The organism is Psychrobacter sp. SWN149 (assembly GCF_015864565.1).
GTDB lineage: Bacteria > Pseudomonadota > Gammaproteobacteria > Pseudomonadales > Moraxellaceae > Psychrobacter.
On sequence record NZ_JADYWX010000002.1, the window covers coordinates 230687 to 288357 of the forward strand.

Genomic DNA, 57671 nt, shown 5'->3' on the forward strand with positions numbered 1-57671 from the left:
TTAATACTCACCGTTATATTACTCACGTTTCATTATGGGTTTCGACCGACATCGATGGCATTATCGATTATCATTATTCTACCCAGTTTAATGATTTTTATTTATAACTATCGACGCAAAACCAGTTTTTGGACGTCCAATATTGTCATTATTTTACTGGCAGTAGTGATTGGTGCGATACAGTTCTGCATGGTTATATCACTCAGTCTAGCGTCTTTAATCGCTATGCGAATCATCCTAAACAAGCCTGAAAACCATTTAAGACTATTTACTGTCGCTTTAGTGACCGCTATTGTCTTCTATTATGTCAGTAATATTTTGGATGCTGGTGGTATGGATTGCAATGACAGCTGGTTGCCAACTGTTATATTGCTGGCAAGCATGGCGGTTATTCTCTGTCAATTTCGACGAACTCATAAAAAGCACACTGACTATAAAGAAAGTGCTTATCAGGCAGGCGGGCGTTTGAGTACGATGGTTTCAGTCATCAATAAACTGACTCGTTTTGTACCACCCCAGGTTTGGGAACCTATTGTCAGAGCGGATATGCCAGTTACTGTCTCTAATAAGCGTGCAAAGCTAACCATTATGTTCTCGGATATCGTGGGCTTTACGGAACTATCTGACAGCCTGAGTGCGGATAATTTGGCGGATATCTTAAACACTTATATGCACTGTATGACCATGATTGCTGACAAACATGGCGCAGTTCTGGATAAATTCATTGGGGATGGCATGGTGTGTTTCTTTGGCGAACCTGATAGCCGCGGTTCGCGTCAAGATGCACTAGATTGTGTGGCGATGGCGATAGACATGCGCCGCGAAATGCGCACACTGCGTCAAAAGTGGCGACTAATGGGCTTTGAGGGTTTGTATATACGTATCGGTATTACGACTGGCTACTGCCATGTGGGTAATTTCGGTAGTAACAATCGACTTAGTTATACACTGATTGGTAAAGAGGCTAATTTGGCTTCTAGGCTCCAATCATGCGGTGGCAAAGATGAGATTTTGATCAATGAAAGCACTTATGATTATGTTTGTCATAACTATGAATGTCAGTACATTGCAGCACTTGAGTTGAAGGGCTTTGATGATAAGGTCAACGCATGGCAAGTGTTAGACCCTGATAGCCATGGAGGCTACCTCTCTAAATGGGTAGATCATACATTACCTGGATTTAACCTACATCTAAATTTCAAAGATATGAAAGATGAGGATTATCAAGATATCAGGTCACGCCTAAATGTTGCGCTTGAACGGGTTGAGAAAGAGGAAGAAAAAGTGGCTGCAAGCATCGCAGCAGAGAGCAAACGTCATAAAACTGGCCAGAGATAACCGTTCAGCGGATAATGATGGCAAGTATGGCCGTGGTTGTCATGACTGACAGCTCGAATGACGACATAAAAAACGACCCGTTATTAATATCTAATAACGGGTCGTTTTTTTGTACACAAGTGAAGCGTGCTAAGTGTATTTAGTGATTTTCTTTTGCATGATTGAGTGTGTATTTAGGCACTTCAATAATCAAATCTTCATCATCGAGCATTACCTGACATGATAGGCGTGAGTCAGGTTCTAATCCCCAAGCGCGATCAAGCAAATCTGCTTCGATGTCATCCATTTCATCTAGACTATTAAAGCCTTTGCGTACCACCACGTGACAAGTGGTACATGCTTTTGACATCTCACAGGCATGCTCGATTTTGATGCCTTTTTCTAATAATGCTTTACACAAGTTTTCGCCAGCTTTTAGCTCAACTTCTGCACCCTCAGGGCAAATTTCGTGATGGGGTAATACGGTAACCTTTGGCATAAATTATCTGTCCAATGCTAATCAATTTAATATAAAAAACGTCAACTTAGTACGGTAACTAAGCTGTCATTTGGAGCGTATTTGCTACCAATCTTGGGCGCTTGTGCCTGCCATACTGGCTTTAACGCTTTGATTCATAATACGAGCCGCAAAGGCGTCGCTATGTGGTTTAAGCTGTGCCTGTTGAGCTTCGATCACGGTTAGGTCATCAGTGCCAAGGGCAGTCGATAATGTTTGAATGTGCTCAGCCAAAGTACTTTGTTCTTCAGCAGACAATAATGTGGCAAATTCGTTCAATGCAGATTGCAGAGCCAGTACTTCACGCTCCGCTTCCACTTTGGTTTCGATCAGTGAACGCGCGTTTTTGTCTTCTTCTGCGTATTTAAAGCCTGCTATTAGCAGTTGCTCTTTTTGCTCATCTGATAGTCCATAAGAAGGAACAATCTCAATTTTGCTTTCTGTTTTGGTGGTCGTTTCCTGCGCGCTAACCGTCAGCTGGCCATTGGCATCAATACTGAAAGTGACTTCGATACGAGCAAACCCAGCCTTCATAGAAGGAATGCCATACAATTCAAAGCGTCCAAGCGAGCGGCAGTTATCGACAGTTTCACGTTCGCCCTGAACAACATGGATGACCATGCCAGTTTGACCATCTTGATAAGTTGTAAACACCTGACGTTTTTTGACAGGGATAGGCGTGTTGCGTGGTATGAGCACTTCGACTAGGCCACCCATTGTCTCAAGTCCTAACGATAGGGGGGTCACATCCAATAAGAGCAAATTATTGTTGCTATCGCCATTGACCAGTTGGTGCGCTGTCTGGGCCGCGCCCAAGGCAACGACTTCATCTGGATTGAGGCGACAAAGCGGCTGTTTGGCAAAGAAATCAGTCACAACTTGCTGTATCGCAGGCATACGTGTCGAGCCACCAACCAAAATAACTTCATCCAAATCTGCAGCAGATAGCTTGGCATCACGCAGTACTTGTTCGCACACGCTTAAGGTGCGGCGACTGACTGGCTCGACGATCGTCATGATGTCTTCACGGCGTAATATACCTTGATAAGACTGGTCGTTAACGGTGATGTCGATATCGACTTGTTCGGCATCCGTCAATGCTTGCTTGTAAGCTTTGGCTTGTTGCGCCAGTATCGACTTATCATGGCGACTGACGTCTTTTGGGTCAATATTCAGTTGTTTAATAAACCAATTGGTAATAAGACGATCGATATCATCGCCACCTAGGGCGCTATTGCCACCAGTTGCTAAGACTTCAAAAACGCCATCGTTCAATTTTAAGATAGAGACGTCAAACGTGCCGCCACCCAAATCATAGATTAGATAATAGCTTTCTTTATCACTATGCTCGTGATGCTGATCAAGTCCGTAAGCGACTGCCGCTGCAGTAGGTTCGTTTAATAAACGAAGTACATTTATGCCCGCCGCTTGTGCTGCGTCTTTCGTCGCTTGGCGCTGCGCTTCATCAAAATAAGCTGGTACAGTAATGACTGCGCCCTCGATACTGTCTGCGGGCAATGCACTCGCTGCACGTTGTTCAAGCGCCGCTAATATACGGGCAGACACCTCAACAGGAGAAACTTCGCCTTGAGCAGTCACAAATGCTGGCATAGCATCTTCATTGCCAGACAACTCATAAGGATGCGAGAATTTGATATCAGCTTGGCTACGACCCATAAAACGTTTGGCCGAGACGATCGTATTTTTTGGATCATCCGCTAAGTGAGCCAATGCATCATAACCGACTAAAGGATTGCCAGTCGCTGGATAATAGACCACAGAAGGCAATAGGGTATCTGTTGCAGCCCCGGCCTCTAAAACTTGCGCTTTACCCGAACGTACGACAGCGACTAACGAGCGTGTCGTGCCAAGGTCGATGCCAAGACCAAAACGATGTTGGTGAGGTTGGGCGCTTTGATTGGGTTCGGCAATTTGCATTAAAGACATAAGACAACTCAGAGATAAAGTAAATAAGAGAAACGGAGCAAATACAGTATGGGTACTATGACAGCGTCAAGACGGTATTTTCACTCCAAATATAGGAGGATTTGGCAATCAAGGGTGTTGGCAATCAAAGATTACATATACAAATCATCGTCATCTGATTGATCCGCTGTGGCAACCTCATCGAGACCCGCTGTAACGTCAGCGTTCAATTTGACCAAAAACTTTAGCTTTTGCGTCGCATCGATGGCTGTTTGCCAGTTTTGGGTAACGTAAGCGTTATTAAACCGCTCAGATTGTTTGGCTAAGCGTTCTGTGATTTGAGGATGTAACTGTTGCAAGGCTGACAGATTTTCTCCTTCGATGGCATCATCTAAATCCATTCGTATTTCCATCGCATCTTCCAAAAAATCTAAATCGGCGATAGAGTGCTCTATGTTTTGAGCTTGATCCGCCATATCTAGTAGGTAACCTGCACGGCTATCAGGCGCACTCAACGTCTGGTATGCTTGATTAATGAGTGCGGAGGTTTGCTCTGACTGCTGCTTTGCTTGTGCGGTATCGGCTTGGTTTTTTGTGACGTTGTCAGGATGATAGAGTTTTTGCAATAGACGTAGATGCTGATCGAGACTGTCTTGATTGACTTCAAATTGTACAGGCTGCTCAAATAAGGCAAAAAAGTTATCGAACTGCGTTTTTGAAAGAGTGTCTGTCATATCTTACGCCTTGCTTTTTTATTGATTTTTAAAATGCTGATCTGGTTCAGGGTTTGTCTGTCGCCTTATCCGATGGTCAGACATATCATGATTACGATGGTTCTGATCATGAAGCATCGCCATTCGAGTATTCACAGTTATTAAACGATGATTTTTGATTATACAGTCAAAAGCATTGAATAGTTAGACGGTAAAGGACTCACCGCATCCACACTCACCCTTTTGATTGGGATTGGTGAATTTAAAACCTTCATTTAAGCCTTCTTTTTCATAATCCATCAACAAGCCATCTAAATATACCAAGCTTTTAGGATCAATAAAGATGCTAACATCTCGGCTTTCATAGCGTGTGTCATTCTCATCAGGGGTATCTACAAACTCTAAGACATAAGCCAAGCCTGAGCAACCCGCTGTGCGAATACCCACGCGAATACCTTCGCCTTTGCCGCGATTGTCCAAAAAGTCTCGAACATGCTGAGCGGCGCGTTCTGTCATTTCAATCATGCCAACTCCCATTGACTATTAATTATAAGTATCAATAAAAAAATCTGTATCAATTGGCAACTGAAATTACGAGATTGCCAAGATAATATGCTAGCGGATCTTAGAAAATAAAAGGTGACAATTACATAAGTGTCATTGTCACCTTTTTAGCATCAGTAGCTGTTTAACGTGTTGCTACTATAGCGCTGCTAATACCATGCAGCGCATAGGCTAGTAGGTTTAGCCTTAGATAACAGCTTCTTCAGTTGCTGCTGCTACGCCATGCTTACCTTTATAGTCGCTAATAGCGGCTTTAATAGCATCTTCTGCAAGTACAGAGCAATGCACTTTTACTGGTGGCAATGCCAATTCTTCAGCAATGTGACTGTTCTTAATTTCGCCAGCTTGGTCTAGACTCTTGCCTTTTAGCCACTCAGTAACGAGTGAGCTTGAAGCAATAGCTGAACCACAGCCATACGTTTTAAAACGTGCATCTTCGATGATACCGTTATCATCAACTTGGATCTGTAGACGCATCACATCGCCACATGCTGGGGCACCGACCATACCGGTACCGACATTTTTGGCATTCTTATCAAGATTGCCAACGTTGCGTGGGTTTTCGTAATGATCAATAACTTGGTCGCTATAGGCCATGGGGTTTTCTCCTGGTTAGATGATGAGTAGTCCTTTATCAACTTTAAGTATCTAACTACTCATCGATAATTGGGGTCAAACGTTAGTTTACATTGTCTGATTAATGTCTTGTTCGACAGGGTTTGTACCCTGTCTTTTTAATATTAGTGCTCAGCCCATTCAACTGAATCTAAATCAACACCTTCTTGATACATATCCCAAAGTGGCGATAGGGCACGTAATTTATCAACGGCCTCATGCATCTGTTTGATAACTGTATCGATGTCTGCTTCGGTGGTATAACGACCAAAGCTAAAACGGATTGAGCTGTGTGCTAGCTCATCTGGGCGACCGATAGCGCGTAGTACATATGATGGCTCAAGCGTGGCTGACGTACAGGCAGAACCTGATGAGACAGCTAAGTCTTTTAGTGACATCATGAGTGATTCACCTTCAACGAAGTTAAAGCTGATGTTCACAATGTTAGGAACGCTATGCTCTAAGTCGCCGTTTAAATAAATCTCTTCAATATCTTGTAGACCATCCCACAGCTTTTGGCGTAGTTTGGCTGCATGCGCATTGTCTTCTTTGTAGCTGTCATTGGCTAGAGCAAATGCAGCACCAAGGCCGACGATTTGATGCGTTGGCAAAGTTCCTGAACGCATGCCACGCTCATGACCACCGCCATGCTGCTCAGCTTTTAGACGAATACGTGGCTTGCGGCTAACAAACAAAGCACCGATACCTTTAGGACCGTAGGCTTTGTGACCTGAGAAGCTCATCAAGTCGATTTTCATCTCTGCAAGGTCGATCAATACTTTGCCCACTGATTGCGCGCCATCCACATGGAAGACCACACCCGCTTCGCGAGTGATTTCACCAATCGCAGTGACATCGGTAAGCGTACCAAGCTCGTTGTTCACCATCATAAGTGATACTAAGATAGTATCTTCACGTAGCGCTTCTTTAACTTGCTCTGGCAAAATAAGACCGGTGCTTGGTTGCGGCTCAAGATAAGTGATCTCAAAACCTTCTTGCTCAAGCTCACGGCAAGTATCTAGTACGGCTTTGTGTTCAATTTTACTAGTGATGATATGCTTACCACGAGACTGATAAAAATGGGCGGCACCTTTAATAGCAAGGTTGTCAGATTCGGTTGCACCAGAGGTAAAGACGATTTCGCGTGGATCAGCATTGATCACTTCCGCCACTTGGGCACGAGCAGTTTCTACTGCTTCTTCTGCTTGCCAGCCGTAACCGTGTGAGCGCGAGGCTGGGTTGCCAAAGACGCCATCTACCGTCAGATACTCGCTCATCTTAGCAGCGACTGATTTGGCTACTGGAGTGGTGGCGGCATAATCTAAGTATATAAGGTTGTTATGTTGGCTCATGCTGGGTTTGCCTCGCTGTTCGATAGAGTAATAGTGTTGATGTCTTTTATGGAGAAATCTTTTGTAGAGCTGTGCTGACGTTCTGAAACTGCAGGCACGTTTTCCATATCTAATAATTGCGCTAATGTGATATTTTTCAAGTACTGTTCAATATGATTTGATAATGAACACCATAAATCATGGGTTAGACACATGGCACCACCTTGGCAGTCACCGCGTCCTTCACACTGCATTGCATTCACGGATTCATCAACAGCAGATATGATGCTCATCACATCAATCTCATTCAGTGGTTTGGCTAAGTTATAACCACCAGCTGCACCGCGAATACTGGTGACAAGGCCACGCTTGCGAAGTTTGGAAAACAGCTGCTCAAGGTATGAGATAGAGATAGATTGCCGCTTGGCGATATCAGATAGAGATACGGCACTGTCTTGTTGGCTAGTCTGTACGGCTAAGTCTAGCAATGCAGTAACGGCGTATCTGCCCCGAGTAGTCAAACGCATGTGTTATCTCCAAACTTTTATGTCATTTTGTTTAACAACGATTTATTCAACAGTAACTTTAACCAAGAATGCTGTTGAAACGATAATCAGCGGCATACTGGTTAAGTCATATTTTATCGCTAGTAAACAGCAGATGATGAACTCGATGTGTGCAACGATTAGGTCAATTATACTTAATCCCGAGTAATTTAGTCAAGATTAAAGTGTGGATGAATGGTTAATCCAGCTTATCGCGATGATTGATAAAAACAATGGTATTTAGAAGCGGTCATAAAACCGTTTAGTGGTGGTGATTACAGAGATTGTGCTTAGAGCTTTTGAATCTGTTGAGAAACAGAAGACTGTAAGTTTGTCTATGTATTCTGTTGAAGTGACTAATTATTGAGTTGATTAAGTATTGAGGTGGTAAAGAAGCAAAAAGTGGCTGATATCCTGTAATAGATATCAGCTGCTTTTTTATCAAGCTATTGTTTTAAACTACGATGTACCGTTGAAATCAATTCATCACCAGTGCGATGAGGGCACCAACCATAACGACTAAAGCGGCTATGGTAACAATCATTAATGTTTTTTGCTTACTCTGTAGTTCTTTTACCGTGGTTTCAAGTTCTCGGTTTTTGATGGTCAAAGTGTTGATTTGGGTTTGCTGCTCTTTAATGCGTACTTTATAGTGTTCTTTCTTTTCTGCCATTTCAGCATCAGTCGGCTTGGGCTTTGATTTGCCGCCCTTTATCTTTTTGATGATACCTTGAATCAGACCGCCAAGACCCAGCTGCATGATGAACTGCTTGACCAATTGTACTTGAACCGTTTCACCGCGCATTTGTAGTTTTTCGGTCGTTTCGCTGTCATGAGTGGTGATGGCATTGATGACTTGAAGACTATAGGCATTGATAACTACATCAGGCTCACTACGGCCAATAGGCAACTGTGCATCGAGCAATACGCCTTTGGTACTAAACGTCGCAAATACCTCTACATGAGGTAGATATAAGCGAAGTGCGACCACGGTGCCTTGCTTGGCAAGTGGATAAGCGGCCTTACGCAATTCAGGGTCCAAACGTAACAGTAGTGTCAGCGCTGACTCGATAAACACTAAAATGATATTAAGAAAAGAGTGAGACAACGTAGAACGCTTCATGTAAATAATCCGTTTTTTATTTAGCAAATTGAGTGTATCAAAGCCATATAGGATGGCACTTATTCAAAATTTGCAGTGATATTTTGCTTATAGTAACGTCTTTATAATAAAAAGTAACGCTAGTTTCTGTCAGCAGCTACATTATTACAGTACAATTTAGTCTTCAATAAAGACACTGCTATTTGTGACTCGCAATATAAAATATGGACAAATAAGCGTCCCAAAAGCCAAAATTTGAGTACGCTAAAACTACTTAGGTTGAACTGCGTCATTCAAACAATAATAATGTTGGCTATTTGGGCTACAATCGTAGGCTATATGCGCCAGATTTGCGTTTCACGCCGTAATGGTGAACCTATTGTAAAATAGCTGAGGCGTAAAGGTTGCAAGATTGTACGGGCGTTGCAGATGTTTTGCGTAACATTAGGTGTCAAATACGTAGTACGTGGCATAAAAATATGTAAAATCGCTTGCGCTCCTTATGCTGCCTTGATATAAAGACGATAACAATGCGAGACCTGTTGATACGCCAGTGCAGTATTTTTTATTGCGTAAGTACCGCGTGAGCGTTACAATACTTGGCGTGAGCGTTTATTACCCCCTTAAACTTGAAGGAAATTTTATGAATAAGTCAGAATTAATTGATAGCATCGCAGACAAAAGTGGTCTAAATAAGACTCAAGCTGGTGAAGCTCTGAATGCTGTTATGGAAAGTGTTGGCGAAGCTTTAGAAGCTGGCGATAGCATCTCATTAGTTGGCTTTGGTACTTTTAGCGTAAAAGATCGCAAAGCACGTACTGGCCGTAACCCTAAGACTGGTGAAGAACTAAGCATTCCAGCAAGCAAAGTACCAAGCTTTAAAGCGGGTAAAAACCTAAAAGAGCGTTTGAACTAAGCCTTTTTTAGTCGTAATATGATTCAAGGCTGCTTTGGCTGATGTTTTAAGCCAAGCGCAAAGAGAGCACCTAACTATTTAGGTGCTTTTTTTGTCGCTATAGTTTGTATCATATGATGTGAATATTTTGAGTCTGCATCAAAAATCACGTATCATAGGGCGCGCGATAGATGCGTTGTTTGGATAAGGTTTTTTGATCGAGCCTTTTTATCAAGTCCTGTGTCGTCTTATATAACGCACACGTCTTTACTCTTACCATTGCCAGCTTAGACAGCACTGATATTAATGGGCCGTATTGAACATGCCCAAACAGTATTACAATGGTTTTTCATCAATATAGGTTAATAAAGCAGAGATAACTATGGATAAATTGCGCGATTTCTTAAAAAGCTGGCCAGGTCGCATTTTATTGATTTTATGCCTATCGCCACTTGCCTTATTAGGTGTCGAAAGTTATTTTGGTGGTGGCGTTGACCCCAACCAGATCGCTCAAGTAGGTGATGCAAGCGTAGGACTGTCCGAGTATCAGACTGCCGTAAATAATCGTCGCACTGAAGTGTTAGAGCAGGTTGAGGATGCCAGTCTACTGAACGAAGATGTATTGCACGAGCAAGTGTTAAAAGGGTTGATTGATCGGACTTTGCTTGAGCAGCAAGCAGGCAAGCTTGGCATGACAGTCTCTGATGACACGATCAATCGTCTGCTGCGTCAAGAAGAGATATTCCAAGATGCAGAAGGCAATTTTTCTAATGATCAATTTGCCAATTTTTTGCGTCAGCGCGGTATGAGCAAAGACCAGTTGTTTGCAGAGTTTCGCAATCAGTTGAGTCTCGATCAGCTAAATGCCAGTATCGTTGGCACGGCCGTATATCCAATGCAAGCAGTCAGTCAGTTGATTGATCTACAACTTGAGTCGCGTAATGTGTGGATACATCGTTTTAATTGGCAGGATTATCAAAGCCAAGTTAAGCTGAGCAAAAGTGATATTCAAGGGTACTATGATGCCAATAAAGACACACTCAAAAGTGCGGCAATGGTCGATCTGGCTTATATCCAACTCAGTCCGCAAACCATCAAAGTAGATGACATCACTGCTGAAGATTTACAGCAGCAGTATGAGGCCTATAAGCAAAGCATAGCGGCCACCGATGAGCGCAAAGTTAGCCAAATTTTATTGACGGGTACTGACGCTAAAGCCAGAGCCGATAAGGTAAAAGCGCGTATAAATAAAGGCGAGGCCTTTGCTGCATTGGCTAAAGCTGAGTCAGATGATCCATCAGGAGACACAGGTGGTGACATTGGACGCTTCAACCCTTCAGTGTTTGGCAATGACGCAGATACGGTTCAAAAAGCGCTAGAAGGCTTGAGCGTTGGTGATGTGACTGCACCTATCAAAACCAGTTTTGGCTACCAGATATTTACCGTCACTGAAGACAATGGCAAAAAGACACCAAGTCTAGACAGCATGCGTGATGACTTAACGGCCAAAGCCAAAGAATATAAGCGTCAGGAAATCTATGCTGATAAAGTAACGTCGATTAATGATTTGGCAGCAGATGGTTTCAGTATCGAGGACATCGCTCAGCAAGAAGGTGTGACACTAAAACGTCTCAAAGATTATCGCAAAGAAAATAACAAGTCCGTACTGTCGCAACCAGCCGTGGTCAAACAAGCCTTTGATGAATTTACGATTCAAGATCAGGCCGTGACGTCAGGTATAGAGGTAGGTAATGGCAATGTATGGGTACAACCGACCAACTATCGTCCTACCAAGACACTGACGTTGGCAAATGCAACGCCAAGAATCACTCAAATATTGCGTCAACAAAAAGCATCTGCGCTGGCATTAAAAGAAGCCAAAGCAATTGCTGCTGGTATCAAAACGCCAGCTGATATTGCTAAGCAATCTGTCAGCTTTCAAGCATTGGGTGAGATTAATCGTCAAACCACTAGATTGACAAACAAAGAGCGTGGGTTGGCATTTAGCCAACAAGCGGCTGCCAATGGCGTGTCAGCTATCGCTAGTGAAACCGAGATGGGCGTAACCCTACTGGTAGGTGATCGCATCAAAACGGAGCAACAGTCGCCACTGTCTGATATGCAACGTGCACAAACAGCGAGCATCATTCGTGATAACTTAGGTCAAGATCAGCTACAAGACTACTTAGACTATCTGCGTTTGGTGTATCCGGTTGAGATTAATGAATCTAACATGGCAAACGCACAAGGACGCTAAGTGCTTATCATTTAAGCAGCCCTAAACGTTGAACATAAAAAAGCCACTGTCACTATTCAGACAGTGGCTTTTTTAATGGGTGCTGCTTTTATCACAGATCTTTGTAAAAAAAATTATCACAAAGGCTAAACCTGAATGTCAGTTAAATAGAAAGACGATAGTCAAAGAAGTCTAAAATTGCTACAAGGCAGCCGACTACAGATTGTACAAGTCGTACATCTAGGGAGGCTAACACCATCGCAGTTTAGTCGTTCTCTAACTATACCATTCATACCAATCTGCTAAGTGACATAACCGTCTAGTGACGGAAATGGCGCATACCCGTGAATACCATCGCAATACCATGCTCATTAGCAGCTGCAATCGTCTCGTCATCACGCATAGAGCCGCCTGGCTGAATGATAGCAGAGATACCTACTTCGGCTGCGTTATCGATGCCATCACGGAAAGGGAAGAAGGCATCTGATGCCATCACCGCACCTTCAGTGGCAAGTCCAGCATGTTCAGCTTTGATAGCCGCAATACGTGCTGAATTGACACGGCTCATTTGACCTGCGCCAACCCCGATAGTGCGCTGACCTTTGGCATAAACGATGGCGTTCGATTTGACGTATTTTGCCACGTTCCAGCTAAACAATAGGTCGGCGATTTGCGCCTCAGTAGGTTGTACGTCAGTCACGACGGTAAGATCGGCTGCGGTCATCAGACCAAGATCTTGCTCTTGCACAAGCAGGCCACCGTTGACACGTTTATAGTCAAGTTGGATATCACGTTGATCGGGCGCTGGCAGGTCACCGCAAACCAACACGCGTACGTTTTTCTTAGATGCCGTTGCCTCAAGTACGCCGTCTTCGATACTAGGAGCGATAATCACTTCGACAAACTGATTGTCGATAATGGCTTTTGCAGCGTCTAGTGTCAATGGACGGTTGAATGCAATGATACCGCCAAAAGAAGATTCAGGATCTGTGCTAAACGCCGTACGATAAGCCGCGACTTGGTCGTTATCCACTGCCACACCGCAAGGGTTGGCATGTTTGACGATGACGCAAGCGGGCGTGCTAAAGGCTTTTACGCACTCAAGAGCGGCGTCGGTATCAGCGATATTATTATAAGATAAGGCCTTACCTTGTAATTGCTTGGCTGTAGCAATAGAAGCTTGCTGGCTCTTTGATGACTGGTTTTCAGTATAAAAAGCGGCGTTTTGGTGTGGGTTTTCGCCATAGCGTAGGTCTTGCGCCTTCGCCATTTGCACGTTGAATGTGCGAGGGAAGTTCTCAGGCGTTTGTGTTTCATTAACACGGCTGCCTAAGAAGTTTGCAATCATGCCATCATACTGTGCGGTATGTTCAAAGGCTTTAACGGCTAAGTCATAGCGTAGGGCAGTGGTCAGTTCAGTGCCACCATTTAACGCCTCAAGGACGCGATCATAGTCTGCTGGATCGGTCACAATACCTACGTGCGCGTGGTTTTTTGCGGCTGAGCGTACCATGGTCGGGCCACCGATATCGATATTTTCGATGGCATCGTTCATGGTGACATCAGCGCGTGCAATGGTCTCAGCAAACGGATATAAATTCACGACAACTAAGTCAATGCGCTCAATGGCATGCTCGCTCATCACAGCATCATCGGTACCGCGGCGACCCAAGATACCACCATGGATTTTAGGATGCAGTGTTTTGACACGGCCATCCATCATTTCAGGAAAGCCTGTATAGTCTGATACTTCTGTCACAGCGACGTTGTTTTCTGTGAGCAGTCGATAAGTGCCGCCAGTAGAGAGCAAGCCAAAACCTGCTTTGATAAGGCCTTGAGCAAATTCAATGATGTCGGATTTATCAGAGACTGATAATAGGGCAAGTGGGGTTGTACTCATAAAAAATCTTCCATAAAAAAAGCCTGACGTAAACGTCTGGCAAGGTGATGATGACAATAACGGTAGACTGCATCACGATAACTGACACCGTGAACAGCGAATGGCCACGCATGATAAGTGGCAGTGATAATGGCTGAGCTCATATAGCAGGATTACATCAAATGGTAGGTTTTGAGTTTTTTACGTAATGTGCCGCGATTAAGACCTAAAATTTGCGCACATTTTGTTTGGTTGCCACGTGTTTTTTCTAGCACAACCGATAATAGAGGCTCTTCGACCTGCTTTAAGATAAGCTCATATAGGTCGGTCGGTATCTCATCGCCTAGCATCGCAAAGTACTGACGGACAACGCGCTCGACGTGGACACGTAGCGGTTGCTGCATGTGACCGGTGTGGCTATCTAGAGATAACTCAAAATCATGAGTAGGGGAGTGGTAATCTTCTTTATTATAATCGGCAAGGTGCTCAGAGCTTTTAGCAAAATGATTGGCATTATGCTGTGCGTGAGGTGCCATAAGATACTATCCTTAAGATGAAAAAAGAGTCAAACTATTAAAGGTCAGAATAACAGTATATCAAATTAATATCGTCTAGCGCTGACAGATTACTCGCAATCTAAATAGAACAATCGCTAAAACTGACATCGATTATAAGTAGCCTACAGAATCAAAGCTATTCTATGAAGTACCGCTTAATAAATTGGCGTCATCGTCACCTGACGAATCTGGGTATTAGAAATGGGTACTGTAAATAGCAACCGGCGCTGATCAGCAGCAGGCAGTTGGCTTTGTTTGCCCAATAGGTAGTCACTGGGCGCTGCGATAAACACGCCAATGAGAGCGTTATCACCATAGACGCTGACTTTTACATTCGGGTACAGTTGCGCCTGAGCGCTTTGGTTATTTAAAGTTGCGCCGATGTCACTAAAGGCGCCCGTTGTTTTTATTTGACTGGATCGATGAGTGGTATTGCTGACTGTGAGTGCTGATAGATCTGCACTTGGTAACCGACAAGCAGCGATAGAGCATATTGCTTGCAAGCGCTGAGCATGGTTGGGGTTTTTAATTAACGTGTCTAAATTGAACATGACATACTGCGCTGCAAGTAGCAGTGCCAACACCAAGCAGCCAAGCACCCATAAAATAGATGCAATGGAATGTGTCGTTGGTGTTGAGGCAAAATGTGACTGCGATTTTTTCAAACGTTCTTCAAGTGAGCTCTCATCTGTTCTAATCGGCACACCCATATCTAACAAAATCTGCGATAAATCGGTATCGTCAGCGGGCATCTCTTCGCGTTTACTTTGCTCTTCGAGGAGTTTTTCTAACCATGAATGATCTGAGGTACTATCGACATTGGCATGAATACTATTGGCCTCAGAGGAGCTGATAGATTTTTTTGAAGGTGGTGAGGATGCTGTTGACGTCTTGGGTAATGAGGAAGATGCCGGTACACTAATATTCTGATTAGTGTGCTTGGATATGGTAGGCTTCGGCTTATCCGTAACTGCGGTTATAGGTTCGCTGTGGCTCACTTTTGTCAACCAAGCGTCCATGCCGTCTAAGGACTCGTCGATGTCCATATCCATGTCATCATGGATTAGACCGTCAGGAATTGAAGATTTGGATGCTTGCTGTTTAGTCACTGACGACCCATCATCGTTTGATAGGTTTTGACTCTGCTGCTGATTCTTAGGCGATTGTACCGCTTGCTTATTTATAGCTTGTTTATTGTTCGATGCGGTTGGCGCTATCTTTACTTTAGTAGGTGAGGTGCTAGCCACATCATGACTAACCACCAAATGCTTATTAACCAAAAAACTTTGGTGACATTGATCACAGCTGACCGTGGCATTCACTGTGTTGAGCTGAGTTTGTTGGACTTTAGAGTAAGCTTGACAATGAGGGCACTGAGTTTTTATTGGCGTGGTCATAAGAGCGAATCCAAAAAAGTATGGTTATCAATACCGCATAGCCACTCACCAACAGCTCCCTATAATACAAATCGTACTTTTTGATTTCGATGTCATCATGGGCGACGATAGAGTGGCGTCAAATACATAACATTTGACTGCCACCTATCGTAACAGATGTAATGAAATGTTGCTAGCTAGTAAATGTACCAGACAAACGCTGCCAATGCTGGTCTTCTTGCGTAGTAAAAGCATGCTTTGGATCGAGTGCAAAATAGGGCTGATATGCTTCAGTGACTTGTTCAGTTTGTGATTCGATTAATCCTGCTAATACGATGCGGCCCTTTGGCGCGATTAGCGTAGAAAAATACGGTGCCAATCCAATGAGTGGTTTTGCCAAAATATTGGCGACAATAACCTCTACCGGTATAACCTCGTTTTGTGAGCAATAATCAGTGAACTCTTCTGGCAAAAATGCTTGCAGACGATTACCAACTTGGTTACGTACGGCGTTTTGATTGGTTGCAAGCACGGCTTGTGGGTCGATATCTACTGCATAGACGTGGCGTGCACCCAGCAATAAAGCGGCAATGCCTAAGACGCCTGAACCACAGCCATAGTCAATAACCACTTTATCTGCCAAGTCTTGCTCGGTTAGCCAGTCAAGACATAAGCGAGTCGTCGCATGATATCCGGTGCCAAATGCTAGGCCTGGATCCATGATGATATTGGTTGCCTCTGGATTGGGCGGTGTGAGCCATTCTGGCACAATCCATAAATCATTAGCACATTGAATAGGATGGTAGTTGCTCATCCATTCGCGCTCCCAGTCCTTATCATCAACGGCAGTTAGCCAAGTACGAGTCGCTTGCACTTGGGCGGCGATTTCGTGACTGAGTTGCTCAATAGCTTGTTGAGAGCCCGCATCGGTGGTTGCATCAAACAATCCTGTTAGTATGACCTCATCCCATAGCGGTGACTCACCTGGTAGTGGTTCAAACAAGGGCTGATCGCCTGCATCGTCCAAGGCAATTGATAATGCACCTGCTTCTAGTAATAGCGCTTCAGCCAAGTCGACGTTTGATTTTTCACATTGTAAATGCAGTTGTTGCCATGCCATAAAAATAACCTTAAACGAAAATAAATGTATGTTTTGAATAAATCATGATGGCGTCGTATGTAACAAGCTAATGGATACTATTCTTGTGACCATCGCTCACACATAAACGCCTTAGTAAATTAGAAGCCAGTAAGCATTAACGCAGGGCTTTTTTTGCCTCACTGACCACTCGTGAATTGCCCTGAGCTTGTCCTGATTGCAATATGATTTGCCAGAGCGCTCGTCTGCGATTGGCATCCTGAGAGACACTAAGACCACGCCTAGCCATTGCTTCTGCTTTACGAGGTTGGTTTTTTTTCAATGCCACTTGTGCCAAATAAAAATACACCGCAGACGATTTCGGTGCCAAGCGCTGTGCACGCGTAAAGCTGTTCTCAGCATTGGTCAATTGACCTGATTTTAGCTGACTGACACCCAATTGCATCAAATTGCGAAACGCTGGTAAATTACTGTTGTTACTGGCCGCTTGTTGCGTTCTTTGCTGTGAGTTTCTGCGGGCGTGCTCTAGTAAATCGCTGTGTGACGGCACAGAGGGCTCGGAGATTATATAGTCATTGCGAGAAGGTGCAACGACAATCTCCTCCGGTTGTGTGAATACAGGCGTAGGCGGCGTATAAACAGGCGTCTCTTGAGTCAGCGGATTCGATGGCTCAGATGATTCGGGTGGAATATAGGGCTCGACTGGGTATTCGTTCTCATCATCAGATCTGACCATTGGTGCTTGAGTCACGGTGGTTGTGGTCACTGGCGTCTGTGATGATACTGCTGGCTGAACAGGCATTGTTTTCATCGGCGCCGATGAACTGGGTACTGTCTGACACGCACTTAGGCTCAGCATGCCAATGAGCGCGCTACCTGCCAGTGCTGTATTGGCTGACATGAGTTTTTGCTGCCACCGAGTCATTGTCTGTTTCATTGAAACCTTGTGCTGTGAAGATGAGACCATGTTCAGACCCTTTTTAAACGTTAAAAGCTAAATATTACGTATCATATTAAAACCACTCAACAGCACGGTCATACCAAGTATCAGCACGGTCTTGACCTTCACCATCATTTTGCCCATTGCCGTCTTCTGAGCCATCAGCATCAACCGCTTCACCATTTGGAATCTCTAAGCCTTCACGGCGACGTTGCTGATTGATCGCACCTTGTTGGTTTTGGAATTGGGTTTGTTCACGGGCACGGTCTTGTTGATATAAGCTCATCGCACAGTCACTGGCTTCTTCTGGTAGGTGTGCTGACATCACTGGCAAGTAACGTGCGTTGGCACAGCGTTCGTTAGACAACTTACCTGAGTTGTTTTCTAACCACAACCACTCAATACCTTCAGGCTCTGGCAAGGCCACAGGAGTCAGTTTGAGGCGTTTCATATAATCAACCCACACTGGTAATGCCCCAGTACCACCGCTCAAACCAATGGGCTTGTTGTCATCACGACCAACCCAAACGACGCTGACATAGTTGCCACTATAGCCTGCAAACCACGCATCACGGTAGTCATTGGTGGTGCCTGTTTTACCCGCAAGGTTTAGATTGCTGCCAAGCGACTGAGCACGTTTGGCAGTACCATTTGAGACCACTTGCTGTAGTGCATAGTTCGTCAAAAAATTGGTCTCAGGCGGAATGCTGCGTTGAGTATTAAGGCCAGTACGCTGCAAAATACGGCCGCGATCATCAATCACGGTGCGAATACTGTGGATAGGGGTACGGAAACCACCAGTTGCAAAGACTTGATACACACCCAGCATGTCCATTGGACTAAGATTGACTGAGCCTAATAGTGCTGATGGATAAGGTGGGATTTTTTCTTTGACACCCATGCGCTGTAGCTGTTTGGCAAACGTATCGACACCAAACTCCATGCCCAAGCGCACTGCTGCCTGGTTATAAGATTGTGCCAGTGCCGAGGTAAAGGGCACATAGCCATGATCTCGGTTGTCGTAGTTTTTTGGGTTCCAATCAGTGCCATCTTTTAGATTGACTGTGATGGGCGAATCATCTACTGAACTGGCCAAATTATAACGGCCACTCTCAAGTGCAGTCATATAAATAATAGGCTTCAATAGAGAGCCTACTTGGCGTTTCGCATCGACTGCTCGGTTGAATCCGGTAAATTCACTACCACTACCCACCACTGAAACCAGCTCGCCAGTCTCTGGGTTGGCACTGACCAACGCACCTTGCAAATCTTTGGTTTTGCTACCACTACGGCGCAGCTCGCCGAGCTTTTGATCCACGGCTTTATCTGCGGCTAACTGAGCGATAGGGTCTAAGGTACTGATAATGATCAAACCTTCGTTTTTGAGATCGTCAGAGTAATAGACATCATTCAGCTCACGTTTGACAATATCCAAAAAGTCAGGGAATTGGCTCTTGCCTTCAGCAGGCTTATCCACGATACCAAGCGGTTGTTTTAGAGCTTTGTCGTAGTCTGCTTGGCTCAGTGAGCCCACACCCAGCATATTGTTGAGCACCACATCACGACGTGCTTTTGAATCATTGGGATTACGACGAGGGTTATAAATACTAGGGCCTTTTGCCATACCAACCAACATGGCTTGCTGGTCTAAGCGCAGCTCGTTGAGTGGTTTGTCAAAATAGAACTGTGAGGCCAAACCAAACCCATTGATAGAGCGGTTGCCATTTTGACCCAAATAAATCTCGTTCAAATACGTTTGTAGGATTTCATCTTTACTATAATGCAGCTCTAGTAATACCGCCATGAGTGCTTCATTGGCTTTACGTTTTAGCGTACGGTCTGAATTAAGATAAAAGTTTTTGATCAACTGCTGGGTGATGGTCGAGCCACCTTGTCTAGCACCACCAGTAAAGTTATTGATCACGGCACGTGCAATACCACGTACTGATATGCCTTTGTGCTCATAAAAATCTCGGTCTTCGGTAGCAATGAGAGCATCAATTAATGGCTGAGGCACCTCATCTAACGACACCACCATGCGATCTTCGTTACTGTCTGGATAGATACCACCGATATTGACTGGCTCTAGGCGAATGATGCCACTTTTGGCAGGCAAGGTGCTTTGAATAGATTCGACTTTATTGCCAGCAATGGTCATCTTAATCACTTGCTCAGTGTCTTTGTCGCTTGAGCTATAAGTGAAGCCGCGCGTATGGATAAAATACGTATTGCCCGATCTATGATACGTACCCGTACGATCATACGCTTTATTGCTTTGGTAATTGAGCAACTCAAGCCATGTCTTCATGGTGTCTCGATCGACATTAGCCCCTTGATACAGCTCAAGCGGTTGAGAGTATACTTTGGCAGGGATGTCCCAACGCTTACCCTCAAACTTATGAGTAATAGTACGATCAAGCTTAACCAAATATAGTGCCAATAGCACCATACCTGCGATGATAACAATCAATAGAAGGCTACTAAACACCAAGCCGCGCTGCTGTGAGGGTAGCGTGTTTATAGCAGACCTAGAGGGCGGTGATATTTTGGTATTTGGTAACTTAGAATCGGATTTTTGCACGGATGTCGCACCATTTTTGGATAAAAAACTGCCTCATAATGACGCAAATTGACAAATTTTTCAATCTATCATCGTTAATGCAGGCATTAATTGGTCGTAGACTGTGAGCGATGATACTGCTCACAGCAATTGCTTATAGTATAATCACGATTGAAATACCGATGATTATTTTAAAGCACATGAAGCATATGAAGTATTAATCACTTTCAATCGGGTAGATAAGCACCATCTAAGATAGCAATTTATGATTGCTCGCATGATGTATTTTGTATGAATCTGCCGCTGCGGCTTATTCATGGTTATTAGCCCTCTACTATTAGTCTTATACTATCGAATCTGTGCACCTAGCTGTGCCATGCTAACGCTATTAAAACTGGCTATTTTGAATAAATAAATGCATTTTGAGCAAGCCTGTCAAAGGAAGTAAGCGCGATTATGTCTAGTATTCCCTCATCCGTATCAGCTGTTGCCAATCATCCTTATGAAGACAATTCTATCATCGATGGCTTGGTGCTTCCTCTTGCCGATCACTGCTTTCACTGTGGTGACCCCGTACCTCAGCCACCGTTTCATGCTCAGATATTGGGCAAGTCGCGTGAGATGTGTTGTATGGGCTGTCAGTTGGCGGCCCAAAGCATTGTCGAGGCGGGTCTGGAGCAGTATTATCTTGATCGTTCGGAGATTAACCGCACGGCAAGCCTGCCAACCCAGCTGACACGCCTTGAGGTCTATGATCATGACGAGATAAAATCGCAATTCGTTTATGCGCAAGATGGGATGTCGGTGGCGGAGCTGTCAGTGAATAATTTACGCTGTGCGGCTTGTACTTGGCTGATTGAGTCGCGTCTCGATGAGCTAGAAGGTATTCGTAAATGTCAGGTGAATTTGACCAATCAGCGCATGCGAGTCATTTGGAATGAAGACAAATTACCAATCAGTCGCATTTTAGCGGTCATCAATGAAATCGGTTATGAGGCCAAGCCTTACAGGCAGGACACTCACGAAGCCATGCTGGCACGTCATAACAATCAGATGCTATTGCGACTTGGTATTGCCGCACTGGGTTCTATGCAGGCGATGATGTATGCCGTCGCGCTTTATTTTGGTGAATACAGCGACATGCTGATATTCCAGCGGGACTTTTTGCGTTGGGTCTCTTTATTTGTTAGTACGCCAGTATTTTTCTATGCAGGTGTGCCTTTCTTTACCTCAGCATGGTCGGCGATTCGCGCGCGTCAAGTCAATATGGATGTGCCTGTCAGTCTGGCTTTGATTATTACGTTCTTTGCCAGTCTCTATGCCACTATCACTGGGCAAGGGGAGACATACTACGACTCCGTCAGTATGTTTATTTTCTTTTTGTTGGCAGGGCGTTATATCGAGCATAATGCCCGTCTAAAAGCTGCCACTATGGCCAATGATTTGGTCGTGGTCGAGCCAGTCTTGGTTCAGAAAATCGCTGAAGACAAAGCCGCGGCAGCGCTTATTTTACAGCAGCTCAAAGACCATGAGTCTCAGCAAGGTGAGAGTGCTAAAAGTGACACTATGATAGGTGATACTGCTACGATAAATGACAATACCATCACACAGAGCAGTCATCTAGCACTTGATAACGCGCAAGGTGCACCGAGTGTCATGGTAGAAACAATGCCTGACTTTATGAAGCAGATGGGTGCCACTGTCCATCAGCTTACCGTACGTATTGCTAAGGACTGGCAGCTGTCACGCAACCACCGGACTGCGCCATCACAGCGAGAGGATGAGGTAGGCTCAAGGCAAATGGTGACCGCGCATAGCTTGCAAGTGGGCGACATTATTTTGGTTGAGGCAGGTTCAGAGATTATCAGCGATGGGATTTTGCTGAGTCCGACTGCGACAGTGTCACAAAGTCTGCTCACAGGTGAGGGTGATTTAATCATCAAGTCTCAAGGGGATTATGTCGTTGGCGGTGCACAAAACGACAGCCAACCGTTTGAGATGCTGGTCACTGCATTACCGAAAGACAGTCAAATCGGTTTGATTGATAGGCTAATGAACCGTGCTATGAGCGAAAAACCCAAGCTGGCGCAGCAAGCAGATAAGCTGGCACGTTGGTTTGTCGCACGTATTCTAGTGTTGTCAGTCTTGGTATTTGTCGGCTGGTATATCGTCGATCCAAGCCAAGCCATTTGGGCCACCGTCGCAGTATTGGTCGCCACTTGTCCTTGTGCATTGTCATTGGCCACGCCGATTGCCTTGACGGTCTCGACCAATCGTTTGGCAAGCTATGGGTTTTTGACCACTCGTGGACATACGCTACAGACATTAGCCGAAATCACTCACGTCGCTTTTGATAAGACAGGCACGCTGACTTATGGTAAGCCAAATTTATTAAATATTGAATTGGTAGAGCAGGTAGGCGATAACAAGTCTGACGGTTCAGTCTTAGAGATGCAGACTGCCCAAAAAGACAATTTGTTAGCCATTGCCGCGGCTCTAGAAGTAGGGAGCCGTCATCCGATTGCCCATGCGCTATTGACCGCTGCTTATCAATTGCATTTGCCTCAAACGCAAGCGTTGCAGCATTATCCAGCGGGCGGCGTAGAGGCAATGATTGATGGTGCCAGATACCGTATAGGCCACAAAGACTTTGCGCTAGGTAAAACCAATAACAGCGCTGATCATAGTATCAATGAAAATAATGATTTGACCATCGACTTGATGGCACAGCGAGCGAGCTCTGCAGTGGTCCTTTCTCATAAATCTGCTGATGTAAATGAGTGGCAAGCGCTGGCATGCTTTTATTTTAATGATAAGGTGCGTGATAGTGCCCAATCGATGCTCGACACGCTGAAAGGGTTAGGTATCGAGTCTGTGATGCTGACGGGCGATCCAAGCCCGCAGGCACTGGTGATGGCTGAGCGTTTAGGCATACAGTCGGCCTATAATGGTCTATCACCAACTGACAAGGTCAACCATATTCAGCAACTGCAAGCCAACGGTGCAGTTGTACTGATGGTTGGCGATGGCATCAATGATGCGCCAGTATTGGCAGCGGCTGATGTCTCTACCTCGATTGCAGGCGCTGCCGATTTGGCGCAAGTATCGAGTGACAGCATTATCTTAAATGGTCAAATCGAAGCCATCACTGCTGCTAAACGTATCTCTGATAAAACAGAGCGTATCATTAAGCAAAACTTCCGCTGGGCGCTCGCTTACAACAGTATCGTACTGATACCCGCTGCGTTAGGGTATGTCCCGCCATGGCTTGCTGCGATAGGTATGTCGCTCAGCTCGCTGTTTGTCGTGTTAAATGCACTGCGCTTAAAACGCGCTTAGAAACTGAATTTACGACATAAGTACATTCTAATTATGAGCAAGTATTACTGAGCATCGTGCACAAAAAAACCGCCTCAGCTGTTTATATAGTTGAAGGCGGTTTTTTCTATACAGAGTTACTGTTGGACAGTTGATTTAATTAGTCTTGTAGATAGCTCAAGAGACGCATAAATTCAATATACATCCATACGAGGGTCGCAAGAATACCAATGCTGAACAGCCATTCGTAGTCTTCTGAGATACCCATTGCCACACCTCGATCAATATTATCAAAATCTAATAGCAGCGTGAAAGAAGCGATAACAATCACAAATAGGCTAAAACCGATAGCAATAGCGCCGCCTTCAAATAAGAATGGTAACGTTGAGCCAAAGGCTAAAGATAGTACCCACTGTGCTACGTAGACAAGCATAATCGCAATAACTGCTGAGGTTACGATAGAGCGGAACTTTTCAGTGACTTTAACCAGACCTGAGCGATATAAACCTAGCATGACTGCTGCAGTCACAAAAGTCGCACACATCGCCGTCACTGGAACGGTTGGGTACATTCTCATAAAGAACAGTGAGATACCGCCCAAAAAGATACCTTCTAGCAATGCATAAGGCACGGCCAATGTCTTCGCTTTTTGCGGCTTAAAGGTGATAAACAAGGCAAGCACGAATGCAGCAATCATACTACCAAAGGCTGCCATCGTAATGAAACCTTGCGATAAACCAGCCATAAGCGCATAAAAGAAAAAGCCCACACCAGTAATAGCAGATAAGCCAAGTAACAGACTGGTCTTTTGAATCACACCTTTGACCGTCATTGGAGTACCGCCGATCGCAAGCTCTGCGCGACTGACAATAGGGTTGGCCATACATAAGTCCTTAATAATAAAATATAAAAATAGAATGTCAGTTACTTTAGCAAAACTGCCATTATTGTCAACTGTGTTTGCGTGACTACTAGCAGGGGTTTTGCAGCGTCCTAATGCGGGTCATTGACGAGCGTACAAAAACCTCAAAGTAAGGAGATGATTCTGTCTAAAGTAAGGGGTTGATTACTCTAAGATGGGGGCGGTTACGACAGTTAACAACGATAATTCACAAACATGCTAGTCTAAGCGCGCATTTATCGCTATCATTACTCTGTACTTCACCGTTATACCGAGTCGTTTTATGGAAAACTCAGCGCAGTCAGCAAGATTGCCACACTTAGATGAATCAGAGCTATTCCACGCTATCAAAAACCCTGCTTTTAGGCGTATTGGCCTAATGGGCCGCGCTGGTAAACGCAGCGTCACCAAAAGCTTGGTACAGATTGCCCAAACCATCAATGATATGAATCTCACATTAATAATGGATGTACAGACCGCTCATCTGCCAACGCTAAACCTTAATGAGATCGAAAGAGTCAAAATCGTTAAGCGCGCTTTGATTGGAGAGATTTGTGATTTGGTCATCGTGGTGGGCGGTGATGGGTCGATATTACATGCCGCTGAGGCATTGGCGCGCTACCGTGTACCCGTATTGGGTGTCAACCGTGGCCGCTTAGGGTTTTTGGCAGATGTCAAACCTAACGAAGCGGCTTTTAAGCTACGTCAAGTATTGATGGGAAACTATCAGCTGGATCATCGATTTTTGCTCACGATGGAGATACGAGAAGGGCGCAATATCATTCATGAAGACATGGCGCTCAATGACATCGTATTGCATGCTGGAAAGTCTGTACACATGATCGATTTTCAGATGAAAATTGATGGACACGATGTTTATAGACAACACAGCGATGGCTTGATAGCTGCCACACCGACTGGCTCTACCGCTTATGCCTTGTCTGGCGGTGGTCCTATTATTCATCCCAGTATGGATGCTATTTGTTTGGTGCCTATGCATCCGCATACCTTGTCTAGCCGTCCGATTGTGGTCAGTGGTAATAGCGAGGTCTGTATTCGCATTCACGAAGACAATCGCACGCAGCCAATGGTCAGCGCCGATGGCAAACCAAGTGTACCGCTTGAACAAGAGCAGCGGCTATATATTCGTAAGCATCCTGACAAGCTCACTTTATTGCATCCGCCCGGGTTTGATTTTTATGAGGCGTGTCGCACAAAGTTGCACTGGAACGTACATGCCGAAGAATTCAGTCTTGATATCGATGATGATATGATGGACGATGAATAAGTGTGCCCGTTATATAAACACATTATATTTAATATGTTATAAAAAATAGTTGTGGAGAGTAGGTAAGATGGACAAACAAACGATACTAGAGAGTCTGACGCCTGAAGTGGTTGATAAGTTTCGTATGGCAATTGAGCTAGGCAAATGGCCTGATGGTCGTAAGATTACTGCTGAACAGCGCGAAACCTGTATGCAAGCGGTGATGGTATGGGAGCATGAGCATCTAGCGCCTGCTGAACGTACGGGTTACATTCATAAGCCAGTGAAAGACGATGGCTCTACCGTTGGGGCTGAATGTGATGTCGAACACGAACATCATTATCCCAATATGCCCAATCCTAAAGGGGCGGTGCAACCGGTGAAGTTTCGCGACAAATAAGTCATTATAGGATAAGCCGTTCTTAAATAAGACATCATAAAAAAGCCACGCTAATCAGCGTGGCTTTTTATACGTAATTAGAGGCTTTACAGTATAGATAATTTTTTCAATTCACAATTGATTAAAGTGCAGTCGTATCAACACTAGGACGAACGGTTAGCGGATTTTTTTGCATCAAAAACCCTTGCCAGCCCCAATGTAAAAAATTGCGAATATTGGCATGATCAGTACCTTTTGGGGTTGCTTGAACCTTGGCATAGTGTTCACCAAAAAGTTTTAGCGTGTCCAATTGGTTTAGGCCATGGTGCTTAGCAAAACCGAAAACCTTTGCGCTGCCTTCGTTTTCACCAGCGGCATTATGTACCATGCCGTTGACAAAAGGCGCAGGTGCATAGCGATAAAAATCATCGATAAAGCTGATAACATCATTGAATCCAATGGCTTTTTTGTTCAAACCATTAAGTAATGCCGATACATCTGATTGGCGGATACTCATAAATAAATGACCTCAGAGCAGATTAAAAACAATATAATGCTTATGTATGCTCAGTTGTGATTGATAATTACGTATTGACGCATTCGTTACTATTAACTAGCGATTAAAGTAATCTTCGTCATCGAAAGAAGGCGAAAAGTTGCCTTGCTCAAGATGCTGCATTTGCGACTGTACAGAACGCTCATGCTGAATACGTTGATAAATCTCTTCGCGATGTACAGCAATATCTTTAGGTGCATTCACACCGATACGTACTTGATTGCCTTTAACACCCAACACAGTCACACTTACTTCATCGCCAATCATTAGCGTTTCGCCCACACGGCGTGTCAAAATTAACATGCGTCACACTCCTTATGTCGCATCAACAAATTATTACTCATTAGATCACTTCTCAATTGCAGGACATTACCGTCGTACTCAACATCTCATATATCAATGACTATAATGTTTGATAATCATCATAGGCGATGTCGTCTCAATAACGGCAATGATAGGTAGATTCATTTAGCCCAAATGAAAGCCCCATTATAGGGGGCATAACAGATACTGTCACGGTTTTTCACAAAACTATTAGATAATTACTAACCCTAATTATTATAAAAAACAAAATAGGATCTAAAAAAGATCCTATTTTTTACGTACTATTCAAAGTTATGAATAGCGGCCATGCAAATTAGCATCACGGCTAACACTATCTTTTAATGATCTTGTATATTATAGCCCAGCGATTTTACTTTCACCGTCTTCACGATCGAGGCCAAATGCGGTGTGCAATGACTTAACGGCTTTTTCTAAGTGTTGGTCTTGAATTAAGACAGACACTTTGATTTCGCTGGTCGATATCATCTGGATATTGATGTTGTTTTCGGCCAATGTTTGGAACATGAGGCTAGCAACCCCTGCGTGTGAACGCATACCAACACCAACCAATGAGACTTTGACCACTTCACTATTGCCTGAGATCTCTTTGGCACCAATCTCATTTTTGACTTCTTCATTCAATACTTTCAACGTCTTGTCTAAGTCAGAGCGGTTGACAGTGAAAGTAAAGTCGGTGGTGCCGTTATCCGAAAGATTCTGCACGATCATATCGATTTCGATATTGGCGCGGCCAATGGGGCTTAGGATAGCAGAGGCAATACCAGGATGATCAGGTACACCGCGTACTAAGATTTTTGCTTCGTCTCGATTGAACGCGATGCCTGAGATGATTGCCTGTTCCATATTGTCTCCTTCGTCTATCGTAATTAGGGTGCCCACGTTGTCTTGAAACTCTTGGTCAAAGCTGCCGTCAGTGTTTTCATCAAAGCTTGAGAGTACACGTAGTGGCACGCCGTATTTGCCCGCGAATTCTACTGAGCGAATCTGTAGGATTTTAGAGCCCAGACTTGCCATCTCAAGCATTTCTTCAAACGTAATCTTTTCAAGCTTTTTGGCTTTTGAGGTCACACGAGGGTCAGTGGTATAAACGCCATCAACGTCGGTATAAATCTGACATTCATCAGCACCCAGTGCCGCTGCAATGGCAACGCCTGTGGTATCCGAACCGCCGCGCCCTAACGTGGTCGCGTTGCCGTCTTCATCAATACCTTGAAAACCTGCGACGATGACGATATTGCCAGCATCTAACTGCTCACGTATGTTTTTATCATCGATGCTTTCGATACGGGCTTTATTATGGGCATTGTCTGTTTTGATCGCGACTTGACGGCCAGTCATTGAACGCGCGCCAATACCAAGCTCTTTGATCGCCATAGCGAGGAGCGAGATAGACACTTGCTCACCCGTTGAGACCATTTGATCGTATTCACGCGGGTCAGGCTGTGTGCTAATTTGGCGGGCAAGATCAATCAAACGGTTGGTTTCGCCGCTCATGGCAGAGACCACAACGACGATTTGATGGCCATTGTCATGCCAGCGTTTGACTCGTTTGGCGACGTTTTTGATGCGGTCGATACTGCCCATCGAGGTGCCGCCATATTTCTGTACTATTAACGCCATAAAAATCTACCTATTATTCATTAATGACCTTTCATTATCATTGATGAGGGTCAATGTGATACTCGTCAATGCTAGGGCATGTCCTCAATTCAATCGATAGTCATCTAAATGGATTAAAAATGGCTAAATCTTGCCAAACAGCGTCAAATAGCTGACTAATATCTTGATATTATCTGCGCGATTTTTCTTGTTTGACTGCAATTTATCTCATTTTTATAACCATTTTTAAAATGAGGACACGCCCTAGTATAGATAAAGCCAGATTATAAGAGTTACGCCCTATGCTTTTCATTCATCTAACCGTCGCTGTTGTAGAGGTAGTGAATGAGTAATATGTCCAAACGTTGACCTTTATACCATATCTACATCGTAACTTTAAGCCTTAGCGTCACTTAGATGTATGGCGATTGGTTATAGTGGTTATAACCAATCGCGTGTTCTGTGTGCAGTAGACTGGAGTAATGCTCTGTGTCCATGGCTTTTTCAGGACTGGCTAAGTTGGGTTTCAATCCAAGCAGGTAGGGCGCTCACAACCGCGCTCGTGTTGGCCGCTTTTGGTGCGCCGCCTTGTGCATAATCTGGCTTACCACCGCCTTTACCGCCCAGCTCACCTGCCAAATGACGAATGATATCGCCCGCTTTGACTTTGGCCGTAACAGATTTTGCGACGCTCGCTGCTAGTGCCAGCTGATCATCTTTATCACCAATCAATACAATGACGCTGTCAGGCAGTTTTGATTTGATGTCATCCATTAGCGTACGGATTGACTTGCCATCGACACCGCTTAACATGCTGATCAGCACTGGCGTACCTGCAATCGTTTGCACATCATCGAGTAAGTTGGCTGCTTGTGCACTGGCGATTTTTTGTTGCAAACGCTCTAGTTGCTTTTCTAGGTCGCGCTGCTTATCTGCCATGGTACGGACACGCTGAGCAACTTCAGGGCGTTTGACCTTAAGCTGACCGGCAAGCTCGCTGAGCTGCTGTTCGCTTTGCTGAATGTTTTTGACCGCATTCATACCAGTGACGGCTTCAATACGGCGAATACCAGCCGCAATACCTGATTCGCTAGTGATTTTAAGCACACCGATATTACCAGTACGCTGCACATGCAAACCACCGCATAGCTCGATAGAGAAAGGCTTGCGTTGACCTTCGACGATGCTGTCTGTACCCATCGTAAGCACGCGAACGTCACTGCCATACTTTTCACCGAACAGCGCCATCGCGCCTTGGCTCATGGCTTCATCAATCGACATGTTTTCGATACGGGCAGGGGTGTTGGCTTGGATTTGTTCGTTGACGAGACGTTCGATACGGCTGATTTCAGCAGTACTAACGGGCTTGTCATAAGAGAAATCAAAACGCAATACTTCGCTTGAGACCAGTGAGCCTTTTTGCGTGACCGCGTCGCCCAATACTTCTCTGAGCGCTGCGTGTAATAGGTGAGTAGCCGAGTGGTTTTTGGCACTGGCGGCACGGATGCTTGAGAGCACTTGGGCATCTGCCACTTGCTTAACATTAATCTCGCCCATGGTGACAACACCGTGATGGATAATCGCTTGGCCAGATTTTTTGGTGTCTTGGACTTCAAAGACGCCAGACGCAGTACGAATCTCGCCAAGCTCACCGACTTGACCACCACCTTCAGCATAAAAAGGCGTGCGATCGATTACCACGACACCTTCCATGCCTTCACTCAAGCTCTCTGCTGGATTGCCGTCTTGGTAAAGTGCCTCAACCGTCACGCCTTCTTCTTCAAGTTGCTCATAACCAATAAAGGTCGTCGGCGTTTCTACTTGGATAACACTGCTGTAATCGACGTCGAATTTGCCCGCATCACGCGCACGCTCACGTTGCGCTTGCATATGCTCATCGAACTCAGCTTCATCAATCACAATACCGCGCTCACGAGTGATATCAGCGGTCAAATCAAGCGGGAAACCATAAGTATCATAAAGCTTAAACGCCGCTTCACCAGAGAGCGTATCACCATCTTGCAAGCCTTCAAGTTCAGTGGCTAATAGTCGCAAACCTTGCGCTAGTGTCTTGGCAAACTGTGTTTCTTCTTTTTGAATGGCATTTTCGATGATGCTTTGCTTGTCTTTTAGATCAGGATAGGCGCTGCCCATTTCAGTGACGAGCGGCGCAACCATTTTATAAAAGAAGTCACTATCAGCACCCAGCTTGTTACCATGACGTACGGCACGGCGAATGACGCGGCGCAGCACATAACCACGACCTTCATTGCTTGGCGTGACGCCATCAGCAATCAAAAACGACACGGCACGGATGTGATCGGCAATCACCTTTAATGATGATTGCTGTTCATTATTGATCTCTAAAATCTCAGCCGCAGCATCCATCAGATGAGTGAACAAGTCTATCTCATAATTGCCATGCACGCCTTGCATGATGGCGCTGATACGCTCAAGTCCCATACCAGTATCGACACTTGGGGCAGGTAGCGGTAATAGCGTACCGTCCTTTTGACGGTTAAACTGCATGAATACGCAGTTCCAAATCTCAATAAAGCGGTCGCCATCTTCTTCAGGAGTACCCGGCAAGCCGCCTTCGATGTCGGCACCATGGTCATAAAAAACTTCGGTACAAGGGCCACAAGGACCTGTGTCACCCATTGTCCAAAAGTTGTCTGATGCGTAAGGCGCACCTTTATTGTCGCCAATGCGAATGATGCGCTCGCTTGGAATACCGATGTTTTTATTCCAAATCTCAAAGGCTTCGTCATCGGTTTCATAGATGGTGACATAGAGACGATCTTTATCAATCGCTAGCCATTTATCTGAGGTCAAAAACTCCCAAATATACTCAATACCTGATTGCTTGAAATAATCACCAAACGAAAAATTACCCAGCATCTCAAAAAACGTATGATGACGGGCGGTATAGCCGACGTTATCTAAGTCATTATGTTTGCCGCCAGCACGGACGCACTTCTGTGACGTCACAGCACGGGTATAGTCACGTGGCTCCATACCCAAAAAAGTTTCTTTGAACTGATTCATACCGGCATTGGTAAATAGCAATGTCGGGTCATTGTGTGGAATCAAGCTAGACGATGAAACTTGGGTGTGCTGCTTGCTTATGAAAAAATCGATAAAGGCTTGACGAATATCGGCTGAGCGAAATGGCTGGCTCACAGCGGCTCCTTACTGGCGGATAGAATTGAGTAAATGATATAAAATAATTTTGCAAGCGATTTTAGCACAAACGCCCAAGCTCTTGGTACAAGAGTTACATCTGCTGAGTGATTCTTCAAATGCAGCCATCGCTCATGTCACAAATTATAGAGGCTAATTGGTTAAGATTGCCGCATCAGTCTTATCAAGCTTGTCTGTTACCAACGGATTGGACTCAATTACTTGTACGGGTAAGTAACGCAGTTGTAGCTTGATGGGCAAATAATCAGGGAAGTTATCAGCCATATCTTGAGTAATAATGGTTTCTATTTTACGGACATCTTCTGAGGTGGGTAAGGTTTCACCGCGAATGACCGCTCGTACCACTTGATTGTCATCGAGCGTGTCGAACTGGGTATTGGTCAATACATTGCCTCGACCAATAAAGTAGCTATTGATCATTTCTTTGACACTACTCTCAAATACTTGTTGCTTGGCATTGGTTTGTAAATTAATGGTTAAGTAAGCACCTAGCGCGCCCAATAATAATAAAGTCACGGCGTTACGCTGCAAAAAAGTCAGATAGGTATTTGATTTATAGTCGTCATCGACCAAACGTCGAAACCCTAGCAGCCAAAGCACTAGGGCATTGGTAAATTGAATGGCAATAATGTTGGTCACTGCCAATAAGAGCGCGCCCAACCCAAGCTGCATCTCGCCATTGGCAAATAAAATACCACTAGCGGCAAGTGGTGGCACCAAAGCAGTCGCGACAGCAACACCGACGACAGCCACTGATAGATGCGGGGATACCATCGCATAAGCACCAGCTGTACCACCAGCTAAGGCAATCATCAAATCCATGGAGGTGGGCTGGGTGCGTGATAATATCTCTGCTGTTAGCGGCTGATCCTTATGTAGCCAACCAACAATAAAACCGACCAACACCACCAGTGAGACACCAGCAATGACAGTAATCAGCGACTTCCGTAATAGCGGCATACGGTGGTCAATGATAGCCAGCGCTACGCCAGTAATGGGGCCTAACATCATGGCAACTAACATGGCACCAATGACGACTGCTGCTGAATTGGTCACTAGTCCATAGCTGGCAATGATGGCAGACAGAATGTTCATGATGAAGTACATCTTGCTAGGCAGCGCATTCGCCTCAATCCTAACCCTTACCTCTGGATAATCTACCTTTTGATTGCTAAATTGTTCGGCGACAAATTGCTTATAAGATTCAAGCTTATCTTCTTTTTCTTTTTGGCCCTCTTCTTCATCACTTTCTGGTGCTTTGTCCGATTCAGTATCGGCATCTTGGCCACTATCCTGTGAGTCGTTAGATTTATTCTGATGATTATCATTAGATTCAATGTTAGTTTTAGGCTGATTAGCAGTTTTCTTAGCTGTTGATTGCATAGCAGCATTTTGGCTATCAGTTGCGGGCTTACTTTCAGCTTCTACAGTTACCTCAGCATCAGCATCAGTATTAATATCCTCTTGCGAGATGTGCTTTGCTGCCTCTGAAGCATCAGCATCTGGCTGAAAAAAGTCTGACCCTTGCTCTAATTTTGAGACCGATACAGATTCTTCGTCGCTCGATTGTATTTCAGACTCTAGTGTCACGACGACCACGTCCTCACTGATTGACTCCATCTTTATCTCGGCTTCAGGAGCCTTGGCATCAGCGGTCGCTTCATCTGCATCTGGATGAGTATCTGATTTCTCAGTATTGTCTGCTGCATCATCTGCTATTGACTCATCTGCTATTGAGCCATCTAAGGTATCTTTCAGATGTGAGTGCGCCATAGTGGTTGATGATGCGTTTTCAAGTATGGAGTCATTTGTGTTGGGATTTTTAGATGCAGTCATAGCAGATAGGATTCTTAATAGACAAAGAAAGTCATTATTGTAATGATAAACAGATAAAAATATAGGAGATTTTTAAGAATAGTGGGAAAGACTTATGAGGAAACAAGCGAAAAAAACGAGCGTTTTTTTGACTAAGTATAAAACCTTAATAATAGCATGGTTTTTAATACAAAGTCTTCCGTTATAACTGATATGAGGGTTCACGGTAAATACTTACTTTTTTTGTGGAATTAAGGTTAAATATGTTATATCCACAATAAATATAAGGAATAACTTATGAACTGGCCGCTATTTTCTGTTATATACTCAATGGCAGTAACCGTTACGATTGGACTTTTTATGATCGGTGCATTAGTTACAGGGTTTGATGAGATATTTCATATTCAAATAGCAGTAGGACTGGGCATTTTGGTATCTATCCCAGCAGGGTTATTCTTTACCAAAAAAGTCGGTAGTATCACTGGCAATGAGCAAGGGTATAAAGTGTAAGATATCTTCAGGGTATTCAACCATCATTTATAGTCAGACATAAAAAAAGACCTTGATATAGTTCAAGGTCTTTTTTGGTCACTATAATAACAGAGCGTTATTGAAGTTCGACTACTGCGCCATTTTCAACGTTTGCATAAACCTCTAGTACATCCCAGTTGGTCAAACGTACACAACCTGCTGACCCTTGGCGACTGATGCCTTCAGGTACTGGTGAGCCATGTAAACCATAAGAAGGCTTAGACAGTCCCATCCAAACAACGCCTACTGGATTATTTGGTCCTGGTGCGATCATGTGCACTTTCTTTTGAGCGCCTTCGCCGACGGTCGACTTATACCAAGGCATTTTCACTTTATTGATAATCTTAAACGTACCTTTTGGTGATGGTGTAGCGGCACTACCGACAGTCGTCGGATAGGTAGCAACCAGTTTGTCACCATTGTATGCATACAGTGTTTGGTCTGCTTTGTTAGCTACGATACGGTTGATACGTTGGTTAAGCTCGCCACGGTTGTTCAATACGGTGATGGTTTCACCGACTTTGTACTCTTTGTTCTTGTTCAACTTATCAAGGTAGCGTACGTCCATGTGGAAACGTTCGCCGAGCATCTCTTTGATGTCTTGATAATATAAACCTTTCATTTTTGACTTGGCTTCTGAACCAGAAGGGGTAGTCGCAAAGTTGGTATCCAAATCTGCTTTAGTCAGCGTATAGGTAACCAGTACGGGCTTATTAGCAGGAATATTTTTGATCAAAGCATCCCATGTTTTTTGATCCATTTTACCCGTTGCTGGCAAGCCTTTCATGGTTTGGAAGTTGACAAGGGCTTTTTTACTGTTCATACCCCAACCACCATCGATAGGACCAGGAGAAGCATGGTTCCAATCCAGTAATGCCTGCATCTTGATAGTCATCGCCGAGTTGACTTTCATATTTGGTGACCAGACAGCACTATTCACTTGCTTGGCATAGTTTGATAGGTTCAGAGTAGTGTGTTTTTTACCATCTTTGTCTTCGATATTTTTGATGGTAGGATCATCACTGAAGTCTTGACGTTTTTCGTTCTCAGGCAATTCAAAAGAAAGTGGGTCAGATGAATCGATCGATGAGAGATCGCTAGGAGCAGCAACCGCTTGACCTTCACTTATATCGTCAGTACGGTCAGCCTGCTCATCTTTACGCATCAGCTCAGCTGCGCTCATATTATCAGGCGCCGCCGCTTCTGTCTGTGCTTCCTTTGAATCAATCAATTGCGTCATGCGGTCAGCTGGTTTTGCGGCAGTGACAGGAGCGCGACTCTCTTGCACATTAAGGCTGACTTTCTTGGCGATACTAGGCATTGAGTCAGCGGTGCGTACTGGCAATGTGCGAGTACTGTCAGCGGTGGCAGCAAATGCAGTAGCACTGGCGCTAACGACAACGATAGATATGGCAGTAATAAGCGGTTTTATTTTCATCATATTGAGTTACTTGTGGTTGCTACTAATGAAGCTATTATGCGCATAATTAATAAGGTTCGCAAACTTTTGACACATATTTTTATGTCCGTAGGGTGCTAAACGTCAACTGCTGACGTATTCACTACAGTTGGGCAATAATTTAGCCATGGTATGTATGAAGTTTTGCTGGATTTTAACGTAAGTCACTTGTTATATATGCTATTTTTTTACACTAAAAAGCACAGTGATTGGCGCTATCTAGCGTTTGCGTCTATAATGGTTGGCTAGATTCTTATTTAATAAGTCAGCTCATTATAAAGAGCAATTTAACTTACCCGCATGTCGTCAGTGGACATGTAACCAGCAAGGTGCGATATGTCAGAAGACCAAACAATGAGCGCAGAAGAGTTTCAAAATCAGTACCTCAATGACGATGGTCTAGAGGGTGGTATGGTATTTGATTCAGAGACTGGGCTTCTCGGTGAAGATGATCAATTTGCCAATTTGCCTGCAGAGCTCGAAGAAGCACGCGAGCAGCTGGTCAGTATTCGTGATTTTATACGTTTTTCGGTTACTCAGCTTCGTAATTATGATGTGGTCGTGGCTCAAGGAACGACTGATGAGTTTGCTGAAGCATCGGCGATAGTATTGCATTCTTTGTCGTTAGATTGGTCGGCGAATGAGCAGATTCTAGACTGCCGGTTGACCACATCAGAGAAGCAAGTGGTACTGAGCTTGCTAGAAGAGCGTATCGCTGAGCGTAAGCCTTTGAGCTATTTGATTAATTTATCGTACTTTTGTGACCTGCCTTTTTATGTCGATGAGCGAGTTTTGATTCCGCGTTCACCTGTGGCAGAGCTGATTCGTCAGCAGTTCCATCCGTACTTTGACACCAATGAGCTGGCCAAGCCATTGGGTATGAACGTCAACGATCAGGCAACCGCTTTTTACGATCATGGTTTGGATATCAAGCAACTATCACAGCCTGAGCGTGTTTTAGACTTATGCACGGGTTCTGGTTGTATTGCGATTGCGCTTGCAACACGTTTCGTCGATGCCTTGGTCGATGCCGTGGATATTGATAAAGGTGCGCTTGAAGTGGCGATGGTCAATGTAGATCACCATGATCTTGGTCATCAAGTGAATGTGATTGAGTCGGATCTGTTTGCCAAGATTCCTGCTGAAAATCAATACGAGCTTATCGTTACCAATCCTCCATATGTCGATGCTGCTATCATGGCAGATTTACCACCTGAATTCTTATACGAGCCTGAGCACGCATTAGCGGCAGGTCAAGATGGACTGGATCTGGTACATCGCATTCTTTTTGAAGCACCAGATTACCTAAGCCCAGAAGGCTTGCTTGTCTGTGAAGTAGGCGATAGCGAATGGGCACTAAAGCAAGCCTATCCTGAGATTCAGTTTGACTGGTTGAAGTTTGCTCATGGCGGTCATGGGGTGTTTGCGATTACCTATGATGAGCTAATGGCGCATCGTCAGCTGTTTGCTCCTTTTGTGCAGATGTTAGACAGTCATCAATAGGTCTAGACTGGCAGTCAAAAATTATAAATAATGGGTCAAATTAGCATAAGTTGCGTTTACTTGTTTAAGGATAAATATGGCAGGCAATAGTATTGGGCAAGTTTTTACGGTTACCACGTGCGGTGAGTCGCATGGTGCTGGTCTCATGGCAATCGTCGATGGCGTACCACCGGGTTTAGCATTATCCGCAGAAGATTTGCAGATTGATCTAGATCGCCGTAAACCGGGTACGTCTAAGTACTCGACCCAGCGCCGCGAGTCTGACGAAGTTGAGATTATCTCTGGTGTGTTTGAGGGTAAGACAACTGGAACGTCTATTGGCCTGCTGATTCGTAATACCAATCAAAAATCCAAAGACTATAGCGAAATCAAGGATACCTTCCGTCCCGGTCACGCCGATTATACTTATAGTATGAAGTATGGTTTTCGTGATTATCGTGGTGGCGGGCGCTCTTCGGCGCGTGAGACTGCGATGCGTGTGGCGGCAGGCGCTATCGCTAAGAAATATCTACAAGAGCGCTTGGGTGTACAAGTCCGTGGTCATGTCACGCAAATTGGCAATGAGTACAGCAATATTCTAAACCCAAGCCAAATTGATTGGGACTTTGTGAATAGCAACCCGTTCTTTTGTGCGGATGCCGATGCTGTCAGTCGCTTTGAGACTTTGATAGATAACCTACGCCGTGAAGGTACTAGCTGTGGCGCACGTTTAGAGATTATCGCCAGTGGTGTACCCGTTGGACTGGGTGAGCCGGTATTTGATCGTCTCGATGCAGATATCGCTCATGCCATGATGAGTATCAATGCCGTCAAAGGTGTTGAGGTTGGGGACGGAATGGCAGTCGCAGGGCAGTTTGGTCATAGCTCTCGTGATGAGCTGACGCCTGATGGCTTTACGGCCAATCATGCTGGCGGTATTTTAGGTGGCATTTCCTCAGGACAAGATATTCGCGTTAGTATCGCGCTTAAACCAACCTCTAGTATCACTACCGCTGGCAAGAGTATCAATACGCAGGGCGAGTCGGTTGATATGCTCACCAAAGGTCGTCATGACCCTTGCGTTGGGGTACGTGCCACGCCCATTGCAGAAGCCATGCTAGCCATTGTTTTATTGGATCACTATCTGCGTCATCGCGGTCAAAACGCGGATGTGATGCAGCCAGTAGAGTCGATTACTTAGGGTGGTTTTTCGAATTATACCCTAGAGATTTAAGCCCTTGATTGCTTCTGATAATTTTATTAGAAATAACCAAGGGTTTTTTTGTGGCAGATTAAAAATGAGTGATTCAACAGACCTTAATAAAGTGGATTCACTTTGAAACAGATACAGTGCGACTGGGATGAGTTTTTCGTAGCCTTAATAATAGTTCTAAGCAGCTACTTGATAACCATCAACCGCCACACACTGCTGATGGCGAAATACCAATAGCAGTTGTTGACTGGGAATGGCCAACCAATGGCCGAATTCGATACTATCGATGCCTTGGTTCGATAAGGCCTGCACGCAATGCTGACGATTATAGCCTAAGCAATTTTTTATCATTTGGTTTTGGTTAGTAGGTTTTTTCATAGCATTTCTATCCTTAGTTTTGATAACGAATTTGAATGACGCTATCGTAAAACAAGCAGATAGAAAACCTGTGTAGGAACGATGGAAATTTAATGAATTGTCGTTATTAATCATTTTTTTCTGAGTATAGAAAGTGAGCGCGTCTATTTTAGCCAAACATTTATTCTTTAGCTAAAGGCAAAGTAATACTGACCATTACGCCTGAATACTGCGTAATAGCAGCATTATTTTCATTGCTATTGCTACTACTGTCATCAGTATTTGCTTGAATATTCTTAATAGCAACCTGACCGCCATGATGTTCAATTACTTGCTTCACAAGGGTTAAGCCAAGTCCCGTCCCTTTTTTTGGCGTATTGCCAGACATGCTAGGCTGTGTTTGCTCAGTATCGGCAGTTGAACTTTTCTCTGTTGAAAATGTTGATAGAGGCTCTGATGTAGTATCAGTAGATTGACTCTGGTGCGACAAGCTGAAATAACGGTCAAACGCTTTACCAACGGCATACTCAGGTAATAGCTTACCATTATTAAAGATATCAATAGTCACAGTTTGCGCAGAATTGTTTTGCGCGGTGCTGTGCAGATAAATAGCGACTGTGCTATCGGCAAAGTGGATGGCGTTATCCAATACGTTTTGCAGCACCTGTACCAACCAAAACTGGTCAGCGCAAACGCTAGTAGCTGTTAATACTTCTGCTGGTAAGTTCACAGTATCAGCAACTCGTTTATCATCAAGATAGATGTCGATAGGCGCTAGGTGCTGCTGTTGCAATTTAGCGGTATTGTTTTTTGCAAGAGTTTGTAATAACGGTAGTAGAGGTGTCAGCTGCCGATTCAGCTTAAAGCTCGGTTGTTCAACCTTGGCAAGTAATAGCAAACGGTCAATTAATTGCTGCATTTTGATACTTTGTTCACCAATGGATTGGATGAGCATCTGTCGGTCTTCCTCATCAAGCCCGTCGTCTTCTAGCAACTCACTGCTGGCGCGGATAGCAGTTAAGGGGCTTTTGAGCTCATGGGTGAGGGTATGGACATAGTCGGTGACATAGGCACGATTTTCCAACCGATGCTTCATAGATTCAATGGTATTTGTTAGGCTGTTAAGCTCATGACCTAAGTAAAAATAGGGCTTTTTGGTATCCTCTGCCAGCGCACTGGTATATTGGGTAACCAAGGTGATGCTTTGCTTAAGCCACCATGCGACCAGTCCTGCTAATATAAGGGCAGCAATACTCATGAGCAGTGCTGTGATAAGCATGCGATTGCGCGTATTGTCCAAATAAGGCAACACGCTAGCGACAGGCTTGCCCACACTGACAACACCAATGATGTCACCAGCATTATCTTTTATTGGCTGTGCCACATACATGACTGAGCCATCACGCTGCTGATAGTCTCGCAGCGTGCTTCTAGCACCATATTGGCCTTTTAGTGTCAGATAGACATCATTCCAGCGACCATAGTATCGACCCTCACTGCTCTCAGATTTAGGTAAGGAGTCATAAATGACCACGCCTTTACTGTCTGTTACATATATCCGAAAGCTACTATAGCTTTTGGTTTGATTGACATCTCCTATCGAGTCGTCCATCGCTGGCACGCCGATAAATGCTGAATCCAGTCTGGCTTGATAAGCCTCATCATATATCTGCCCAGTAGAGAGCGGTATTTGCAAGCTAGCGGCCAACAGTTTACTGGTATCTAATAAGGTGTCCTCGATGACCTGTTGCGCCGTCGGTTTGACATAACCAAACAGCTGAGTAAATGCGACCACACCGCAGATAATCAATACCAACGCCAACGCAAGCCAAATCCTAAAAAAAATACTCAAATTCAGCAGTCGTTTTGGTTTAGTCGTTTGCTGCGCGGTGCCAATGGGATGCAGTTTTGCATACCAATTGCTTTGGCTGGCATCAATGCTATTGTCAGCTTTGTTATTAATATGAGTATTAGGGCGGCTATTAGCGCTATCACTGGTTTTATGATTCATATTTTTAGGTATGCTATTTGACGTTATAGAAGATCGATTTTAATCAAAATATGGCTATATAGTTGATACTAAATAAAATGGGTACACGACATGATGATGCGTGACTGGCACAAACTTTTCTTGCTTGCTGTGCCTACGCAGACAGAGGCTACGAAAAATTTATACCAGTCACGCTGTCCCTTTTTTATATTGACCTGACTATAGTTAGTTATGACTAAGCGGGACATAATGCGTAACCCAATCCACGATGAGTATGAATGACCTCAATGCTCGCGTCGACAGTGGCCAGCTGCTTACGAATGGACTTGATATGACTGTCTATGGTTCTGGCCAAGCGATGATCAGGGTAGTCGCTCACAGCGCTGAGTAATTGCTCACGGCTAAAGACTTGATTGGGTGCTTGCAATAATGTCAGCAAAATTTTGCGCTCGGTATTGCTGAGCTCCAGCTTTTGCTCTTGCCACATCAAGGAGTAATTGAGCGGTTGGTAATGCCAAACGCCAGATTGACATTCAAACGTCAATGCGTGCCCTGACATACTGTTCGATGAAGCACGGTTAGTGGTATTATCAGTGGCTGTGGTATGAGTAGCAGATTGCTTAGACAGTAATTGCTCACGTCGCCAAATGGCTTTTAGACGGGCAACCAACTCGCGCGGGCTAAAAGGCTTGGCACAATAATCATCACCGCCCATCTCTAAACCCAAAATTCTATCAACCTCGTCGCTACGAGCCGTCAAAAATACGATAGGGATGTCTTTTAAGCCATCGATATCAGGGGTGTGCCGTATTTGTTGGCAGAGGCTGAGACCATCACCATCTGGCAAGCCAACATCTAAAATAATCGCCGATAGATCTTGCGCCTCAAGGTTATGAAGCATTGGTAACACGCTGCTCGCATTGTCTAGCCAAGTGATTTTCCAGCCTTCACGTTTGCAAGTAACTTTGAGTGACATCGCAATAGCAGGGTCATCTTCCACCAGTAAAATATGGGTCATAGTTTCTATATCGTTTTATAATTTTAGTAAATTATCGTAGCACAAAACAGCAGCCTGCTCTTGCTACCACTATCCAAACAGTGTGAAAACTTGATGGAAAAGCAGGGTATTAGGGCATGTCCTCATTTTGAAAATGGAAATAAAAAGAGATAGATTTTTGCCAATCGATGGAAATTTTGCAGAGAATATGAACATATTGTCTATAAATTTTCGAAAAGTGGCGAGAATATAGCCTTTTTTAACCCATTTAAAAGGTTTTGTTCAGATTGAGGACACGCCCTAAGCAAATGGTCTATTATTTAATGATGCTGATACAACCAATGGAAAATAAAAAACCAGCTCAACAATAATTAAGCTGGTATTGGGTGTGTATTAATATTAGACACTTAGATAAGAAAAAGGAGTTGGATTAACCTATTTTAAGCCTTTGCAGTTGGCATAATAACTCACTGTAGCAGGCCAATCTGAAAAGATACCTTGGACACCGACGTCTTGTGCCAACACATCGATATAATTCATCATATCACCATCATTATTGATAGCCTCGCCAAGACCACTATAATACCAGTCACCGCCATTTGCCAGTGGACCTGAACGCTCTATTGACCACGTAATGATTTTTAGGTCATTGGCTTTTGCTTGTTTTGCATAGGCTGACGGTATCATTTTTCCATTGTCATCAGTTGTGACTAATAGCCAAAGTGCTGGCGCAATGATGTTAATGCCACGGGCTTTGATATCAGCCAAGGAGTGCTTCCATGTCGTCGCATCATCTTTATCAAACGTTTTGTTTTCAGCGGTTTCATTACTGTCATCGATGAGATAAACGGCATTGGCACCATAAGCTGGCTCATTTTTTATCCAGTAATCAAGGTCTTCTATATTGAACGACTGCGGAAATACATCGTTTGCAGGCACACCCGCTGCCTTATAAGTCTCTATGAGCTGCTGGCGGTAATCATCTAAACGATAGCCATTGAACGGCATGGTCACAGCGGGCGCTTTTAGCTCAGGCGTGTGCTTCATATCCAGTTGGCGTGCCAATGCGATATGCTCTTTCAAAGTCAATACCTTGCCATTTTGCGAGTATAAGTCTGTTCGCCAAGGTGCAGTCGCATTCATATATTCATCGATACTGGTCGCTTTTTTATTCGCGGCGTCCATTTTCCCTGTGAGGGTTTTGAATTCACTTGCGCTAATGTCTGAGGTACGGCATTCAATACTGTCGGCATTGGTCAGAACACCGTTAGAATCTATGATTGGCGGTACGGTGCACTGTTTGGCCAGCGGGGTAGCAAGGATATTAGTAGTGGTATGCAGATCGTCTTGTGCATGGCGGCAGACCAGCTCTCCGTCATTGGTAAAAGCCACATCGCATTCTAAGATGCCTGCGCCCATTTGTGCTGAGGCGACATAGCTGTCATAAGTGTGTTCAGGTAATTGCAGCGGTGCACCGCGATGCGCGATAGAAAAGTTCGTTTTGCTAGGTACTTGTGCTTTGCAAGCCATCAGCTCGTCTTTTAATGGTCCTGCATCCATGTCATTGACCAAATAGAAAGGCCGAACACCATAGGTATAGGCTTGAGGCTTAGCAGGCAAGCTTTTTGGTAGTTGTTTTAGGGATGGCTTAATGGTTTGATTTGATGTCTGAGTCAAGGTGGTATTGCGTATATCGTCTGCAGCCATTGATAGGGTGCAAGTAGCCCCTAGTGCTATGGCTATACTGACCGTTTTAACGGTTTTAAATGGCGTTTTTTTGAGTTGATTGAGCGTCGCCACTGAATTATCTAACATTGTCATGTAAACTGTCCCTACAAAAAGTGAAAAATAATAAGTACAATATTGCGGTCATTGACCCGTCCTTTACGTTACCTGATAATCTTTAAAAGATAATGACAGGCAAACAATTGTTACAAAAGTATTTCACTCTCCATCATCAAAATTAAGCTATCAAAAATATATTAAGGATCAGTCATGACTGACTATTTAGACGCTGTTATCGTTGAGCATAACCCTAGCCAAAAAACCATCAACCGTGCTGTCATTTGGCTTCACGGCTTAGGTGCCAGTGGCCATGATTTTGAGCCTGTAGTACCACAGCTGGGCTTGGCTGATGATATGGCTGTACGGTTTATTTTCCCACATGCGCCAAAGCGTGCAGTGACGGTAAACGGTGGCATGGTTATGCCAGCATGGTACGATATTTTAGAGATGAGTCTAGAACGTAAAATCGATGTCGCTCAGATTGAAGAGTCTGCCCAGCAAATCAATGATTTGATCAGCCGTGAGGTTGAGCGTGGTGTATCTCCTGAGCATATCGTTATTGCAGGGTTTTCGCAGGGTGGAGCAGTGGCTTATCATGTGGCACTTGGCTATCCTAAGCGTTTGGCCGGTTTGATGACATTATCTACGTACTTAGCGACCAATGATAATATCGATTATAGTGCTGCTAATAAAGACATGCCAATTTTGATTGAGCATGGTTCTCATGACCCAGTGGTTCCTGTTATTTTGGGTGAGCAAGCACAGCAACTATTGTCTGATAAAGGCTACAACGTGGCTTATCATACTTATCCGATGGCGCATCAGGTCTGTATGCCTCAGATTCAGAATATTGGCAAATGGTTAAATGGCGTTTTAGCCTAAGCAACTGAGCTGTAACGTAATGTAATGCAGGGTTTATAAAGGTTGAAACCTACCCGCTACCTACTATATAATAGTCGACCTTATTGGGGATGTTCTGGCTTCGACGCTGGTAATGAAACTCAATGATGCATGTCGAGAGTATATGTCCTCTCGTTAATCAAACATATATTGTTATAGTCGCAAACGACGAAAATTACGCTCTAGCAGCTTAAACCCTGTTTACATGGTTTAAACCCTGCTTACCTAGTTGCTGATCACCTACAGTTGGTCAACTAAGTTGAAGCGTCCGCATGTAGGATCGCCACAAGTGATTGTCTCAATCGCTTGGGTTCAAAAGTAGAGAATCGGCTAATCCATCCTGACTGTCGGATCGGTGCAGACTAAAATTAAAGACAGAAACTAAACATGTAGATTCATGAGCGTAATGCTGGCGGACGCGGGTTCAACTCCCGCCATCTCCACCAAATATTAAAAATCCGATCACTCAATGTGGTCGGATTTTTTTTGTCTAAATTTTAGGTGTCTGTATCCAAAATGACTATGAATTACTATTTAGAGCTGGAGTCTAGGAGAGCAGACATTATTTTTTCATCAATTGAGGTCATAATATTTGCTTGTTTTAACCAATAATTCTGATTATTCTTAATTGTGGCTTATTTGGAGTATTAGATGATATACCAATAAGAGTAAGCTGACGTTCAAACAACTACAGGGAATGTAATATGCTAGGAAAAATGATGTATCAGCCATTGCTGATCAGTGGTCTTATTGAACATGCTGCACGCTATCATGGTGATACAGCGGTTGTTTCCAAAGAAGTCGATGGACAGATAACGCATACTGATTGGCTTAGTGTGTCAAACAACTCAAAACGTTTGGCCAATGCACTGGCCACACTTGGATTGAAGTCCTCAGAACGAATCGCTACGCTGGCTTGGAACAACCATCGTCACTTAGAAGCGTGGTATGCGATTTCGGGTAGTGGTATGGTCTGCCATACTATCAATCCTCGATTATTCCCTGAACAGCTCAGCTATATTATCAATGATGCTGACGACCGCGTATTGTTCTTTGATGTGACTTTTTTGCCGTTGATTATGGCAATTAAAGGAGACATCAAAGGTGTTGAGCATTTCATTTGCTTGAGTGCTCGAGATGAAAAAGTCGTAGAGCAGTTACCGAATGTACTGTTCTTTGACGAGTTGCTAGCAGAGCATTCTCCTGATTTTGAGTGGCCTCAACTTGATGAGGCGACGGCCAGCTCATTATGCTATACCTCAGGCACAACAGGCAATCCTAAAGGTATTTTATACACTCATCGCTCCTCTGTACTTCATGCAATGGCATTATGTATGCCTGACGTCTCAGCATTATCTGCGCAAGATGTTTTATTGCCAGTAGTACCTATGTTTCATGTCAATGCATGGGGCACCCCGTATGCTGCTGCATTAACAGGTTGTTCTCTCATATTGCCTGGCCCCAATCTAGACGGTGACAGTCTAGTCTCTCTCATTGATGATTATCAGGTGACAGTCGCGCTAGGCGTTCCAACGATTTGGCAAAGTCTATTGACCGCTGCGAAATCTAAAGGCAGCAAGCTTGAAAGTATGACGCGAACTATCGTTGGTGGCGCAGCATGTCCGCCATCAGTCATCAAAACATTTAGAGAGGATTTCAACTGCGATGCGATACATGGTTGGGGCATGACGGAAACCAGTCCGCTTGGGACGATGAATCAAATAAAAGCCAAGCATAAATCGCTGAGCAAAGATGAAATTAATGATTTACGTAAGTCTCAGGGTCGTCCGCCTTATGGCGTTCAGCTACGTCTGATAGACACTGATGAGCCATTGCAGCGCGTAAAAGAAGATGGTCTGTCTCAAGGTCGTTTGCAGATTAAAGGGCACTGGATTATCAATGACTATTACACCGAGAACCCTGATGCCATCACTGAAGACGGCTGGTTCGACACGGGTGATATTGCCACTATCGATGCAGATGGTTATATGAATATCCGTGATCGCTCAAAAGACTTAATCAAATCTGGTGGTGAGTGGATATCTTCGGTGGAGCTTGAGAATATCGCAGTCGCGCATCCGGAAATCAAAATCGCGGCGGCCATCGCTGCAAAGCATAAAAAGTGGGGCGAACGTCCAGTCTTGATCGTCGTAAAAGAAGAAGATTCAGAAATCGATGAGGCGCAAGTACTGAGCTTTTATCAAGATAAAATAGCCAGCTGGCAGATACCAGATAAAGTTGTTTTTGTAGAAAGTATTTTGCTGAACGGTGCTGGAAAGATGGTGAAAAAAGACTTACGTGATGATCATGGTGATGTGCTGTTAGCTACGTCATAGTATGTTTTTATAATATAGAACGCAAAAAAAGCCCTTGATATCAGGGGCTTTTTTCATTTATACATGAGATTCTTTGATAAAGCTAGGTTTAGGTTAGACACCTTATGTGGTCATCACTATCAGTGACAACAGTAGTTATTCAATCAGCATAACAACAGGGCATTTTTTTCCACTGGCCATTGACTCGCTCAAGTAAGGCGTCTTTATTTAAGTATAACTGCTTTTTGTGCGGATAGCGATTGGGATAACCTGATATCGCCTCCAAAGTCTTATTGCGCACAAACTTTTTGCTATGAGAATCATAGAGCCAGTAGATATATTTTTCATCCATGACATCGTCTCCGACATCTAGCACGATATCAAAATAGCCATCATAGTTCATATCTGCATATGTGACGCTATATGACTGTGCTTCAAAACCCGTTAATGTCTGCACAATAGCCTTGGTATCTTTATTGATAATATCGACTCGAGTAATGGTAGCGCGATGCCAATCTGGGTCTTCAAAACCATAGTATTTAAAAGTATATTGTGGGTATGTTTTTTCCTTAATAGGAATTGCCGGAGTGAACGTCGTCTTCCGGACGGTAGCTGTGCCTTTTGGGTAATTGATCCTATTAAGGTATTGCTGCGTAGATTCAGTGCGCCCGTGACAGCATATTCTGGCGGCGCTTCTAAACCAATTTCTGGATCAAATGACGATAGGGTAATGTTTAAGCCTTTTTGAAACCCATCAACCGAGAGCCCGCCTCTTTTCTTTAGAAAAAATAAAGTACCATGCGGTTTCCATATCCCTGAATATAACGTCAAAAAGAACTGTCCATCGTCTGAGCGCCAATCACGTTCTACATAGGTAGTAACGTCGGTAATTAATTTGCTAGATGGTGGCTTATTGGGTTTTATAGGTGTCGCTGCTTGTGTGCTTCCTATAGCACTCATTAGTAAGCCTAGTAAAATGACGCGGCTAGGGTGGTTGGAGCAGTTATCGTGACTGTATTGATGGTTTGATTGAAGCTGTGGCATACGTTATCTCCTTGTATTACCATTGGGGTATGCTTATGCAGTCCTTATCGATTTAATAAAATTCGTGCACTGCATGTACTTTCCTTGTCCACATAGTCGTTTCTATTAGGGATTAATAATAGGGCGTTATTTCGATTATAAGTCGGTTTGATGAGTGCAATTGAGCATTTACTGTTAATGCGATGGGTAAGTTTGGTTGTAGCAAATCATTAAGATGTTTTGAAGGAGATTTAGATATATCTGGTGGGCGAGCGTAAGTAGATTACCACAGCTAAAAAATACCATGCTGACGTAGAGAGTTTAAAGTAGATGTAATTGAGAAGAGAGCTAGCAAGGACACGCTTAATAATATGGATTGGTAAGGCTGTAGAGCACTTGACTGCTGCAGCATGCTATAGAATAGCTGGTCTGACTGGCTGCTAAGCGTTAAAAATATAAGCAAGACGAGGTTAGTCAAAACGGGTTAACACAGGTGCTGTTTTCTAACTATGTAATATCTATTTATCCAGATTATCTTCTAAACGAAAATCCAAGCAAAGAAGGTGTTGCTACTAATAATGTACGTTGATAGTGACAATATCAGAATAATAGTCAGGTTTTACATCTGTGTTAGGTACAGTGGCGTAGACTGTATGTGCTTGCGTTTCCCCGTTGCCTTTACCAGTTACTCCGTTGGTTAAAGTATTATAGCTGCTACCGTTGTTGCCCCAAACCTCTCCACTTACATCTGATTGTAGTTGATAGGGTAGCTTGAATGTATCATCAGTTCCACTCATAACGCCCGAACCATTTATATTAGCATTAGACGGAGCCAAACCAATATTGTAGGAGGTATCGTTTGTACAAGTTACGTTGATTAGATTCACAGATGACCCTGAGGTAGAGGTAGTAGAAGCTGAGACACGACCAAGATCAAGCGAACCAGTTGTAGTAACGGAACAGTGGGGGCTAACAGAAGCACTACTTGTATAAGGGAATTTATAGGTTGATGAAATATCTCCGTCCGCTGGTGCAACACAATTAGCTGGAGGATTATTTCCTTCTATTGAATTGACGGTCATAAAAACTTGATTTTGAAGAAAGTAAGGTCCTGGAAAGAGAGAGGTCTGTTTAGCAAGAGTCTGGGCGTGTATAGTGATGCTACGAGATGTCTCAATGCTAGTTCCAGTGTTAAATGTAACTTGAAGCGGATTGACTGAAGTAATTGTATTTTTCAGTCCAGGGTCTGAAAATAAATTGAAAGCCATAACAGAGTTGTTAGGCCCTGATATGTCACGATAGGTATTCGTCGATTCTAGGGGGCCAAAGGCAAAGCAAATACGCGCTGAGGCATTGCTGCTGTTACCCTTACATTCGTAATTTAGTGTCGTCGATGTTGATATTTGACTAGATAAAGGATCTACCATGCCAAATGCGAGCATTCCTACACTTCCTTGAGTACAGGTAATAGGTCCAGCCCCAGTATCTGCGTGTGTAGTTTTAGATTGAAATAAAATAAAACTGGCCAACGAGATAGAAAGGAGATAGTGCCATTGAAATAATTTCTTCATCATTGTACCTTTTGACAGATAAAGGGTCCGATGAGCGGAATTTCATCACCCTGCTTGGAATAATCAAAGCTAACCGTGCAAATATCACCCAAGGGGGTCGTCACCTCAAGCACATTGCGTGCGTCAAGCGCGTCGAGATATACCTCACCATCAAAGCCAATGACGGTCGATGGCACTTCTTTATTGCTAAGTTGACGTACTTGACTGCCAAGCGGCAGAGGTTGGTTATTGCTGTCTGTTAGGATAACAGACGCAGAGCGCACTGGCGTGATATCAAAATCGACAAGAATACCGGCGCGGTCAGTAGGCGTAGCCTCAATGCTCACTTTATCAATACGTAGGTCAGCGGGCAATTCTAAGGGGTCAATTCCGATCTTGTTGTTTTGGTAGGCGTTCAAGGGTGATACCAATAACAGGCCATGGCTATTGGTAATCCCAATAGGACTGTTTTGCAACAATACGGGCACATTAGCGATGCCGCCTGTGGAGACTACGGCAAAACCACTATTAGTTTGACGTGCGGCAAAAAGACCGCCCCCCATTCTAACCAGAGACCCTGTAGCACTGGCATAGCTTGCGTAGTCACCATTGTTGCTACTGATACCCGCTCGTGCTTGACCGTAGCGCCCAAGGTAATTCAGCTCGGCAAGACCGCTAGTGTCATCCTCTCTATCCGTACTACCTTCTAGGCTATGACGTGCTTGAGCCCGCCACCCAATACCACCTGCATTCGGAGCAGGTCGCGAAACATCAGATGAGAAAACGGTGCTATTATCGGTGTGCTGTACACTGTTGCTCAGCGAAATATTGCGATCCAGTGATAAGGATGCGCTAAGAGAGGCGCTGTTATTAGCAGAATCATTAATGTCATGATTGTAGTTGGCGCTTAAGCTTAATCTGCGACCAAAGGATTTAGACCAGTAGGCGCTAGCAAACTGTGTGGTTTCATGCTCAGCCTGCGATACCTGATTATAACTCACACCAAAACGGCCTAAAGACTTTGTACTATAACCAGTTGAGAATTGCTCACTTCGAAGAGCAGGGGCAGAGCCGTATTGTGTGCCTACATCGCGGTAATCGTCAATAGTACCCATGGCATTGATACCAATATTGAAGCGACTGTTATTCCATGAGTAGTTTGTACTGTATTGTATGCCATCTTGACCTTGGCTCTTGCTGCCCGCTAATGAGGCGAATAGTATACCGCCTGATCTACCAAGCAGCCACGTGCCACCGACACCAGCATTACTCAGGCCATTGGTGACTTCAGCATGAGCTTCTGCGGTAAAGCGGTCATTCATGCCATAACGCCACGTTCCACTAGCAGCAATATTGCTACCATAATCAAAAGAATTAATACCATAATTTTTACGCACTGCGCCAAGCTCTATGGACCAGTCAGACAGGCCGGGCTGTAGTAACCGATGCGCATCATATAAAGAAAAATTAAGCGTCGTGCTTTGCCCTAATACATCGGTTATGACCAGTTGGGCAGTGCCTGAACCACTGAAGCTTGGCACTGTATCAAGCTCGAATGGTCCAGCAGGTACATCACCACTGTATTGTTTGAGACCATTGACATAAAGTTCTACCGCCGATGGTAGGGTGGCTTCGCCAAAAAACGACGGCAATGGTGTGGTTGATCTATAGGGTTGAAGGGAGAAATTGGTACCAATTTGTAGACCACCCAAGCGCGTAGGTCGTGTCCATGACAACGCACCCGTGAGAATATCGCCTGCACGAACCGTAATTAGCTTATCTGGAAATGACTGACTCCAGCTAGTATCCAGACGTACGCTACGACTATCCCAGTCATTGCTATCAGTATAACTATTCGCGTTAGTCAAAGCAGTAGAGCTGAGTACACCAAGCGTGTTAAACGCGCGCAGTTCGGTATAAACGCTTAAATTTCTTGCGCTATTTTGAGTTTGGGTGCCGTAAACATTATAGTTTAGCAACATGCCAGAAGATGATGTGGGCTGAGGGCGCTTGTTGGTACGCGTGTTACGGATAGTGGTGTCTAAATTGAGCATACTTAGAGGCGCGATAAGTCGCAAGGATTGCTGCCGAGCATCATAATCAATATTGAGATCAAGTAAGCTATTTAGGAGTATGGCGTCGGTCGTATCGGCAGGTACTATAAAGCCAAGCTGTTGTAGAACGGTCTTACTAGCCCAGAGTTGATCATCACGATAATAGAAATGAGTTAAGCCTGCACTAGCACCATTTAGAGTAACGTCTAGATATAGATCTAACCCAAATTCATCGTCGGCAGAGTTGTAGCTGTCTAAGTTGAGTTGGGTAAGTTCGTTTTCGTCAATGCTTATAGCAATATCATTTAGGTCTACGGCGTGACTGGCTGATACTGCCACGCACTGTAGAAAAACTGCTTTAGCGAATGGATGTGTCCATCGTGACGTTTGGTGTCGTCTGATTGCCATTCATCATAACCTTGAATTTACCGCCTGCCGCCAAAGCAGAGGGCGGTATTTTCAGTGTCCAGTTCATAGTTGCACCGGGTAATACATAACCTAGCAGCCCCGTATTAATCACCATACTATTACCCGCCACATCTACAAAGCTTAGACCAGATAATTTGGCATGACCATTACCACTGTTTCTGACGCGGAGTTTTATCGCTTTGCCATCTGGTTGCAGATGTGTACTCCACTGCAACTGTGGACTGGTTTCAGTAACCCCTATCGGCTGTACAAAGACGGGGAGTGAATAGCTTAGCGCAAATTGCAAGCCTGTCGTTTGGTTGGCAGACTTGATTGGCAGTTCATTAACCAAAATACGATAAGCGGCCTCCACAGCATCTGTACCTTGCGGTGGTGCTTTCGCACGAATGATTCGAATGAGTTGTTTTTCACCCGGTTTCAGGTCAAGCATCGGTGGACTGGCCAATAGTCCTCGAGAGGGAGTAAGCTGATCGCCTTGTTCATCCTGTAACCATTGATACACGCGTACTTGCGCATGTACTATATTGTTACCGGAATTACTAAGGGTCAGACCATTGGCAGTCTCGCGAGCTTGTAGGCTCAACGAGATGGGAGAGACCTGTAATCCACTCGCCACTGCCAAACTAGATGACAATAGCAAGGCTGAAATAAAAATAGGTCGGGCAGCGCAGCATAACCAGATATTTAGCATAGCAATTAGTAAGTTACAGTGACATTAACAGTGTCTGTATAAGTACCTACTGGCAGGTTATCTGTACTACCAGCAACTAAAGAGGCGTACACGGTATGCTCTTTTGCTTGGTCAACCGCCATACCTGTACCTATTCCCCCAACGTCCTCACCAGTGTTACCCCAAGCGTCACCACCTGCTGCTTTTAGCAGTTGATAAGCTACTGTATTGGCTGGGGTAGCACTATCAGTTAAGACACCTGTTCCTGCTAGACCAATATTGTAAGTTGTGCCGTTAGAGCAGTTGACTGAGATAGGAGTACCAGATGATGCTTCGCTGACATTAACACCAGCAGCGAAGCTACCGAAGTTAATATCTTGAGTGCCTGAAGCAGAAGTAACTTTACAAGATGAGGTAATATCTAGTTTGACATCGAAAGTACCAGCGTCTGTCGCAGCATTCGCGCTAGACATAGCAGCGAAGCCACCAACAGTGAGAAACGCAGCGGTAAGTAATTGTTTGTTAAATGTCATGGTAATTCTCCAGAAAATATAAGCGCTTTTAGTATTTCAATAAGTTAGGGGTAATACCAAATAGATATATACCTTATATTTCGTAAAGTATTGGAAGTTATAAACCTTCACAATTTACTGAAGTTAGTTTTTTATAGGAACTTACTAAACAATAGCCAATAAAAATATAAACCGTTTATCTCTAAATATATACCACCTGTCATTTTTTGTAATCGCATTGTAATACAGTTGTCATAATAATGCACGTTAAATGTTTGATTAACATTATAATTTATCGGATTTTACCAATATGCAACTAATTTCACCTTCATACTGACCTTACTTAATTTTATCTAAATTCATCCTTTAGAATTATAGTAATTACAAACAAAATTTCTATATTACATCCTAGTACCTGCATATAGATTTTAGTTGTATCTACATGAGTACTAGTTGGCTAGATATTCTTAACGGTTAAAAGCGAGGAATGTTAATAGCAGTCAATAGAAAGTTTTACACAATGCATAATGCGATTGATGTAGAACAAATTTTCAAGAAGAGATAACAATGTTTTATCAAAACATTTAAGATATATAGCTGACCCAGAAAAATAACTATTTATTTAGCACTTTTTATAACTGCTACTAGGGCCAATAGTTGGAGTGTATGGGGAGCGATAAGAACATAGGATGTAGTAACTGTAGAAGACGGAAAACTTTATTAACTTACAAAATAGATAGTTATAAAAAACTTGAGTCAATAGAACATAGTCTGTCGGTTAGCATATTAATCATATTTTGTAGATGTTAGATATTAAGGGTATTAGCTATCATACTCATCTTAGTCGCTGTGCAATTTATAAAATAATTAATGGAAATTCAGATCGTAGCGTGCCAGTTTTCCCTAAGAAAGTACAGTTTACGAAGGTCAGGGTAGTGTGGAGTGCACTATAAGTAGCTTACCACAGCTAAAAAATACCATGCTGATGTAGAAATTTTAAAGTACATGTAATTGAGAAGAAAGCTAGCGAGGACACGCTTAATAATGTGGATCGGTAATGCCGTAGAGCGCTTAACTGCTTCTACTACTCATACTATTTTTGGGATAGGTTCAGAAGTATTTATAGAACGCCAGATACAACAAAGCCCCTGATATCAGGGGCTTTAGCTGTTCTATAAGATAGTATAGGACTATGTAATGGTACCCGGAGCCGGACTTGAACCGGCACGCTATTACTAGCGAGGGATTTTAAATCCCTTGTGTCTACCAATTTCACCACCCGGGCAAAACTTGTTTTATCTAAAATGTAAGCTAGCTGATAGACCATCTAGTTACTAGATAAGTGGTCGCTATTATAATCGGTTGGGATAATAATGCAAGCCAAAATTAACGTAAAGTTAATAAATAATTGGAGGCTGGAGTCGGAATCGAACCGGCGTTAACGGAGTTGCAGTCCGCTGCATGACCACTCTGCCATCCAGCCAATCAAGGTGGCCTATATTAGCAAAAATATAGTAAATTACAAGTCCTTTTTTCGTTAAAGACAGGTTATTTATTATCTTATCTATATTTAGCGCCAATTTAGGGATATTTATGCTGTTAATAGAACTCATCAGGTCATTAGCAAGCTAAAGCTGAATGATGATTGTTTGAAATATAGTGCACTAAACAATATCTCTATTGTCACGTTTGGCACTTTTAACATCGCGATAAGTAGCTGTACAAATTAATACGAGTACCCCAAGGGTGATTGCTGGCCAAATTAGAATATATAAGCCATAAATAAAAACGTTGTCCATGATATCTCCTTATAGTATTTCTGAATAAGTAGCGATTAGCCATATACTACTGATCAATCACTACTCGGATAAAACGACTTTGGTTTAAGGTTTAGGCGGCGATGGTAATTCCGCTTTTTCATCGTAATTGCCCACACGTTGCTTGATTAGGTCAAAGTCAAAGTGTTCGTCTCCCATCAGGCTGATAATCACACAGACGACGGTACTGGCACCGTAAGCCGTTAGAGAGGCTAGCAGGACCATATATTGGAGTAAGAAGCCAGTAGCGAAGATAATCATCAACACTAGTGTAATAGCTGCGGCTACCATGCCAATCTTACGACCTAAGAAGCCAAAGACCATTAGACCAATAACGACTGCGGCACCGACGCTTGCTAATATTTCAAAGAATAGGGCAGTGATACCAGTGATTGGAAGTAATTCGAAACGGGCAACGCAAAATAAGAGTAGTCCGACGATAACTGCTGAAGTAAAGGCGGTATTGGTGACGCGATTCCAAAACACACTGGCGATAACAGGGAAGACAATAGCACCCCATAGTGCACCAACAAATACCAGCATGACGAGAATATCGAGCTTAAAGCTTGCAAAGATTAGTCCAGCTGCTGTCGCAACAATCATCGTGCCACGACCAATCAGCATCATCGTTTTAGGTTTAACATGGCCTTTTTTGGCGATGTTTTTACCGTAGACATCCGCCATCATAATGGTTGATAGCGCTGATAAGTCTGAGTCAGCGGTTGAGGACAATGACCCAATCACTAAAATAAAGAATAAGGCGATAAAGACAGGATGCAGATAAGTACTGACCATTTGAGGAATGAGGTTGTTCATATTGCCATCGAGTGGTTCGACACCAATCGTCACAGCCATTAGTCCAATCATACCAAGACCAATAACGATACCAGCATAGCCGACTGTAGCAGTGATGAACGTCGCTTTAATCTTGGTTTTATCAATCGCAAATAGGCGCTGAGTGATGGTTTGATTACCGATAGCATATGCTAATACAGCGACGAAGTAGGGTGCACCTTGTTGAAAGAATGCCTCAGAGGAGAAGAAGTTCTGCTGCTCTAACGTCAGGTTTGACAGTCCGCTAACCATAACTTCAGGGCCACCCATGGCAAATAACACGGCGGGAATAATAACGATACCAATCGCCATTAAAGCGACTAATTGGGCGAAATCCGTAAAGACGGATGCTCGAAAACCTGATGTCAAGGTATAACTCAGTACACCGATACCTGCGATCATTACCCCTGTTTGGAACGACAATGGCGACAGTACTGACACCAATGCCCCAGCAGCGGTAAAGTTGACCATCAAGCTAATTAAACTGCCCATAATATTGGATATGGCTAAGATTAATTGGCTTGATGAACCGTGGCGGGCATGAATCAGTTCACCTAGTGTATGACCGTCTGGCGCCAATTCACGAAAGCGCATACCGAAAGGGTAGATGAATAAAATCATCAATGCACCCCAAAAGCCATAATGTATTGGCCCTGATACGCCGTATTTATAACCAGAGGTAGCCGCAGCGTAAAATGAGGCGGCCCAAATCCAAGTGGCGGTCATGCTGGCTGCACCCATACCAAAGCCAACACCGTGACCTGCGACCATAAATCCAGAAGTCGTCTCTTTATCTTTTTTGATTAATAAGGACAGTAAATAGGTGCCGCCATAAAATGCTAATAATAATAAAATAATCGTTAATGATGAAAATTGGAACAATGACTCAGTTTTCAAACTCAGACCTCGCAATTGTTAGTTGATGAATAAAGTTCAGTAAAAATGAAAGATACCAAACCATTAGGAATACAGCACGGCCTAAATTACCCTCATACCGAACGTATGTGGCTAATATAAATAGTGAAAATACCAACGGTAGTGGTAAGCAAGTGCTAAGTGTCATGCCGCTGTTTGATGACTCACATGGTGTTAAATCAAAACGACAGGGACTACTCTCAATAGGCGTCAGTAAATGGATAAACCATGACGCTATTAATAGGCATACACAAAGGTAGCTGTGTGCTAAAGAAAGCTCATATGATGAGCGTCTGTAGTAAAATTACGAATAAGCACTAAGCCATGATTGCATGACCTGAACTCGATTTAGACAGCCTTATTAGCTGTAATAAGCAATAGGTAAGAAGTTTCTACTTAACTATTGCAATTGATGTGTTACCGAGCAGTATTAATAAATAAAATTACATGTTTGTTAAGCATATGTAACATATTTGCGCCGTAAGGGTAACCTATTATGTCGGCAACCTCAAACCTTATCCGGTATTTATCAGACAATGACTGAGGATGACGTATATGTATATATTTAGAGATACTTGATAAGAGGTTGAAGGGTAGAGTTTTACCACGGTCCATATCGAATGATATATCGCTATTGGTTAAATTATAACTACAGATAGTTAGTTGAATTTTTCATTAGAAAATGAGAGATGATTGGCGATAGATGTTTGCTCTCAATAAACAAGTAGATGTGATTTTTTAGATATCATCATGATTTGTATAGTAAGTGACTCGGTTGTCACGTAAGAATCCAGCCAATCCAAGGCCATAACTTTCAGCCACACGTACCGCTGTACTGGTAGGCGCTGACATGCCAACTAGCCAAGGAATTTGACTTCGAATAGACTTTTGAACCAGTTCAATAGATAAACGGGAAGTCATAAGCACACAGCTAACGTCTGCTTTCTGGCGTAATTGCCAACCGATTAATTTATCAAGTGCATTATGGCGACCCACGTCCTCAAATAAGTATAGGTGCTGATTATGCATCGTCGCTGCGGCATGTACAGCGCCCGTGAGCTGATGCGTATGCTGCGTGGAATCTACCTGCTGGCGTAGTGTCAGCAGATACTCAAGGCTTGGTACGGTCGTACTAGCGCTATTGACGCGTGACGGTTGGTGACGCTCGTGCTGTAGATGGTCTTGTGAGTAGGGACTCAGATCGGGCAGTGCCTGAGATAGACCGGTAATACCGCACATGCCGCAGCCTGTACGCCCTGCCAGTTGGCGTCTTTGAGCTTGG

44 protein-coding genes, 2 tRNA genes, 1 other RNA gene and 1 pseudogene (1 of these 48 cut by a window edge) are annotated in these 57671 nt (G+C 43.9%); 12 read left to right on the plus strand and 36 right to left on the minus strand.

Annotated features, from left to right (window positions below):
* Nucleotides 1-54: 54 nt before the first annotated feature.
* Entirely contained in the window at nucleotides 55-1338 is a 1284-nt protein-coding gene (locus tag I6E86_RS03715; protein ID WP_227680524.1) for an adenylate/guanylate cyclase domain-containing protein, read from the plus strand.
* A 139-nt stretch (nucleotides 1339-1477) separates the two neighbouring features.
* Here I6E86_RS03715 and fdx read toward each other — a convergent pair whose 3' ends face one another.
* The 8 genes from fdx to I6E86_RS03755 form a co-directional block, all read right to left on the minus strand.
* Nucleotides 1478-1816 (minus strand): ISC system 2Fe-2S type ferredoxin, encoded by a 339-nt coding sequence (fdx, locus tag I6E86_RS03720; RefSeq protein ID WP_194362928.1) that lies wholly within the window; start codon nucleotides 1814-1816, stop codon nucleotides 1478-1480.
* Nucleotides 1817-1900: 84 nt separating this feature from the next.
* The gene (gene hscA / locus I6E86_RS03725) at nucleotides 1901-3781 is read right to left on the minus strand and encodes a Fe-S protein assembly chaperone HscA (protein WP_197175421.1); all 1881 of its coding nucleotides are present in this window, start codon (nucleotides 3779-3781) and stop codon (nucleotides 1901-1903) included.
* Nucleotides 3782-3912: 131 nt separating this feature from the next.
* A complete protein-coding gene (gene hscB, locus I6E86_RS03730) occupies nucleotides 3913-4494 on the minus strand; it encodes a Fe-S protein assembly co-chaperone HscB (protein WP_197175423.1) in 582 nt (193 codons plus the stop codon).
* Between the two features lie 183 nt (nucleotides 4495-4677).
* Complete coding sequence (iscA, locus tag I6E86_RS03735) at nucleotides 4678-4998, minus strand: iron-sulfur cluster assembly protein IscA (RefSeq protein ID WP_025653020.1); 321 nt, start codon at nucleotides 4996-4998, stop codon at nucleotides 4678-4680.
* Nucleotides 4999-5223: 225 nt separating this feature from the next.
* Nucleotides 5224-5634 carry a Fe-S cluster assembly scaffold IscU gene (iscU, locus tag I6E86_RS03740; protein WP_110922415.1) on the minus strand — a complete coding sequence of 137 codons (411 nt, stop codon included), beginning with the start codon at nucleotides 5632-5634 and terminating at the stop codon, nucleotides 5224-5226.
* 143 nt (nucleotides 5635-5777) lie between these two features.
* Complete coding sequence (locus tag I6E86_RS03745) at nucleotides 5778-7004, minus strand: IscS subfamily cysteine desulfurase (RefSeq protein WP_194362931.1); 1227 nt, start codon at nucleotides 7002-7004, stop codon at nucleotides 5778-5780.
* On the minus strand, nucleotides 7001-7510 hold the full coding sequence (locus tag I6E86_RS03750; protein WP_197175431.1) for an Rrf2 family transcriptional regulator: 510 nt from the start codon (nucleotides 7508-7510) through the stop codon (nucleotides 7001-7003). Before I6E86_RS03750 ends, I6E86_RS03745 begins: the two co-directional genes overlap by 4 nt.
* 496 nt (nucleotides 7511-8006) lie before the next feature.
* Nucleotides 8007-8651 (minus strand): hypothetical protein, encoded by a 645-nt coding sequence (locus tag I6E86_RS03755; protein ID WP_197175433.1) that lies wholly within the window; start codon nucleotides 8649-8651, stop codon nucleotides 8007-8009.
* Nucleotides 8652-9234: 583 nt separating this feature from the next.
* On the opposite strand from I6E86_RS03755, the gene I6E86_RS03760 reads away from it, so the two are divergent.
* Nucleotides 9235-9546, plus strand: coding sequence for an HU family DNA-binding protein (locus I6E86_RS03760; RefSeq protein ID WP_320154166.1), 312 nt, complete (start codon nucleotides 9235-9237; stop codon nucleotides 9544-9546).
* 361 nt (nucleotides 9547-9907) lie between these two features.
* Nucleotides 9908-11782, plus strand: coding sequence for a SurA N-terminal domain-containing protein (locus I6E86_RS03765; RefSeq protein WP_197175435.1), 1875 nt, complete (start codon nucleotides 9908-9910; stop codon nucleotides 11780-11782).
* Between the two features lie 298 nt (nucleotides 11783-12080).
* Here I6E86_RS03765 and purH read toward each other — a convergent pair whose 3' ends face one another.
* From purH to mrcB, 6 genes are all read right to left on the minus strand, one after another.
* Nucleotides 12081-13661: a bifunctional phosphoribosylaminoimidazolecarboxamide formyltransferase/IMP cyclohydrolase gene (gene purH / locus I6E86_RS03770; RefSeq protein ID WP_197175437.1), complete on the minus strand. Its 1581-nt coding sequence runs from the start codon at nucleotides 13659-13661 to the stop codon at nucleotides 12081-12083.
* Nucleotides 13662-13813: 152 nt separating this feature from the next.
* Nucleotides 13814-14176, minus strand: a complete 363-nt coding sequence (gene fis, locus I6E86_RS13755; protein WP_194362936.1) for a DNA-binding transcriptional regulator Fis — start codon at nucleotides 14174-14176, stop codon at nucleotides 13814-13816.
* 176 nt (nucleotides 14177-14352) lie between these two features.
* A complete protein-coding gene (locus tag I6E86_RS03780; RefSeq protein ID WP_197175439.1) occupies nucleotides 14353-15594 on the minus strand; it encodes a DUF3426 domain-containing protein in 1242 nt (413 codons plus the stop codon).
* Nucleotides 15595-15766: 172 nt separating this feature from the next.
* Nucleotides 15767-16693, minus strand: a complete 927-nt coding sequence (prmA, locus tag I6E86_RS03785; RefSeq protein ID WP_197175441.1) for a 50S ribosomal protein L11 methyltransferase — start codon at nucleotides 16691-16693, stop codon at nucleotides 15767-15769.
* Nucleotides 16694-16829: 136 nt separating this feature from the next.
* On the minus strand, nucleotides 16830-17609 hold the full coding sequence (locus I6E86_RS03790; RefSeq protein WP_227680525.1) for a tetratricopeptide repeat protein: 780 nt from the start codon (nucleotides 17607-17609) through the stop codon (nucleotides 16830-16832).
* Between the two features lie 76 nt (nucleotides 17610-17685).
* Nucleotides 17686-20193 (minus strand): penicillin-binding protein 1B, encoded by a 2508-nt coding sequence (gene mrcB / locus I6E86_RS03795; RefSeq protein ID WP_197175445.1) that lies wholly within the window; start codon nucleotides 20191-20193, stop codon nucleotides 17686-17688.
* A 435-nt stretch (nucleotides 20194-20628) separates the two neighbouring features.
* On the opposite strand from mrcB, the gene I6E86_RS03800 reads away from it, so the two are divergent.
* A complete protein-coding gene (locus I6E86_RS03800) occupies nucleotides 20629-23511 on the plus strand; it encodes a heavy metal translocating P-type ATPase (RefSeq protein WP_197175447.1) in 2883 nt (960 codons plus the stop codon).
* A gap of 139 nt (nucleotides 23512-23650) precedes the next feature.
* On the opposite strand, the gene I6E86_RS03805 is transcribed toward I6E86_RS03800, so the two are convergent.
* Nucleotides 23651-24373, minus strand: coding sequence for a Bax inhibitor-1/YccA family membrane protein (locus I6E86_RS03805; RefSeq protein ID WP_197175449.1), 723 nt, complete (start codon nucleotides 24371-24373; stop codon nucleotides 23651-23653).
* Between the two features lie 301 nt (nucleotides 24374-24674).
* Here I6E86_RS03805 and I6E86_RS03810 point away from each other — a divergent pair, with 301 nt between their 5' ends.
* Both I6E86_RS03810 and I6E86_RS03815 read left to right on the plus strand, forming a co-directional pair.
* On the plus strand, nucleotides 24675-25679 hold the full coding sequence (locus I6E86_RS03810; protein ID WP_197175451.1) for an NAD(+) kinase: 1005 nt from the start codon (nucleotides 24675-24677) through the stop codon (nucleotides 25677-25679).
* 67 nt (nucleotides 25680-25746) lie between these two features.
* Nucleotides 25747-26058 carry a YeaC family protein gene (locus I6E86_RS03815; RefSeq protein WP_197175452.1) on the plus strand — a complete coding sequence of 104 codons (312 nt, stop codon included), beginning with the start codon at nucleotides 25747-25749 and terminating at the stop codon, nucleotides 26056-26058.
* Between the two features lie 121 nt (nucleotides 26059-26179).
* On the opposite strand, the gene I6E86_RS03820 is transcribed toward I6E86_RS03815, so the two are convergent.
* The 5 genes and pseudogenes from I6E86_RS03820 to I6E86_RS03840 form a co-directional block, all read right to left on the minus strand.
* Nucleotides 26180-26554: a HopJ type III effector protein gene (locus I6E86_RS03820; RefSeq protein ID WP_194362945.1), complete on the minus strand. Its 375-nt coding sequence runs from the start codon at nucleotides 26552-26554 to the stop codon at nucleotides 26180-26182.
* Nucleotides 26555-26728: 174 nt separating this feature from the next.
* Nucleotides 26729-26896, minus strand: a pseudogene (csrA, locus tag I6E86_RS03825) (carbon storage regulator CsrA); the annotation flags it as partial.
* Nucleotides 26897-27271: 375 nt separating this feature from the next.
* On the minus strand, nucleotides 27272-28558 hold the full coding sequence (locus tag I6E86_RS03830) for an aspartate kinase (RefSeq protein WP_194362946.1): 1287 nt from the start codon (nucleotides 28556-28558) through the stop codon (nucleotides 27272-27274).
* A gap of 483 nt (nucleotides 28559-29041) precedes the next feature.
* Entirely contained in the window at nucleotides 29042-31720 is a 2679-nt protein-coding gene (gene alaS / locus I6E86_RS03835; protein WP_197175454.1) for an alanine--tRNA ligase, read from the minus strand.
* A gap of 153 nt (nucleotides 31721-31873) precedes the next feature.
* The gene (locus I6E86_RS03840; RefSeq protein WP_197175456.1) at nucleotides 31874-33577 is read right to left on the minus strand and encodes a DUF389 domain-containing protein; all 1704 of its coding nucleotides are present in this window, start codon (nucleotides 33575-33577) and stop codon (nucleotides 31874-31876) included.
* A gap of 276 nt (nucleotides 33578-33853) precedes the next feature.
* Between I6E86_RS03840 and I6E86_RS03845 the strand changes: the two genes are divergently transcribed.
* Nucleotides 33854-34066, plus strand: coding sequence for a hypothetical protein (locus I6E86_RS03845; RefSeq protein WP_197175457.1), 213 nt, complete (start codon nucleotides 33854-33856; stop codon nucleotides 34064-34066).
* 97 nt (nucleotides 34067-34163) lie between these two features.
* Here the strand turns inward: I6E86_RS03845 and I6E86_RS03850 are convergent, their stop codons facing one another.
* The gene (locus tag I6E86_RS03850; protein ID WP_413786986.1) at nucleotides 34164-35408 is read right to left on the minus strand and encodes a L,D-transpeptidase family protein; all 1245 of its coding nucleotides are present in this window, start codon (nucleotides 35406-35408) and stop codon (nucleotides 34164-34166) included.
* A gap of 474 nt (nucleotides 35409-35882) precedes the next feature.
* On the opposite strand from I6E86_RS03850, the gene prmB reads away from it, so the two are divergent.
* Together prmB and aroC are read left to right on the plus strand one after the other, a co-directional pair.
* A complete protein-coding gene (gene prmB, locus I6E86_RS03855; protein WP_010199439.1) occupies nucleotides 35883-37049 on the plus strand; it encodes a 50S ribosomal protein L3 N(5)-glutamine methyltransferase in 1167 nt (388 codons plus the stop codon).
* A gap of 76 nt (nucleotides 37050-37125) precedes the next feature.
* The gene (gene aroC / locus I6E86_RS03860) at nucleotides 37126-38229 is read left to right on the plus strand and encodes a chorismate synthase (protein ID WP_189584372.1); all 1104 of its coding nucleotides are present in this window, start codon (nucleotides 37126-37128) and stop codon (nucleotides 38227-38229) included.
* Between the two features lie 189 nt (nucleotides 38230-38418).
* On the opposite strand, the gene I6E86_RS03865 is transcribed toward aroC, so the two are convergent.
* The 4 genes from I6E86_RS03865 to I6E86_RS03880 form a co-directional block, all read right to left on the minus strand.
* Nucleotides 38419-38619 (minus strand): hypothetical protein, encoded by a 201-nt coding sequence (locus I6E86_RS03865; RefSeq protein ID WP_197175458.1) that lies wholly within the window; start codon nucleotides 38617-38619, stop codon nucleotides 38419-38421.
* 160 nt (nucleotides 38620-38779) lie between these two features.
* Complete coding sequence (creC, locus tag I6E86_RS03870) at nucleotides 38780-40609, minus strand: two-component system sensor histidine kinase CreC (protein WP_197175459.1); 1830 nt, start codon at nucleotides 40607-40609, stop codon at nucleotides 38780-38782.
* Between the two features lie 214 nt (nucleotides 40610-40823).
* Complete coding sequence (locus I6E86_RS03875) at nucleotides 40824-41606, minus strand: response regulator (RefSeq protein WP_010199450.1); 783 nt, start codon at nucleotides 41604-41606, stop codon at nucleotides 40824-40826.
* Between the two features lie 414 nt (nucleotides 41607-42020).
* A complete protein-coding gene (locus I6E86_RS03880) occupies nucleotides 42021-43406 on the minus strand; it encodes a glycerophosphodiester phosphodiesterase family protein (RefSeq protein ID WP_197175460.1) in 1386 nt (461 codons plus the stop codon).
* A 174-nt stretch (nucleotides 43407-43580) separates the two neighbouring features.
* On the opposite strand from I6E86_RS03880, the gene I6E86_RS03885 reads away from it, so the two are divergent.
* From I6E86_RS03885 to I6E86_RS03895, 3 genes are all read left to right on the plus strand, one after another.
* On the plus strand, nucleotides 43581-44252 hold the full coding sequence (locus tag I6E86_RS03885; RefSeq protein ID WP_197175461.1) for an alpha/beta hydrolase: 672 nt from the start codon (nucleotides 43581-43583) through the stop codon (nucleotides 44250-44252).
* Nucleotides 44253-44337: 85 nt separating this feature from the next.
* Nucleotides 44338-44716: a transfer-messenger RNA gene (gene ssrA, locus I6E86_RS03890) on the plus strand.
* Between the two features lie 258 nt (nucleotides 44717-44974).
* The gene (locus I6E86_RS03895; protein ID WP_197175462.1) at nucleotides 44975-46606 is read left to right on the plus strand and encodes a long-chain fatty acid--CoA ligase; all 1632 of its coding nucleotides are present in this window, start codon (nucleotides 44975-44977) and stop codon (nucleotides 46604-46606) included.
* 139 nt (nucleotides 46607-46745) lie between these two features.
* On the opposite strand, the gene I6E86_RS03900 is transcribed toward I6E86_RS03895, so the two are convergent.
* From I6E86_RS03900 to I6E86_RS03950, 11 genes are all read right to left on the minus strand, one after another.
* The gene (locus I6E86_RS03900) at nucleotides 46746-47042 is read right to left on the minus strand and encodes an XAC2610-related protein (protein WP_197175463.1); all 297 of its coding nucleotides are present in this window, start codon (nucleotides 47040-47042) and stop codon (nucleotides 46746-46748) included.
* Complete coding sequence (locus I6E86_RS03905; RefSeq protein ID WP_197175465.1) at nucleotides 47030-47629, minus strand: hypothetical protein; 600 nt, start codon at nucleotides 47627-47629, stop codon at nucleotides 47030-47032. The genes I6E86_RS03900 and I6E86_RS03905 overlap by 13 nt, the downstream gene beginning before the upstream one ends.
* A gap of 551 nt (nucleotides 47630-48180) precedes the next feature.
* Entirely contained in the window at nucleotides 48181-49179 is a 999-nt protein-coding gene (locus tag I6E86_RS03910; RefSeq protein ID WP_197175466.1) for a spore coat U domain-containing protein, read from the minus strand.
* Complete coding sequence (locus tag I6E86_RS03915; protein WP_197175468.1) at nucleotides 49179-51620, minus strand: fimbria/pilus outer membrane usher protein; 2442 nt, start codon at nucleotides 51618-51620, stop codon at nucleotides 49179-49181. The genes I6E86_RS03910 and I6E86_RS03915 overlap by 1 nt, the downstream gene beginning before the upstream one ends.
* Entirely contained in the window at nucleotides 51571-52332 is a 762-nt protein-coding gene (locus I6E86_RS03920; protein ID WP_197175470.1) for a molecular chaperone, read from the minus strand. The genes I6E86_RS03915 and I6E86_RS03920 overlap by 50 nt, the downstream gene beginning before the upstream one ends.
* Before the next feature lie 5 nt (nucleotides 52333-52337).
* Nucleotides 52338-52844: a spore coat U domain-containing protein gene (locus tag I6E86_RS03925; RefSeq protein WP_197175472.1), complete on the minus strand. Its 507-nt coding sequence runs from the start codon at nucleotides 52842-52844 to the stop codon at nucleotides 52338-52340.
* A 1177-nt stretch (nucleotides 52845-54021) separates the two neighbouring features.
* Nucleotides 54022-54108, minus strand: a tRNA-Leu gene (locus tag I6E86_RS03935).
* Nucleotides 54109-54232: 124 nt separating this feature from the next.
* A tRNA-Cys gene (locus tag I6E86_RS03940) sits at nucleotides 54233-54306 on the minus strand.
* Nucleotides 54307-54487: 181 nt separating this feature from the next.
* Nucleotides 54488-54622 carry a putative transporter small subunit gene (locus I6E86_RS13870; RefSeq protein ID WP_211181310.1) on the minus strand — a complete coding sequence of 45 codons (135 nt, stop codon included), beginning with the start codon at nucleotides 54620-54622 and terminating at the stop codon, nucleotides 54488-54490.
* An 84-nt stretch (nucleotides 54623-54706) separates the two neighbouring features.
* Nucleotides 54707-56356, minus strand: coding sequence for a sodium:solute symporter family protein (locus tag I6E86_RS03945; RefSeq protein WP_320158519.1), 1650 nt, complete (start codon nucleotides 56354-56356; stop codon nucleotides 54707-54709).
* Between the two features lie 771 nt (nucleotides 56357-57127).
* Nucleotides 57128-57671, minus strand: partial view of a formate dehydrogenase accessory sulfurtransferase FdhD gene (locus I6E86_RS03950; RefSeq protein WP_320158517.1) — the 3' portion only. Its footprint extends 539 nt past the window's final position; the window shows 544 of its 1083 coding nt (coding positions 540-1083); its start codon lies off the right edge, out of view; its stop codon occupies nucleotides 57128-57130.

What these genes read in the sequence shown, in the direction of transcription:
- I6E86_RS03875 (WP_010199450.1), bottom strand. Translation starts at nt 41,606, where the DNA reads ATGACCCATATTTTACTGGTGGAAGATGACCCTGCTATTGCGATGTCA.
- prmB (WP_010199439.1), top strand. Translation starts at nt 35,883, where the DNA reads ATGTCAGAAGACCAAACAATGAGCGCAGAAGAGTTTCAAAATCAGTAC.
- I6E86_RS03820 (WP_194362945.1), bottom strand. Translation starts at nt 26,554, where the DNA reads ATGAGTATCCGCCAATCAGATGTATCGGCATTACTTAATGGTTTGAAC.
- I6E86_RS03810 (WP_197175451.1), top strand. Translation starts at nt 24,675, where the DNA reads ATGGAAAACTCAGCGCAGTCAGCAAGATTGCCACACTTAGATGAATCA.
- purH (WP_197175437.1), bottom strand. Translation starts at nt 13,661, where the DNA reads ATGAGTACAACCCCACTTGCCCTATTATCAGTCTCTGATAAATCCGAC.
- I6E86_RS03925 (WP_197175472.1), bottom strand. Translation starts at nt 52,844, where the DNA reads ATGACATTTAACAAACAATTACTTACCGCTGCGTTTCTCACTGTTGGT.
- I6E86_RS03840 (WP_197175456.1), bottom strand. Translation starts at nt 33,577, where the DNA reads ATGACTGCATCTAAAAATCCCAACACAAATGACTCCATACTTGAAAAC.
- I6E86_RS03880 (WP_197175460.1), bottom strand. Translation starts at nt 43,406, where the DNA reads ATGACAATGTTAGATAATTCAGTGGCGACGCTCAATCAACTCAAAAAA.
- fdx (WP_194362928.1), bottom strand. Translation starts at nt 1,816, where the DNA reads ATGCCAAAGGTTACCGTATTACCCCATCACGAAATTTGCCCTGAGGGT.
- aroC (WP_189584372.1), top strand. Translation starts at nt 37,126, where the DNA reads ATGGCAGGCAATAGTATTGGGCAAGTTTTTACGGTTACCACGTGCGGT.
- prmA (WP_197175441.1), bottom strand. Translation starts at nt 16,693, where the DNA reads ATGGCATGGCAACAACTGCATTTACAATGTGAAAAATCAAACGTCGAC.
- I6E86_RS03850 (WP_413786986.1), bottom strand. Translation starts at nt 35,408, where the DNA reads ATGCCTAGTATCGCCAAGAAAGTCAGCCTTAATGTGCAAGAGAGTCGC.
- I6E86_RS03800 (WP_197175447.1), top strand. Translation starts at nt 20,629, where the DNA reads ATGTCTAGTATTCCCTCATCCGTATCAGCTGTTGCCAATCATCCTTAT.
- I6E86_RS03745 (WP_194362931.1), bottom strand. Translation starts at nt 7,004, where the DNA reads ATGAGCCAACATAACAACCTTATATACTTAGATTATGCCGCCACCACT.
- iscA (WP_025653020.1), bottom strand. Translation starts at nt 4,998, where the DNA reads ATGATTGAAATGACAGAACGCGCCGCTCAGCATGTTCGAGACTTTTTG.
- I6E86_RS03780 (WP_197175439.1), bottom strand. Translation starts at nt 15,594, where the DNA reads ATGACCACGCCAATAAAAACTCAGTGCCCTCATTGTCAAGCTTACTCT.
- I6E86_RS03830 (WP_194362946.1), bottom strand. Translation starts at nt 28,558, where the DNA reads ATGGCGTTAATAGTACAGAAATATGGCGGCACCTCGATGGGCAGTATC.
- I6E86_RS03750 (WP_197175431.1), bottom strand. Translation starts at nt 7,510, where the DNA reads ATGCGTTTGACTACTCGGGGCAGATACGCCGTTACTGCATTGCTAGAC.
- hscB (WP_197175423.1), bottom strand. Translation starts at nt 4,494, where the DNA reads ATGACAGACACTCTTTCAAAAACGCAGTTCGATAACTTTTTTGCCTTA.
- I6E86_RS03715 (WP_227680524.1), top strand. Translation starts at nt 55, where the DNA reads ATGGCATTATCGATTATCATTATTCTACCCAGTTTAATGATTTTTATT.
- I6E86_RS13870 (WP_211181310.1), bottom strand. Translation starts at nt 54,622, where the DNA reads ATGGACAACGTTTTTATTTATGGCTTATATATTCTAATTTGGCCAGCA.
- I6E86_RS03805 (WP_197175449.1), bottom strand. Translation starts at nt 24,373, where the DNA reads ATGGCCAACCCTATTGTCAGTCGCGCAGAGCTTGCGATCGGCGGTACT.
- I6E86_RS03905 (WP_197175465.1), bottom strand. Translation starts at nt 47,629, where the DNA reads ATGCCACAGCTTCAATCAAACCATCAATACAGTCACGATAACTGCTCC.
- creC (WP_197175459.1), bottom strand. Translation starts at nt 40,609, where the DNA reads ATGAATCATAAAACCAGTGATAGCGCTAATAGCCGCCCTAATACTCAT.
- I6E86_RS03790 (WP_227680525.1), bottom strand. Translation starts at nt 17,609, where the DNA reads ATGAAACAGACAATGACTCGGTGGCAGCAAAAACTCATGTCAGCCAAT.
- I6E86_RS03910 (WP_197175466.1), bottom strand. Translation starts at nt 49,179, where the DNA reads ATGAAGAAATTATTTCAATGGCACTATCTCCTTTCTATCTCGTTGGCC.
- I6E86_RS03885 (WP_197175461.1), top strand. Translation starts at nt 43,581, where the DNA reads ATGACTGACTATTTAGACGCTGTTATCGTTGAGCATAACCCTAGCCAA.
- iscU (WP_110922415.1), bottom strand. Translation starts at nt 5,634, where the DNA reads ATGGCCTATAGCGACCAAGTTATTGATCATTACGAAAACCCACGCAAC.
- I6E86_RS03755 (WP_197175433.1), bottom strand. Translation starts at nt 8,651, where the DNA reads ATGAAGCGTTCTACGTTGTCTCACTCTTTTCTTAATATCATTTTAGTG.
- I6E86_RS03920 (WP_197175470.1), bottom strand. Translation starts at nt 52,332, where the DNA reads ATGCTAAATATCTGGTTATGCTGCGCTGCCCGACCTATTTTTATTTCA.
- I6E86_RS03915 (WP_197175468.1), bottom strand. Translation starts at nt 51,620, where the DNA reads ATGGCAATCAGACGACACCAAACGTCACGATGGACACATCCATTCGCT.
- I6E86_RS03815 (WP_197175452.1), top strand. Translation starts at nt 25,747, where the DNA reads ATGGACAAACAAACGATACTAGAGAGTCTGACGCCTGAAGTGGTTGAT.
- I6E86_RS03865 (WP_197175458.1), bottom strand. Translation starts at nt 38,619, where the DNA reads ATGAAAAAACCTACTAACCAAAACCAAATGATAAAAAATTGCTTAGGC.
- I6E86_RS03765 (WP_197175435.1), top strand. Translation starts at nt 9,908, where the DNA reads ATGGATAAATTGCGCGATTTCTTAAAAAGCTGGCCAGGTCGCATTTTA.
- I6E86_RS03845 (WP_197175457.1), top strand. Translation starts at nt 33,854, where the DNA reads ATGAACTGGCCGCTATTTTCTGTTATATACTCAATGGCAGTAACCGTT.
- I6E86_RS03895 (WP_197175462.1), top strand. Translation starts at nt 44,975, where the DNA reads ATGCTAGGAAAAATGATGTATCAGCCATTGCTGATCAGTGGTCTTATT.
- fis (WP_194362936.1), bottom strand. Translation starts at nt 14,176, where the DNA reads ATGGCACCTCACGCACAGCATAATGCCAATCATTTTGCTAAAAGCTCT.
- hscA (WP_197175421.1), bottom strand. Translation starts at nt 3,781, where the DNA reads ATGTCTTTAATGCAAATTGCCGAACCCAATCAAAGCGCCCAACCTCAC.